The organism is Streptomyces olindensis (genome assembly GCF_040645895.1).
In the GTDB taxonomy this organism is placed as follows: Bacteria; Actinomycetota; Actinomycetes; order Streptomycetales; family Streptomycetaceae; genus Streptomyces; species Streptomyces olindensis.
Map to the genome: position 1 here is coordinate 1 of NZ_JBEYZD010000052.1, position 55,793 is coordinate 55,793.

The window sequence follows — 55,793 nt, forward strand, 5'->3', positions numbered from 1 at the left end:
AGGAGGGCGGCGATGCGGAGCATCGGCAACCGACGACAACGCGGCAGATGCGCGTGCCAGGCCCCGCGTCTGCGATCTGATCCAAACGACAGGCCTTAGGGCCTAGCGTCCGATGAACTGCGGACCCTGCGGGGGCAGGCGGAAGTCCGGGTCGGGGGCCGCGGCGGTCGGCGGCGGGTAGCCGTAGCCGGTCTGCGCCCCCGCGACACCCGCCGTGGCCGGTGCCTGAGGGTAGCCGTAGCCGGGCCGGCTCGTGGGCTGCGGGTAGCCGTACGCCGGCTGGGTCGTCGGGGGCTGCTGGGGCGGGTAGCCGTAGGCCGGCTGCGTGGGCACCGCGGTCGGCTGTTCCGGCGGCAGCGGCCGGGACACGTCGGGGGAGTGCTGGACCGTGGCGGGGGGCTGCTGAGCGGGACCGGCGGCCGTCGGCTGCGCGGCTTCGGGTGCGGGGGCGGCCGTGGCCGGGGGAGTGGGCACCGTCGTCGTCGGCTCCTGTGCCGCCGCCTCCGACTCGTCCACCGAGATGCCGTAGTCGGTCGCGAGCCCCTTCAGTCCGTTCTCGTAGCCCTCGCCCAGCGCCCGGAACTTCCAGCCCTCGCCGCGCCGGTACAGCTCGCCGCAGATCAGCGCGGTCTCCTCACCGGTCTCCGGCTTGACGTCGAAGTACGCCAGCGCCTCCGCACCGGTGTCCGCCGCGTCGTACAGCAGGATGCGCAGGGACTGCACGCGGTCGAACGTGACGCCGTCCGCCGATGCGACCAGCAGAATCCGGCCGACCTCCGTCTCGACACCGGTGAGCTCTGTCTGGATCGTGTCGGTCAGGCCCTCGGCGACCCGCTTCTTGCCGAGCCGCCACACCTTCCCGGAGGGGTGCCGGGGCTGGTTGTAGAAGACGAAGTCCTCGTCGGAGCGCACACGACCGTCGGGGCCGAGGAGCAGCGCGGAGGCGTCGACGTCCGGAACCCCCTGCCCGGGTGTCCAGCGCAGCACGGCGCGCACCGTGGTGGCTTCCAGCGGGACGTTCGACCCCTTCAGCATCGCGTGCGTCATGCGGTCATCCTGCCTTCTCGGTCCTGCTCACGACAACGCGGGGGCCTCGGCACCACGAGCGGCGCCGCGGGCCGACGGCGACTACCGTCGACATGGCCGGGCCCGGCTGTGCTTGCCCGCGTTACCTGAAATTCATGCCTGACGGGAACCTCTGACATGGACTTCTACGTACTATTACCGGCCAGCTTTCGACGATTCGCAGGTCGCACAACCACCACGGGGGAGTTCCATGCGTCATTTCGGGCACATCGCCCCTGAGGTGCGGAAGCGTCTCTTCCACCGCGAGCCGTGCGTGTTCACCGCGGACTCCCCGGCCCGGCTGCTCTCGGCCGCCCTGGGCGCCACGCTCTACAGCCCGGCCACCCGGCCGCGGCTCGCCGACGACGTCCTCAAGCAGGGCGGACGCGGCGTGGTCTCGATGGTGCTGTGCCTGGAGGACTCCATCGACGACGCGGAGGTCGGCCCCGGCGAGGAGAACCTCGTCCGCCAGTTCGGCGCCCTCGACGCCCTCCCGGACGCCGACCCGCCGCTGCTGTTCATCCGGGTCCGCGTCCCCGAGCAGATCCCCGACCTGGTGCGACGCCTCGGCCCCGCCGTCCGCCTGCTGTCCGGATTCGTGCTGCCCAAGTTCACCGAGGAACGCGGCATCCCCTTCCTGGAGGCCCTGGCGACCGCCGAGGCCGAAAGCGGCCGTCGCCTTTTCGCCATGCCGGTGCTGGAGTCGCCCGAGCTGCTGTACCGCGAGACCCGCGTGGAGACCCTGGAGGGCATCTCCCGGGCGATCGACAAGTACCGCGACCGCGTCCTCGCCCTGCGCCTCGGCGTCACGGACTTCTGCTCCTCCTACGGGCTGCGCAGAGGCCCCGACATGACGGCCTACGACGTGCAGATCGTCGCCTCCGTGATCGCCGACGTGGTGAACATGCTGGGGCGCGCCGACGGGACCGGCTTCACCGTGACCGGGCCGGTGTGGGAGTACTTCCGGGTCCAGGAGCGCATGTTCAAGCCGATGCTGCGGCAGAGCCCCTTCCTGGAGGTGCAGGCCGCGGACCTGCGCGAGAAGCTGATTGAGCACGCCATGGACGGCCTGCTGAGGGAGATCTCCCTGGACCACGCCAACGGCCTGCTGGGCAAGACCTGCATCCACCCCTCGCACGTGCTGCCGGTCCACGCCCTGTCGGTCGTCAGCCACGAGGAGTTCTCGGACGCCCAGGACATCCTGCGCCCCGAGCGCGGCGGCGGGGGTGTCCTGAGATCCGCCTACACGAACAAGATGAACGAGGTGAAGCCGCATCGGGCCTGGGCCGAGCGGACCCTGCTGCGTGCCGAGGTTTTCGGCGTGGCGAACGAGGACATCGGCTTCGTGGAACTGCTCGCGGCGGGGCTGCCGAGCTGAGTTCCGAGTCTGGTACACCGGTGATCGCGACGCAGGGAATCCATGGAGAAGGCAGTGAACGAGGGGCCGCACCACGAGGTGCGCGACGGCGTGTGGTCGGGCAGCTGGGTCGCCGAGCGGCTCGGCGTCGGGCTCGCCGGTGACGACCGGCTGACCGACCTGCTGGGCCTGGCGCTGCGCCGCAACCCCAAGCGGGCGCACCTGCTGGTGTCGAACGTGCTGGGCAAGCACGTGCCGCAGTCGCCGTCCGTCGTGTACGGCCACGGGGTCGAGCTCGGCCGCCGGGTCCGTGACCTGCTGGGCGACGACGAGGCCCGTGCGGCGGTCGTCCTGGGCTACGCGGAGACCGCGACCGGCCTCGGCCACTCCGTCGCCGACGGCCTCGGTCTCGCCCCCTACCTGCACTCCACCCGCCGCCCGGTCGCCGGCCTCGCCCCGGCCGGCGGCTTCGAGGAGTCCCACTCGCACGCGACCTCGCACCTGCTGCTGCCGGAGGACCCCGCGCTGCTCGCCGGCGACGGGCCCCTGGTCCTGGTCGACGACGAGTTCTCCACGGGCAACACGGTGCTGAACACCATCCGGGACCTGCACGCGCGGTACCCGCGGCGGCGGTACGTCGTGGTGGCGCTGGTGGACATGCGGTCGGCGGCGGATGCCGGCCGGCTGGAGGAGTTCGCCCGTGAGATCGGCGCGCGGGTGGATCTCGTGGCGGCGGCTTCGGGGACGGTGCGGCTGCCGGACGGGGTGCTTGAGAAGGGGCAGGAGCTGGTGGCGCGCCACGAGGCCGACAGCGCCCTTCCAGGGGCGCGGGGAACTGCGCGATCAGCCCCCACCGGCCCGCGGCCGGACGACGAGCGCACCCACCCCCACGTCACCCGCATCGACCTGGGCTGGCCCCGCAGCCTGCCCGACGGCGGACGGCACGGCTTCACCCCCGCCCACCGCGCACGGCTGGAGGCGGCTCTGCCGGGGATGGCGGCCCGCCTCGCCGAGGCCCTGCCCGAGGCGGCCCGCCGCGTGCACATACTCGGCTTCGAGGAGCTGATGTACGCCCCGCTGCGGCTCGCCGAGGCCCTGGAGCGGACCACGGACGCCGAGGTCCGCTACTCCACCACCACCCGCTCGCCCGTCCTCGCCGTCGACGACCCCGGCTACGCGATACGCACCCGCCTGGTCTTCCCCGCCCACGACGACCCCGCCGACGGCCCCGGCGAGCGGTACGCCTACAACGTCGCCGGCGCCGGCTTCGACGCCGTGGTCGCCGTCGTCGACTCGGCCGCGGACACCCCCGCGCTGCACGCGCCCGACGGTCTGCTGGCCCGCCTCGCCGCGCACACGCCCCGGGTCCTCCTCGCCGTCATACCGTCGTACGCCCCCGAAAGGCCCTCCATGCTGCCCGAGCCCCTCCGCGGCCCCGCCTTCTCCTCGTACGCGCCCGAGGAGGTCGGCTGGCTGCTCCAGGACCTCTCGGACGTGACGCTGGAGGCGCCGACCGAGGAGCGCGAGGAGGCCATCCAGAGCGGCGGCGCGCACTACGCGGAGTCGCTGCCCGTGGAGTACCAGCCGACCGAGCAGTACCAGGAGCTGTTCCACTCCGCGCTGAAGACCTCGGCGGCCCGGATCGCCCAGGCGGTCGGCGTCGTCACCGAGACCGTCCTCGCCGAGCGGTCCCCCCGCCCCGTCCTGGTCTCCCTGGCCCGCGCCGGCACCCCCGTGGGCATCCTCATGCGCCGCTGGGCCCAGTACCGGCACGGCCTGGACCTGCCGCACTACGCCGTGTCGATCGTCCGCGGCCGTGGCATCGACGCCAACGCGCTGCGCTGGCTCGCCGAGCACCACGACCCCCGGGACGTCGTCTTCGTCGACGGCTGGACCGGCAAGGGCGCCATCACCCGCGAACTCGCCCAGGCCCTGACGGAGTTCGAGAAGTCCGACGGCACCACCGGCTTCGACCCGGAGATCGCCGTCCTGGCCGACCCCGGCTCCTGCGTGCGCACCTACGGCACCCGCGAGGACTTCCTCATCCCCTCCGCCTGCCTCAACTCCACCGTCTCCGGCCTGATCTCGCGGACCGTGCTGCGCGCGGACCTGGTCGGCCCGCACGACTACCACGGCGCGAAGTTCTACCGCGAACTCGCCGCCACCGACGTCTCGGTGGCCTTCCTGGACGCCGTCTCCGCCCGCTTCCCCGAGATCGCCGACGCCGCCTGCGCCCAGGCCAAGGAACTGCTCGCCGCCGACCGCTCGCCCACCTGGGAGGGCTGGGCCGCCGTAGAACGCATCAGTGAGGAGTACGGCATCCACGACGTGAACCTCGTCAAGCCCGGCGTCGGCGAGACCACCCGGGTCATGCTCCGCCGCGTGCCCTGGAAGGTCCTGGCACGCGCCGGGGCGGGCAGCGACCTCGACCACGTCCGCCTGCTGGCCGGGCAACGCGGCGTGCCCGTCGAGGAGGTGGCCGACCTGCCCTACACCTGCGTCGGCCTGATCCACCCCAAGTACACCCGGGGCGCGACCGGCGCCGACGGCAAGGCGGTGACGGTCTGATGCCCGTACTCGTCGCGAGCGACCTCGACCGCACCCTGATCTACTCCTCCGCGGCCCTGGCGCTGACCATGCCCGACGCGCGGGCGCCCCGGCTGCTGTGCGTGGAGGTGCACGAGAGCAAGCCGCTGTCGTACATGACGGAGACGGCGGCCCGGCTCCTCACCGACCTGGGCGACGCGGCCGTGTTCGTGCCGACGACGACCCGGACCCGCAAGCAGTACCAGCGCATCAACCTGCCGGGCCCGGAGCCGACGTACGCGATCTGCGCCAACGGCGGGCACCTCATGGTGGACGGCGTCTCCGACCCCGACTGGCACGCGCAGGTGACCGCACGGCTGGCCGACCAGTGCGCGCCCCTGGCCGAGGTGCAGGAACACCTGCTGCGGGCCGCCGACCCGGTCTGGGTGCGCAAGCACCGCACCGCCGACGACCTCTTCGCCTACCTCGTCGTCGAGCGCGAACTGCTCCACGAGGACTGGGTGAAGGAACTCGCGGTCTGGGCGGAGAACCGCGGCTGGACGGTGTCCCTCCAGGGCCGCAAGATCTACGCCGTGCCCAAGCCGCTCACCAAGAGCGCGGCGATGCGCGAGGTGGCCCGGCGGACCGGGGCCGAGCTCACGCTCGCCGCGGGTGACTCCCTGCTCGACACCGACCTGCTCCTCGCGGCGGACCAGGGCTGGCGGCCCGGACACGGCGAGCTGGCCGACGCCGGCTTCACGGCTCCCTCGATCAGAGCGCTTCCCGACCGGGGTGTCCTCGCCGGGGAGCGGATCCTGCGGGAGTTTCTGGGGGCAGTACGGGGCGCCTGAGGACTCGGGTGTCCTGGTCCTCGTACGGGTGCGGCGGCGTGGTGGCTTGTCGCGCGGTTCCCCGCGCCCCTTGGGGGCGTGTCTCCTTGGGGCGTCGCAGCAGTCGTACAGCGATGAAGACCACGACCGCCACGGCCGCCACCGCCAGGACCACCTTCGAGTAGGTCGAGACGAGGTCCGTGACCTGGTGCCAGTTCGCGCCGAGGAAGTAGCCCGCGAGCACGAACACCGTGTTCCAGATCGCGCTGCCCAGCGTGGTCAGGCCCAGGAACACCGGCAGGCGCATGCGCTCCACGCCCGCCGGCACGGAGATCAGGCTGCGGAAGATCGGGATCATCCGGCCGAAGAACACGGCCTTGGTGCCGTGCTTCAGGAACCACGCCTCGGTCTTCTCGATGTCCGAGACCTTCACCAGCGGAAGCCGGCCCGCGATGGCCACCGTCCGGTCACGGCCGAGCAGCGCGCCGACCCCGTACAGCGCCAGCGCGCCGATCACCGAGCCGGCCGTCGTCCACAGCAGGACGGCGAGCAGGCTCATCCGCCCGCTGCTCGCGGCGAACCCGGCCAGCGGCAGGATCACCTCGCTGGGCAGGGGAGGGAACAGGTTCTCCAGAGCGATGGCGAGACCGGCACCCGGCGCGCCCAGCGCGTCCATGAGGTCGTTGACCCACTGCGGTCCGGCGTCCGCGGCGATGGCTGTCATGCCGCCACGCTAGGGAACCGGACCTGAAGGGATCCTGAGGAAAGGCGTCAGCCGCAGCAGCCGCCACCACAGCAGCCGCCTCCTCCGCCACCCGCGCGGGGCGCCGAGGCCGGGGCGGAGGCCGAACCGGCCACCGCGACCGTGGAGAGGAGCTTCACTGTGTCGTCGTGACCCGAGGGGCATGCCGCGGGAGCGGAGGACTCCGCCATGGGACGGCTCAGTTCGAAGGTGTCGCCGCAGGTCCGGCAGCGGTACTCGTAGCGAGGCATGCGCACAGGTTAACCGGCGTGCCGCGGCTGTCGTAGAGGCTCGGGAGCCGGGTCAGTGGCCGGCCGCTCCGCGTTCCTCGCGGATCCGGGAGACCACGTCGGCCACCGCCCGGCGTACCGCTTCGGTCTCCGTGAGGAAGTGCCAGTAGTCGGGGTGGCGGCCCTCCAGGGTGGCGATGGCCCGTTCCAGGCGCGCCACCCCGTCGTCCAGGGGCCGGGCGTGACGCGGGTCGGGGGTGTTGCGGCCCGCCATCGCGAGGCGCTGGGCGTCGCGGATGGCGAAGCGGGTGCGGTCGATCTCCTGCTGGGGGTCCTTCTGGACGGCGTTCAGGCGGTGCAGACGGTCGCCGGCGGCCGAGACGGCCTCGTCGGTGGTGTTCAGCAGGGCCCGTACGGTCGACAACAGGGCTGTCGCGTCGGCCCAGCGCTGCTCGTCACGGGCGGTGCGGGCCTCGGCCAGCTTCACCTCGGCCTGCCGGACGTTCTGCACAGCGGCGTCCGGGACACCCTGCAGGTCCTGCCAGCAGGCCACGGTGAAGCGGCGGCGCAGTTCGCTCAGGATCGGCGGGACCTGCTCGGAGCGGGTGGTGAGGGCCTGGGCGCGGGTGCGCAGGGAGACGAGCCGGTGGTCGATCTCGGCGGCCCGGTCGGGCAGCCGCTCGGCCTCCACCCGGACCGCCTCGGCCTCCCGCGTGACCCGCTCGGCGCGCTCCAGGGTCTGGGGCACGCCGTGCTGCCCGGCGCCCTGGTTCAGCTTGGTCAGCTCCGGGGAGAGGGCGGCGAGCCGGGCCGCCAGATCGTCCGCCTTCAGGCCGGAGGCGCGTACGGAGTCCAGGGCGTTGGAGGCGGCCAGCAGGCCCTGGCGGGCACGCTCGACGGCGGGGGCGAGGCGGGCCAGCTGGGTCTCGGCCTTGCCGAGCAGCGGGCCGAGGCCGTCGGCGAAGCGGTCCAGCTCCTGCTTGACCCGGCCGAGTTCCTCCTTGGCGGCGGTCAGCTCGGCGCGGGCGCGGGAGGCCGCGGAGGCCTCCAGGTCGTCGCGGTCGAGGTCGTGGGCGTCGACGGCGTTGATGTACCGGCTGCTGGCCTCGTCGATGCGGCGGCCGAGGGCGTCGAAGTCGGTGACGGCGCGCCGGGCGGCGGGCGAATCGTCGACGGCGGTGATCGTCTCGATCGAGATGCGCAGGTCGCGCTGGGCGGTGTCCAACTCGTAGAAGGCCGCCGCCGCGGCGTCCTTCGCGGCCTGCGCCTCGGCCCGCTGGCCCTCGGCGCGGCCGCCGAACCAGCGCCGGGTGCCGCCGCCCGCGAAGGCGGCGGGCAGCGCCAGCGCGGCCAGCAGGGGCAGCACCGCCAGGGTGAGCGTGTCCCGCAGGGGGCCGGGGGCGCGGTCGGGGCGGCGGCGCGGACGATGTGCGCGCGGCACCGACGGCGAGTACGGCTGCGCTGGTGTCGCCGTCACATCCCTCTCCCGTGCTGTGGTCCACCCTGCCCGGTGTCATTCTCCCACCGGTAGAGGACGAACACACGGGCCGATCAGTTCGCTGTTCGGACCGTCACTTTGCCGTCGCCGGTCCGGGCGGACACCACGTGCGGGCTGTTCTCGTCGCGGGGCACGTCCACGTCCACGCCGCCGTCACCGGTCTCGGTGGTCACCCGGTAGGCGGCCCGGGGCACGGCGATGCTCACGGAACCGTCGCCGGTGCGGGTCTCGACACGGTCCGGTACGGCGCCGAGTTCCAGGCGGACCGAGCCGTCACCGGTGTGGGTGCGCACGTCACGGGAGGAGACGTCCGCCCGGATGGAACCGTCGCCGGTGCGCATCCGGAGCGGGCCGGTGGCGTCGCTGACGCGGATGGAGCCGTCGTCGGTGCGCATGTCCAGGCGGCCGGTGGCCTCGCTGACGCGGATGGACCCGTCGCCGGTGCGCAGTTCCAGGGGGCCGGTGGTGTCGGTGACGCGGACGGAGCCGTCGCCCGTGCGGATGCTCAGCGGGTCCCGGAAGCCCCGGGCGCGCACGCTGCCGTCGCCGTCCTGGACCTTCACGGTGACACCGCGGGGCACCTCGATGCGGTGCTTGGCCGAGCAGTCGGCGACGACGCCGGAGCACTTCAGCCGCAGCACCAGCCGGTCGTCCCGCATGGACCAGGTGACCTTCGGGTCCTTGCCGATGACGACGGACCCCTGGAACCACCGGGTCACGTCGATCCGGCCCGCGGGGTGGTCGTCGGCGGCGACGATCTCCAGGGCCGAGTCGTCGGAGTCCACGGTGAGCGTGCGGCCCTGGAGGTCGAAGGACCGGCGGTCCGGGTCCGTGTCGTCCCCGGCGGACGCCCCGCAGGCGCTCAGACCGGCGACGAGCACCACGACGGCACCGGCGACGGCGACCGCGCGGGCGGGGACGGTGCGGGTGGTGCCGGTAGTGCCGGTAGTACCGGTGGTGCCGGTAGTGCGAGTGGTGCGGGCCATGACGATCTCCCCCTGGACGGACGACGGGCGCTCTCGGGCGCTCTACGACCGTATGGATCCGGGCCCCTCAGGGGGATCCGGGCCACTCCCGGATCAACGGTGGGGTTAACCCCCGGCACGGCCCCGTAACGGGTTTGCGGGACGGTGCCCCGGGCAATGTAGGCTGTCGACTCGTCCTGGGCGCGTGTCCCGGGAGCCGGGTGCGTAGCTCAGGGGTAGAGCGCCTGCCTTACAAGCAGGATGTCGGCGGTTCGAAACCGTCCGCGCCCACGGTACTGAGTAGCAGGTCAGAGGCCTCCTGAGCACGTGGCGGGGGGCCTCTCGCCCTGCCCGGCGAGCCAGCGCGGTGTGCCCCAGGGGTCACAGGCGGCGGCCGACGGCGATGTCGTTGTTGCCCGCGAGCCGCAGGATCGCCCGGAGCATGATCGGCAGGCGGCGGTCGTCGAGGTCTTCCACGGAGGCCAGCGTGGTGATGCCGATGCCGACCATGGACAGGACCAGGTGGAGGAACGCCCGCTGCCCTTCGTCCAGGCCCAGTCCGTACTGGCGTCCCGACAGGGCTTCGAAGTGGGCCTGCGCACCGTCGAGGGTGTCGATGACGAGGGCGCGGCGCACGGCCGGGACCGCCAGGATCGTCCGTTCCTCGACGAGCGCCTGGACGGCGGCCCGGGCTCGGGACGACTTCGCCGTGCGCAGGAGTTGCTCGCCCAGCCGCTGGAACTCTTCGTCAGAGTCGGGAGCTTCAGGGGCGGTGGCCTCGGTAGTGCTCATGCCGATGCCTCCAGACGGCGTCCGTGGCTGACACGGCGGGCCGCGGCGGCGCGAGCGCACGCTTTGCGGTACTCGTCATACAGCGTGGCTTCTTCCTCGCAGGGGAGCCGGGCGTTCGCTCCGTCGTCGTCCACGGTGCGGCAGGTGGGGCACCGCAGGCAGTGGTCTGCCAGGCGCATGAACGCCCTCTGCTCGGGGGTCTCTGCCACTCCGGCGCTGACGGTCTCGTAGTGCTCGCACAGAGCGACCAGGACGCGGGCGAGTCTCCGGGCGTACATGACGCTGCCGACCAGCGGGGCGAAGTTCAGCTCCGGCGCGCGGAGTTTGCCGCGTGCCTCGCCGGCGCAGGCCAAGGCAGCGGCGCGGGTGGGGCAGTTCTTCGGCAGTCGCTCGGCCGCTTCCGCGACCCTGGGCCCCAGCACCGAGAGGTGGCTGCGCAGCGCGGCGGTGAGCGTGGTCAGTTCGTCGTCTGACAGCATCGGGTGCGGTCCCGACTCGGAACCGAGCGCTGTCTGGATGGTCTCGCGCATCACCGCGAGGTCGGGCGGGGCGGGCGCATCCTGATCGATAGCCGCCCGGAGGGACTCCACGGCAGTGGAAGGGTCGACGTCCTGTGCGGTTGCTTCGGCCATGACTGGACCGTACGGAGGCGGTGTTGACGGACGCGATGTGATGTTCTCGAATGTTCTCGGGAGCTGACCGGATGTTCTCGTGTGGTCGCATGAAGCGGGGTGCACCCGGTAGTGCGGTGCCTCGGGCGTGGTGATGCTGTGGATGGACACCGGCCACCGGCAGGGGAGGAACCATGCGACGACTGCGGTTCAACGGCACGGACAGCAAGAACGGCGGATGCCCCGCGATCCATGAGGACCTCGACAGCGGCGACATCATCGTGCAGGGGCGACCTCTCACCGACCCTGCCGACCTGCGCCGGCTGCAGCACTTCGGCCTGGACGACGCTGCGGTCGTCGTGCCCCGCGAGCTGCTCGTCAATCACGGCCCGAAGGAGATGAACCGCGTGCCCAAGGTGATCGGTCTGGAGGAATTCGGCCGGCTGTTCCACCACTTCGAGCATTCGGCCTGGCACCTGGAGACCAGGCGCGGTTACGCCTCCGACCGGGAAGACCTCGGCTTCGACGAGTTCCTCGCCACTGGCCAGGCACCGATGGACCTCGACAGCGACTGGTGCCAGAACATCCTCCGGCAGACCCAGGAGGGCAAGTACGTCGGCCGCGTGCGCGTCGTCGACAACCCTCCGACCGACGGGCAGCGATTCCTGCTGTCCTACGCCCGGTGCAACGCCGCCACCGGCGAGGATGTACGGAACCTGTGGCGAGAGGACGCCGAGCGGGCGCATCTGCCCGCTGAGGACTTCTGGATCTTCGACAGCCGCCTCGTTGCCGTCCTCCGCTTCGACGACGAGGACGTCTTCCATGACGTCGAGATCATCACCGAGCCCGCCGAGGTGCTGCGGTACTGCCAGGTCCGCGACGCCGCGGTACACGCGTCCGTGCCCTACGACCAGTTCGTCGCGCAGATCGACACGAAGGAGTAGATCGCCGCCGGTGAGCACGGACTACCAGCAGGCCCGGGAGGCCCTCGGCCGTCGGCTGAGGGAGCTACGCCTGTCCGCCTCTGAGGGCCGACTCACCGGCACCGTGCTCGCCGAGCGGCTGGGCTGGCCGCACTCGAAGGTCTACAAGCTGGAGGGCGGCCGGCAGACCGCGACGAGTGAGGACCTCCACGCCTGGGCCCACGCCGTGGGACAGCCCGAAGTGGTCGGTGAACTGGACGCGCGCCTCAGGGGATTCGAGGCTCACATCCGCTCGTGGAACCGCCAGCTCGCGGCCGGGCACCGGCCCGTACAGGACACGTGGAACGTCGCTGTCGACCGAGCACGCGTCATCCACGCATGGGAAGAGGCTGTCGTCCCGGGCATGCTCCAGACCGCCGACTACGCCCGGCACATCTTCCTTCGGTACGCCGATCTGCAGAGGACGAAGCGCGACACGGAGGAGGCCGTCCGCTCCCGGATGGAACGACAGGCGTGGCTGTATCAGGGCGGCCGACGGTTCCACGCGCTCGTGTGGGAGGCCGCGCTGCACGCGCTCGTGTGCCCGCCGTCTGTCCTCGCCGCCCAGCTGGACCGGCTGGCGGGCCAGGTCGGGATGGACACGATCGAGCTCGGGATCATTCCACTGAGTGCCTCGCTGCGGGTCCCGGCTGCGAACGGGTTCTGGATCCTCGACGGCAGCCTCGTCATCGCCGAGGACTGGCACGCCGAGCTGTGGCTCGACGACGATGCGACCGTGGTCTCCTACCGGCGCGTGTGGGACACCTTGAGCGAGTCGGCGGTCTACGGAGCGGACGCCCAGAACCTCATCAGCCGGGTTCGGCGCACGCTGAACCCGTTCTGACGTTGGCCACGACCTTCCACGACCGTCCGCGCCCGGATCACCGTAAAACGCCCCGGGCCCCCATCGGCCCGGGGCGTTCTCTACGATGTGCGGCGTGAGCAGCCCCGGACAGTGTGCCCCGCGATTCGCCGTACGGCGGTGGCGTGCGTTGTGTGTGCTGGGGCTGTTGGTGGGTCTGCTGGGGATGCACGGGCTGGCGCCCGGTGGTGGTCTCCCCGGGCAGACGCATGCGCAGCCGATGCATGCGCAGCCTTCGCACGCGGACCAGACCCACGAAGGCACTTCCGCGGCACATCACCCGCAGGCCACCTCCTACGGGCACTGCGGTCACGGGCACGTCCAGCACGCCGACGCGACCTGTGCGTCCGGTGCTGTCGGCGGTGGGCCCGTGCTGCCTCTGCTCGTCGCCGATCCGGTGCCCGTCTCCGTACGTGAGGACGTCGTACGGGCGCACACGGTCGCCGATCCGGACGGTGCGCGCGCCCCGCCGTCGCTCTCCGAACTCCAGCTTCTGCGGATATAGACACCCGCTCGCCCCGCGCCGGCGCCGATGCCCGGTGCGGTGCGTCGCCGTGTCCTGAACCCGTTCCAGAAGCAAGCAGAAGCAAGCAGGAGTTCACGCATGACCAGCATCCGTACCCTGACGCGCCGGGCCGCCCTCGTGGTGGTGGCGGGCGTCGCCATGACCGCCCTCACCGCCTGTGGCGGCGACGGCAACGACAGCGGCAGTGGCAGCGGGCACCAGGTGCACGCCTCCTCGTCCGCCGGTGCCGACACCGGGAGCGACACCGCGACCGAGCCCGCGGCCGGACAGCACAACGCCCAGGACGTCTCCTTCGCGCAGGGCATGATCCCGCACCACCGGCAGGCCCTGGAGATGGCGCGACTGGCCGACGGGCGGGCCTCCTCCGGCGCGGTGAAGGACCTCGCGGCCCGGATCGAGAAGGCGCAGGACCCGGAGATCAAGACCATGACCGGCTGGCTGAAGGCCTGGGGCGAGGACGTCCCCGAGCCCGGCGCCGGCATGGACCACTCCGCCGCGGGCCACTCCGGCATGCCGGGGATGATGAGCGACGACGACATGGCCGAGCTGGAGAAGTCCTCGGGCAAGGCCTTCGACGCGAAGTTCCTGGCGCTGATGGTCGAACACCACGAAGGCGCCGTGGAGATGGCCACCGTCGAGAAGAGCAAGGGCCGCTACGGCCCCGCCAAGGCCATGGCCGACGACATCGTCACCGCGCAGAACGCCGAGATCAGCGAGATGAACAAGCTCCTCGGCAAGGGCGGGGACGCGGGCTGACGTCCGAGCCCCCGAGCCGCTATGAGGCTCCGTCGGTCTCCTCCGGCGGAGCCTCCTGCGCGTGCTTCAGCTCCGAGCGGGCCGCCACCCGCTCGGGGCCGGTGAGTTCGGACCAGTAGCGGTGGGTGCTGACGAACACCGCGAGTTCGTGTTCGCGCCGCCGGAGCTTCTCGACCTCCGCCTGTTCGTCGGCGGTCCAGCCGGGGGAGGCGGGGCGTTCCACCTTGCGCCAGCCGTTGTCGTCGCTGAAGCCGTCCAGCGGCTCCACCGACCACGGGAGTCGTTTCAACAGGGCCGACAGCTCGGCCCGGACCTGATGGAGTTCCTCCTGACCGGCGAGGAGGTCACTCGGAAAGTCATAGGTCGTAGCCACGACCCAATGATACGCCTGTTCGAATTGAGCGGACGAGTGTCTTCCCGTGGTTCATGCGAACAGGTGACCGGTCGCTCCGCGTGGTGAGCGGTGTCGCCGAGCCGTCACTACTCGGGCCCGCCCGGCCCCGCGGCCAGTTCGCTCACCACCCGGGCCGTCACCGGAGCCGGTACGCCGTGGTGGTCGGCGGCGCGGAGCAACGCGCCGCCGATGGCGTCCAGTTCCAGGGGCCGGCCCGCCTCGGCGTCGCGCTGCATCGAGGACTTCATCTGCGGCGGGAAGGCGTCGTAGCGGGCGAGGGCCTGGGCCGGGTCCGCCGGGCCGCCGCACGCGCGGCTGATCGCGGCCGTCTCCTCGACCAGTGCCGTCAGTTCGTCGCGGTGGCGGGTGCGGACCTCCCCGAGAGGGACGCCGTGGCGGGTGGTCAGCAGGGCCATCGGGGCGAGGAACGACATCTTCGCCCACAGGGCCGCCGTCTCGTCCTCCAGGACCCGGGTGGCCGGGCCGGCGGCGTTGAAGGTCTCCGCCAGGGCGTCGAGGCGGGCCCGGGGGACGCCCGTGCCCGACAGGTCGATCTCCGCGAAGGGGCTGCCGTGTTCGATGACACCGGGGGCGACCCGGGTCGACTCGACGCGGATGACGGCGGGGGCGACGCGGTCGGCCCGGTAGCGGGCACGCAGGGCCGCCGGGTGTTCGACGCCGTTCAGGAACGGCACGAGGAGGCCGTCGGACAGCGCGGACGCGGGGACGCGCGCCAGGGCGGCGTCGAGGGTGGTGTGCTTGACGGCGATCAGGCAGACGTCGACGGGTTCGCGCAGCAGGGTGTCGGCCTCCACGGGGGCCGTGAAGTCGCCGAAGCGGTCGCTGCGGACCCGGATGCCGTCGGTGCGCAGGGCGTCGGCCGTCTTCTCGCCGGCCAGACAGATCACGCGGTGGCCGGCGCGGGAGAGCAGGGCGGCCAGCAGGCCGCCCACGCCGCCCGGGCCCAGGACGGCCACGGTGAGTTCGTTGCCCATGTCGGGTTCCTCTCGTCGGTCGGCCCCGGGATGGTGGCCGCCTCGCGACGATCATGGCAGGAGCCGCTGTCGCACGGGGCCCGAACGGGTGAGACTGGAGGCATGTGCCGGAGTATCAAGACCCTGCGTCCGCCCGTGCTGCCCGAAGAGGCCACGGCGGAGGACATTCGGGCTGCCGCGTTGCAGTACGTGCGGAAGGTCTCGGGTTTCCGGGCCCCCGCCGCCCACAACCAGGAGGTGTTCGACCGCGCGGTGGAGGCCGTCGCGCAGGCCACGGCCGAGCTGCTGGACGGCCTGGAGGTCCGGGGGGCCGGAGCACGCCGGGCGGGCTGAGAGGCCCGGCTACGAGGCCCGCGGCTCCCTGCGCATCAGGTACGCCGCCCCCGCGCCCGCCGCGAACAGCGCCCCCACCGACACGGCCGTGGCCAGCCAGCTCGTGCCCAGCCAGTGCGCGCCGAAGTAGCCGAGGGCGACGCTGTACACCGCCCAGGTGAGGCCGGCCAGCGCCGACCAGGGGAGGAAGTCGCGGGCGCGGCGGTGGGCGGCGCCCGCGCCGAGGGAGACGACCGAGCGGCCCGCGGGGGCGAAGCGGGCGAGGACGACGAGCGCGCCGCCGCCCCGCGCGAGCGCCGCGCCGAGACGTTCCTGCGCGGTGGTCAGGCGCCGGGACCGGGAGATCGCCCGGTCCAGCCGGTCCCCACCGCGCCAGGCGAGGCGGTAGGCGACCAGGTCACCCAGGACGGAGGCGGTGGCCGCGCACAGGGTCAGCGCCAGGATGTCGGGCACGTCGGTCGCCGAGCCCGCGGCCGCCGCCGTGGCCGCCGTGATCACCAGGACGCCGCTGGGCAGCACCGGCAGGAATACGTCGAGCAGGACGGACAGGGCCACCACCGCGTAGATCCATGGGCTGCCGATCAGCGACCCCACCTGCTCCAGCACCGCAACTCCCCGTGATTCCCCCGTGGGCCAACCGTGCCGCGATGTCGCGGGGGGAGCGGCAGGAGTGGCCATGACAGCCATACAGCGTACGCCCGGGGTGTGACGGGTGGTTCACGGGGGGCTCGTACGTTCGGTACGGAGTGTTCACCTCGTCTCACCTCGTCTCGGCTCGTCCGGGTTGTCACCCGGCTGCCGTGTTCCGGGGAGCGGTCGGTGCGGGCGTCCCGTAGCAACGGAAAGGGGTCGTGACCACGCACAAGGTGAGGAACGGTACACACCATGCTGGCAGGAATATGCGCGAGCGCCGTCGCCACCGCCCTGTTCGCCGGCGGCCCGGGCGGTGACCACGGCTACGCGATGCGGACGGACGCCCGGTTCGCCCCGCCCGGCGCCGCCGAACGGTCGCCGGCGCTGACGTACGACCGGAGCCTCGTCCCCACGGCCTCGTGGATCGAGGTCGGCCAGCACACGGCACGCGGCGGTGCGACGACCGTACGGCTGCGGGTGACCGGGATGAAGCCCGGGCACGCCTACGGCGTCCACGTCCACCGGGAGCCCTGCGGCGCCGATCCCGCGGCCGCCGGCGGGCACTACCAGCACCGGCCGTCGGGCGATCCGCACCACGTCGGTCCGCACAACGAGGTCTGGCTCGACTTCACCGCCGACCGGCACGGCGCGGGCGCGGCGAGCGCCCGGCACGACTGGGGCTTCCGGCGGGGCGAGGCGTCCTCGGTCGTCCTCCACGACGTGCCGGGCGGCGCGGGTGCCCGGGTCGCCTGCTTCACGGTGCCGTTCGGGTGGGCGGCCGCGAGCGGGTAGCGGAAACGCCGAACGGCGCCTCCCACCCAGGTGGGAAGGCGCCGTTCTCCGTCGAAACCGGCCGGGCGGCTCAGGCCGCCACCGGCGTCTGGGCGGACCGCTGTCCCTGCGTCGACGCGCGCTTCGCCAGCAGCCGGTCCAGGCCGAAGGCGCCGGAGCCCGTGAAGATCAGCAGGAACATGGCCCAGCAGTACATGGCCGCGCCCTCGCCGCTGTTCTCGATGGGCCACAGGGCCTGCGGCTGGTGGACCTTGAAGTACGCGTACGCCATGGCACCCGAGGAGATGAACGCCGCGATGCGGGTGCCGAGGCCGAGCAGGACCAGGGTGCCGCCGACGAGTTCGATGACGGCCGCGTACCAGTTCGGCCAGGCGCCGGTCGAGGCGGTGCCGCCCTTGCCGTCCACACCTCCGAGGACGCCGAAGAGCGCGACGGCGCCGTGGCAGGCGAACAACAGGCCGATGACGATCCGGAACAGTCCGAGAGCGTACGGTTGCGCGCCGTTGAGGCGTGCGGTCATGGGGGGTCTCCTTCGGTTGGCCGGCCCGGGCAGGGCCGGTCGGGGACGGAACCGACGAGTAACCCACGTTAGGTGTGCCTAATTGATACTTGCAAGTTCAACATTTGGCCACTGCTTTGCCTCTGGCTGGGATCCGATTCCGGCCCCAGCCGCACGTAGAGCGGCTCTCGCCACCGCGTCCGCGTCCGAAAGGGTGACCGAATCCACACCCGGACGCGCTCCCGCCGCGGTCACCCAGTGGACGCCTTCTGTCGGCACTCCGAACGCGAACCGCCTTGTGTGTGCAACTCCTTGACGGTCAATCAGATGGTACGGGCGCCGGGTCACATCCAACCCCCCTGTTTCGTAACCGTCCACGGAGTGCGGGCGGCACTGCCCGGTCCGCAGCAGCCCGGCGAGCAGTTCGTCGGCGGTGCGGCGCAGGTCGGGTTCGGGCAGCCGGGCCTCTATGAGGGTTCTCACACGGACGGCCGAGCCCGGCACGTCGGGCGAGTACGCCGTCCAGGCCCCCTCCTCGTCCGACACCCGCAACCGCGGCCCGAGCACCGTCACCACACCCGCCTCCACCAGCGCCGCGAGCTCCTCCGTGCGGCGCCGGGGCGGCCCGATGGAGAGGAACGCGTTGAGCGGGGTGTACCAGCGGTCCAGGTGGTCCCGGCGGGAGGCGCCGGCGAGACCGCCGTGGTCGACGATCAGCCGGAGCTCGTTGCGCAGGTCGCGCAGCACGTCGAGGGCCGCCTTCAGCGGGCCGCGCACATTGCCCAGGGCGGCCTGTGCGGCGTCCTGGCGCAGGTACGCCAGCAGCCAGTCGCGCCACTCGCCCGGGTGCGCGAAGTCCTCTCCGGCGTACGGGCACAGGACCCGCTCCCAGGACCAGCGGCCGGAGGCGGGCACGCCGAACTCGTCCAGCAGCGGTGCCTCCCCGGGGTCGCCGTGCGGGACGGCCAGGAAGCGGTCGGCGAACTCCCTCTCCCGCCCGTCCCGTCCCGCCCCGGACGCCGCGGTCCCCGCCCGCAGCAGCGCGGAGTAGTAGACCGTCTCCACCTCCTTCGCCACCAACGGCCATATCTCGGCCCGGAAGTCCGGCGCCTCCCCGGAGTCCGCGCGCTTGCGGAAGCCCGCGATCGCCTCCGGGGTGAGGACCAGCGGGACGTGCCGGCCGTACGGCCCCTTCGCGTTGTCCCCGCGCGCCTGGTACGGCACGCCGCGCCGGGAACCGGCGTAGAGCCGTGGCTCGCGGCCGGAGGGGAGGTAGCGCAGCCCCCGGTCGCCGCGTACGAAACGGCCGCCGCGGCCGGTCGTCAGCAGGGCCGTGTGGTCGAAGAAGTTGAGGCCGAGACCGCGCAGCAGGACCGGTTCGCCCGGGGCTACGGCGGACAGGTCGACGTCGGCCGGGTTGGCGGGCGGGACGTGGCGCAGGCCGTGGCGGGCGGCGTGGCCCGCGAGGCGCCGCTGGACCGGGTCGGCGGTCGCCGGCAGATGGCCCTGGGCGAGGACCACCGCGGACAGGCCGGTCAGCGTGCGGCCGTCGTCGAGGGTGAGGGCCTGGCTGCCGTCGGGCGCGTCCCGCAGCCCCGTGGCGCGCGCCCGGTGCGTCTCGACGCGCACGGCCGCCGGTGCCTCCCGGACGACCTCGGCGAACACCCACTCCAGGTAACGGCCGTAGTCGGCCCGGGTCGGGTACTCGTCCGGGCCCAGCGCGCCGCGCGCCCACTCGTACAGGCTCGGGCCCGGGCGGATCGGGCCCGAGCAGTCCACGCTGTCGTCGGTGAACAGGGTCACCTGGCAGGCCACGGTGTTCATCAGCAGCTCGGACGACTGTGCCGTGCGCCAGACCCGGCCGGGGCCCGGCGGGTCCGGGTCGACGACGTGCACCGTCAGCCGGGCTCCGGGCGGGAGGAGTTCGGGGGCCGAAGCGCACAGGCGTTCCAGGACGCTGGTGCCGCGGGGCCCGGCCCCGACCAGGGCGAGGGAGAACGACCCCGGTTTCCCGGGCGGTGCGCAAGCCTCTGTCGGTGCGGATGCCTCTGCCGGTGCGGATTCCTCGGTCGACGCAGACAAGGGTGGAACTCCAGGGCGTGGGGGGCGCGTGGGTCGGAGGTCCGCCGGTGGGGAAGCGGACGGTCCGCCTCATCATGCCGTCGCCGGGAGCGGGAGTCGGGGCCCGTGGGGAAGGATTGACACTCGCTGTGGCATGCGTCACTGGCATCACAGGCCACAGCGGCAACAAACGGGCGGTACGGGTGGGTTACGGGGCAAGCTCGGAGTCCAGGAGCGTCGTCAGACGCGGGCCCGTGCCCTGCCGCGCTTTCGCCTGCTCCAGTCGCAGCCGGGCCGAACGGCCGCGCAGGGTCAGGGTCATGAGCTGGTTGCCGAACCAGGGGCCGCCCGTCTTGCGCCAGCCGACCGGCGGACGGGAGAGGCGGCCGTGCCGGGCGAGACAGCGGCCGAAGCCGCGCGCCACCGCGCTCCAGCCGACCCGGAAGGCCAGCCGGATCGACAGGGGCACGGAGTTGTGGACGGGGGAGCAGACGAGCTGCACCACCCGGGCGTCGGGGCCGGAGCCCGCCCAGGAGGGCTCGGCGACATAGGCGTGGTGCACGTCCCCGGACAGCACGCACACCGTCGCCGGGGCGTCCCTCCCGGAGCCCGCCTCGGCGATCAGCTCCGCCAGCCCGGCGAAGGACTCGGGGAACGCCGACCAGTGCTCCAGGTCGGCGGCCCGCCGCACCTTCTCGCTCAACCGCGCCCAGCGGGCGCCCCGTTCGCCGCGGCACAGTGCCGCGTTCCACCCCTCGGCGTCGTGCACCAGGTGCGGCAGCAGCCAGGGCAGTGAGGTGCCGAGGAGGAGGTGGTCGTACGTCTCGGGCGTGTCCAGCACTTGCTCGCGCAGCCAGGCGTCCTCGCCCGGGTCGAGCATCGCGCGGGCCTTCTCGTCCAGGACGCGGGCCGCGCGGCTGTCCACCATCACCAGCCGGACGCGGCCGAAGTCGCGCCGGTAGCTCCAGCGGGCCGTGGCCGGGTCGGCATCGGCCCGGGCGGCGAAGGCGCGCAGCACGTCGGTGCCGTCGGGGAGCGCGCGGACCTGCTCGTAGACCGGGTCGGCCGCCAGTTCCTCCAGGGAGAGGTTCCCCAGGTGCTGGTGGACCCAGTACGACATCAGGCCGCTCAGCAGCCGCTCCCGCCACCAGTCGGTGGCCCGCATGTCGGCGAGCCAGGCGGCGGAGGTGTTCCAGTCGTCGATGACGTCGTGGTCGTCGAAGATCATGAAGCTGGGCACGGTGGACAGCAGCCAGCGGATGCGCGGGTCGAGCCACGACTCGTAGTAGAGGTGGGTGTACTCCTCGTAGTCCGCGACCCCGCTGCCCGGCGGTTCGCCCAGGTCGCGGCGGGCCGCCAGCCAGCGCTGGGTGGTGTCGGAGGTCTCGTCGGCGTACACCTGGTCGCCGAGCAGCAGCAGGACGTGCGGCCGCTCGCCCTCGGGGTCGGCGGCGAGGCGGGTGGCCAGCGCGTCGAGGGCGTCCGGGCCGACGGGGTCGTGCCCGCCCGCAGGCGGGGCGGCCCAGCGGCAGGAGCCGAAGGCGACCCGGAGGGCGCCCTCCGGGCCCGGCGCGTGGATCGCCGAGGGCGGGAAGGGGGATTCGGGCGGCGGCCACACCCGGGCGCCGTCGAGGAAGACCTCGTACGGCGTGGTCGTACCGGCCGTGAGGCCGGTCACCGGGACGAGCGCGTAGTGGTGGCCCGCGACCTGGAAGGTCCGGGCCGTGCCGCCCGCGCCGTCGGCGCAGCGCACCTCGGCGGCGCACGGACGGCTCGTCTCGACCCATACGGTCGCGGACGAGCCGTCGGTGTACCTCAGCAGTGGTCCGAGGCGCAGTCCCGCCATGGCGATCCCCTCTCCGTCGCCCCGTACGGTACGGAACGACGGAGGTCAGCGGGGAGGTTCCGACACGAAAGCAGCGCGTGTCAGCAGCTCGCGAGGTAGTTCTGCAGCGCGGACTTCTCGGCCGGGTCGACCGAGAGGTCGTAGTAGTACTTCACCTGGACCCAGGCGCGGACGTACGTGCAGCGGTACGCCGTCCGGGAGGGCATCCAGGTGGCCGGGTCCTGGTCGCCCTTGGCCTGGTTGACGTTGTCGGTGACCGCGATGAGCTGCGGGCGGGTCAAGTCGTTGGCGAAGGACTGCCGGCGGGAGGTGGTCCAGCTGTCGGCGCCGGAGTCCCAGGCCTCTGCCAGCGGGACCAGGTGGTCGATGTCGACGTCGGAGGCGGCGGACCAGGTGGCGCCGTCGTAGGGCGAGTACCAGCTGCCGCTGGTGGCGGCGCAGGAGGAGTCCTGGACGACGTTGGTGCCGTCGCGCTTGAGGACGACCTCGCGGGTGTTGCAGGTGCCGGACTGGGTGATCCAGTGCGGGAAGAGGTCGCGGTTGTAGCCGGTGCGGTCCTCGGTGGCCACGGTGAGCGTGGCGAGGTAGGAGCGGGCGGTGGCGCCGCTGACCGGGGTGGGGAGGGCGGCGGAGGCCGTGGGGGCGTTGAAGAGGGCCACGGAGGATATGAGCGCGGTGGCGGCCGCGGCCACACTGAGCCGTCGACGCGCGTAGAACCTGGGCATGCGAACTCCCTGGGGAGAGGGGGGTGTTGGCGAGCGAGCGAGGGGAATGCTCGCGGTGCCGTGTTGCGCACAGGTGTGCGCCCGGTGAGAAGTTAATGACGCGTTCATGACATGACAAGGTTCGGGCGGAAACTTTTCACGCCAGGGGCGTCGCGTACCATGGACGGCGCAGAAGGGGAGTAGCTCTTCGCCGGACCGTCGACATACTGCTCAGCCCGCCTGAGCCGGCGCCCGGAGGCAGGCCTTTCCCAGGCCCGCCAGCGAGACCTTCGGCAAGCAGTGCACGCCCGTGCCGTACGGCACGGGCGCCGAGTGTGCTGCCGTGCCGAGGTGTCGCGTCGAAAATTTTCGACAGGCTCAGCACTCTCGGTGGGGCAGCCCCGACCGATTGAGGAACCCTTGATCAGCCTGACCGTGACGGCCGTCGTCTTCGGCGTCGTCTTCCTCGCCGAACTGCCCGACAAGACCGCCCTGGCGGGCCTCGTCCTCGGCACCCGCTACCGCGCCTCCTACGTCTTCGCCGGCGTCGCCGCCGCCTTCGCGCTGCACGTCGCGCTCGCCGTCGCGGCCGGCAGTGTGCTGACGCTGCTGCCGCAGCAGATCGTGCACGCGCTGACCGGCGTGCTCTTCCTCGGCGGGGCCGCGATGCTGCTGCTGAAGAAGGGCGAGGACGAGGAGGAGATCCGCAAGCCGGAGAACCAGTCCTTCTGGAAGGTCTCGGGCGCGGGCTTCATGCTCATCCTGGTCGCCGAGTTCGGCGACCTCACGCAGATCATGACCGCGAACCTGGCCGCCCGCTACGACGACCCGCTCTCCGTGGGCCTCGGTGCGGTGCTGGCGCTGTGGGCGGTGGCCGGGCTCGGCATCGTCGGCGGAAAGGCGCTGATGAAGAAGGTGCCGCTGCGGCTGATCACGCAGATCGCGGCGCTGGTGATGCTGGCTCTCGGGGTGTGGAGCCTGTGGGAGGCCGTGACCGGCTGAGCTGAACAGTGGGTGAACGCCGGCAGGGGGCCCCTGGCGCGATGGCGGGATTGTTTTGTACCGTGGGGGAACAAAGTGGCCTCCGCCCGTTTTCCCTGACCGGCGGGCGGGGCCGCCTTGTCCCTCCGGGGGCCCTCTCGTGCCCCTCCCCGCGCCCTGAGCCTTGGAGCTGCCGATGACGGCCACCGCCGTGCTCACCGCCCGCGCCCTCCTGCTGGACATGGACGGCACCCTCGTCAACTCCGACGCCTCGGTCGAACGCGTCTGGCGGCGCTGGGCCGAGCGCCACGGACTCGACGGGGACGAGGTCATGAAGGTCGTCCACGGGCGGCAGGGCTACGCGTCGATGGCGCTGCTGCTGCCCGACCGGCCCATGGAGCAGAACCACGCCGACAACGCCCGGATGCTCGCCGAGGAGACGGCCGACACGGACGGTGTCGTCGCGATCCCCGGGGCGCCGGAGTTCCTGGCCTCCCTGCGCGGGTTGCCGCACGCCCTCGTGACCTCCGCCGACGTGCCGCTCTCGACGGCCCGGATGGCGGCCGCCGGGCTGGACCTGCCCGAGGTGCGGGTGACCGCGGAATCCGTCGGGGCGAGCAAGCCCGACCCGGAGGGCTTCCTGAAGGGCGCCGCCGAGCTGGGGGTCGCCCCCGCGGACTGTGTGGTGTTCGAGGACTCCGGCGCCGGGATAGCGGCCGGGCGGGCCGCCGGGATGACGGTGGTCGGCATCGGGCCCCGGGCCGCGGTCCACGAACCGGACGTCGTGGTGGAGGACCTCACGCAGGTGCGTGTGGAGGCTGCCGGGGACGGGACGATCCGCCTCCACGTCGGTTGAGGGGCCGGGCGTATCGGTTGAGGGCCGGGCGTATCGGTTGAGGCGCCGGGCACGCCGGTTGAGGGCCGGGCGCTCCGGTTGAGAGGCCCGACGCATCGGTTGAGAGGCCGGGCACTCCGGATGAGAGGCCGGGTGCATCGGTTGAGAGACCGGGCGTTCCGGTTGAGAGGCGAGGCGTTCCGGTTGAGAGACCGGGCGCGCATCGGCCGACGGGGCGGGGGCTCTCGTGTCCCCGTCAGCCGACGCGGGCGGCGATGACGCGCGCGCAGTCCAGGGACTCGGTGTGCGTCGTGTCCACCTCCAGGTCGTATTCCACGCCCTCGTGGACGACTCGGGCCTGTGACGCGGCCATGCCCTGCACCCGGTCTCCCCGGGCGATCTCACGCCCCGCGGCGACCGCGCCGTCGCACCGGACGCCCACCCACAGCACGCCGAGCCCGGCCAGGGCCCGCTGCCACCGCTGCCGGGACGACGGTCCGCCGAGGAAGACGTCGTCGACGATGACCCTGGCGCCGGCCCGGGCCATGGCGGCGACGCCCTCCGCCCAGGCCGCGTCCAGGGCGCGGAACTCCGGCCCCACGCTCACGCCGCCGTCCGCTTCGAACACGATCCCGGCGTCCGAGTCCCGCAGCTTCGCGGGCAGCGCGTCGACGAAGTCGTCCACGCCGAAGGCCAGCCACGGATCGGGCAGGATCTCCTGGAGGCACCGCACGATCCCGGACTTGCCCGAGCTCGATCCGCCGTTGAGCACGATCACTTGAGTGGTCACGGCGTCACAGTAGGGCGGACGGGCCGGTCATGGCTTCCGGGTTTCCGACTCCAGCCTCTGCCGGGTCTCCCGGTCGTAGACGCCGAGGTCGTCGGTCCGGACGCCGCGTGACCACTGGTACGTACGGACCGCTTCCTCCAGGCGGTCGTCGAAGGAGCCGTCGGCCTCCTCGTCGTAGAGGTACACCTGCCGCAACCGCTGCTGGAGTTCGGCGACCTGCGGGCCCCGGTCGCCGCGGCGCAGAACGGCGGGAGCGTCGTTCTGGCGGTCGTCCGGGGACGTCTGGCCGGGGGTGCTCGCCGAGGCGGACGGCGGCGGTGCGGAGGGGCCGGCCGACCGGGACGGGCTCGGCGAGGCGCTCGGCGTGGACGGCGAGGGGGACGGCGACGCGCTCTCCGTGCGCGACGGCGCCGGGGCCGGTGCGGCCGGGGCCGGTGGCGGGGTCGACGCGCTCGCCTCCGGCGCAGTGGGCGCCGCGCTGCTCGACGGGGCGTCCGGCACGCTCGCCCTGATGTCGTCCGGCAGCGCGGTGTCCCGGGACGGGCTCTCGTAGGAGAACAGCCCGCTCGCGTACCCCGCCGCCGTGACGACCGCCGCGCACGCCCCGACGGCGGCGAGGAGGACCGCACGGCGCCGCCGGCCCGGCTTCGGCCCGGGCTCGCCCGTCTCCTCCGTACGCCGGTCCGGTCCACCGCCGTCGAACAGCCGCAGATCCGTGACGCTCGGCTCGGCCGCGCCGGGCACCAGGGGCGCCGGAATCACCGAGGTGGCCGCAGTGGCGGGGGTGGCCGGGGCGGCCGGCAGCACAGTGGTCGCGTCCGGGTCGACGGGACGCAGAGGCATGGTGGCGTCGGCGGGGGCGGGCGGCTGGCCGGTGTTTCCCGGGGGCGGGGCCTGTGAGGGGGCTTGTGCCTCCGCAGGCGTTGTGTGGGGGTCGCGCGAGGTGGGGCCGGTCGCCCGCGTGGGCTGCTGGGCGCTCTCCCGGGGCGCGGCCGGGGCGCCCCCGGGCACCTGGCCCGGGGTTCCTTCCGCTGTCGGCGGGGGCGCGGCCCCCTCCGTCCGTAACCGTGGCCGCGCGTCCGACTCGGCGCCGGAGGCGTCCGCGTCCGGGTGCGAACCCCGCGCACCCGGCCCGGAGGGCGCCGCGGTGGCGTCGAACTCCACGTACGGGCGGATCCGCAGCGGGTCGAAGTCCTCCGCTGCCGCCGCCTCGGCCGTGCGGGCGTCGCGCAGGGCCTCGGCGGCGCGGTGGGTGCAGGCGCAGGAGGGCGTGCTGTCCGGGCGTCTGGGCGCGCCGCACTCCGGGCACGGGTGACCGTTCGGCGGTTCCACGCGTTCCTCCCTCCCCTCGCGTACTCCCCCTCGCGAACTCCAGAGATTATCCAGATCTCCTCCACAGCGCGTTCGACGAGCCCCCGGAACCACCGCTTCCAAAAGGGCTCGGCGGGCCATAACAGGTCACAGCGGTCACGATGGAAAATGTCACAGACCCTCGGGAGGTCGCATGGCCGGTGACGCGCACGCCACGAGCACGACGTCCCAGGGCGTCGCAGCCCAGGAGCAGGTGCCCGGGAACGTGCTGGTCTCCATCGGCGCGCTGCTCCTCGGCATGCTGCTCGCCGCCCTCGACCAGACCATCGTGTCGACCGCGCTGCCCACCATCGTCAGCGACCTCGGCGGCATGGATCACCTGTCCTGGGTGGTCACCGCCTACCTCCTGGCGGCGACCGCCGCGACCCCGCTGTGGGGGAAACTCGGCGACCAGTACGGGCGCAAGAGGCTGTTCCAGACCGCCATCGTGATCTTCCTGGCCGGTTCCGCGCTGTGCGGCGCGGCGCAGGACATGAGCCAGCTGATCGCCTTCCGGGCCGTGCAGGGCCTCGGCGGCGGCGGGCTGATGGTGCTGTCCATGGCGATCGTCGGCGACCTGGTGCCGCCCCGCGAACGCGGCCGCTACCAGGGGCTGTTCGGTGCCGTCTTCGGCGCCACGAGTGTGCTCGGACCCCTGCTCGGCGGGCTGTTCACCCAGCATGTGAGCTGGCGCTGGGTGTTCTACGTCAACCTGCCGGTCGGGATCGTCGCGCTCGCCGTGATCGCCACCGTGCTGCGCCTGCCGCGCAAGGGGCAGCGGCACGTCATCGACTACCTCGGCACCTTCCTCATCGCCGCCGTCGCCACCTGCCTGGTGCTGGTCGCCTCGCTCGGCGGGACGACCTGGGGCTGGGGCTCGCCGCAGATCATCGGGCTCGCCGTCCTGGGCGTCGTCCTCGCCGTGGCCTTCGTCGCCGTCGAGCGGCGGGCCGCCGAGCCCGTGCTGCCGCTGAAGCTCTTCCGCGTGCGCACCTTCACCCTGGCCGCGGTGATCAGTTTCGTCGTCGGCTTCGCCATGTTCGGCGCGATGACCTACCTGCCGACCTTCCTCCAGGTCGTGCAAGGCGTCAGCCCGACCATGTCCGGCGTGCACATGCTGCCCATGGTGGTGGGCCTGCTGCTGGCCTCGACGGCCTCCGGGCAGATCGTCAGCCGCACCGGCCGCTGGAAGGTCTTCCCGATCGCCGGCACGGGCGTCACCACGCTCGGGCTGCTCCTCCTCCACCAGCTCGACGAGCACAGCTCCACCGCCGAGCTGAGCGGCTTCTTCTTCGTCTTCGGACTCGGCCTCGGCCTGGTGATGCAGGTCCTCGTGCTCATCGTGCAGAACGCCGTCCCGTACGAGGACCTGGGCGTCGCCACCTCCGGCGCGACCTTCTTCCGCTCCATCGGCGCCTCGTTCGGCGTCGCCGTCTTCGGCACGGTCTTCGCGAACCGGCTCGGCGACCAGCTCACGGACGCCTTCCGGGGTGCCCCGCTGCCGCCCGGCGTCTCCGTGGCCGCGCTGGAGGCCGACCCGCGCGGCATCGCCGCCCTGCCGCCCGGACTGCGCCCGCCGGCCCTGCACGCCTACGCCGTCTCCATCACGGACGTCTTCCTGTACGCCGCCCCCGTCGCGCTGCTCGGATTCGTCCTGGCCTGGTTCCTCAAGGAGGACCGGCTGCGCGGCTCGGTCACCGCGCCCGACGGCACGCAGACCCTCGCCAGCAACCCCGTCGAGCGGTCCTCGTACGACGAGGTGTGCCGTGCCCTGTCGGTGCTGGGCACCCGCGCGGGCCGGCGTGAGATCTACCGCGAGATCACCGCCCGGGCGGGCTACGACCTGCTGCCCGCGGCGAGCTGGCTGCTGCTGCGGATCCGCAGGTACGGCTCGGTGGAGCCGGGCGTGCTGGCCGACCGCATGCCCGTGCCGCTGACCGTGATCATGGAGGCCGCCCGGCAGGTCGAGGAGCGGCGGCTCGCCGTGCGCGTGGGCCTCGACCTGGTGCTGACCGACCACGGACGCGAGGTCGCCGAGCGGCTGGCGCGGGCCCGCGAGGAGTCCCTCGCCGCGCTGCTCGGCGACTGGTGGGGCCCGGACCGGCCGACCGACCTCGTGCGGCTCGTGCGGGAGCTGAACGGCGAACTGTGCGGGTCGCGGCGCGAGCGGCCGCAGGAGGCGCGGCCGGCGGGCCAGGCGGTCTGAGCTCAGTCGAGGCGCTTGCTGAACCAGTGATCGGCGTACGGGTCGTCGTTGTACGGTTCGGTCTCCCGGTAGCCGAGCCGGGCGTACAGGGCGCGGGCCTCGACGAGGTCGCCGCGGGTGTCGAGGATCATCCGGGTGGCGCCGAGCGCGCGGGCGGCGTCCTCGGCGGCCCCGACGAGCAGCGGGGCACCGCCCTTGCCGCGCAGCGGCTCGCGCAGGAACACCCGGGTGAGCTCGGCGGTCGCGCCGTCCAGCAGCCGTACGCCCGCCGTGCCGGCCGGCTCGCCGCCGTACCGGGCGACCAGCAACCGCCCGCGCGGCGGCGCGAGGTCCGCGCCGGGCTGGGCGGCGATCTCCCGCTCCAGCTCGTCCGGGTCGGTCCGGCGCCCCTCGTGCAGCAGGTACCAGCGGTCGCTGACCTCGGTGTAGTACGCCCGCCACAGGGCGGCGGCGACGGGGGAGTCGTACGGTTCCGGGGCCACGGTCCAGGTCATGACCGGCATTCTCCGCAGGCGCCGTACCCGGTCCGCAACCGGTTATCCCGGGGATGCGCGCGCCGCGGGCCGGGCCCGGGTGCCGTTTGGCGGCCTGCTTCCGGGCTACCCGACCGGCGAACCGGCTCGCGAGGAGAGCCGGTTGGGCCGAGAACCCGGAAGGCATTCATGTCCACTGGCCTGATCATTGCTCTGATCGTGATCGCGGCGGTCGTCGTCATCATCGCGGCCGCCATGACCCTGCGCGCCCGAGGGGCTCGGCGCGGCCCGAGCCTGAAGCGGCGCTTCGGACCCGAGTACGACCTGGCCGTCGCCCGGCACGACGGTGACACCAAGGCCGCCGAGCGCGAACTCGCCGAGCGCGTGGAGCGCCACGGCGACCTGCGCGAACGAGCGCTGGAGCCGGCGCAGCGCGAGCAGTACGAGGCGCGCTGGACGGCCGCCCAGGAGCGGTTCGTCGACTCGCCGCGGGAGGCGGTCGCCGAGGCGGACCGGCTGCTCGCCGAGCTGGCCGGCGCCCGGGGCTTCCCGGACGGCGGGCAGTACGAGGAGCAGCTCGCGGCGCTGTCCGTGCACCACGCCCACCACGTGGACGGCTACCGGCGCGTGCACCGCGCGGCGCACCTGCGCGCGGACGACGCCCGGGACGGCGGCACCGGTACGGAAGACATGCGTGAGGCCATGGTGGCGGCCCGCGCCCTGTTCGAGGAGCTGGTGCGGCCGGCCCGCCACGACGGCGGCGGCCACGTCGCCGGCCCGCACCTGGGCGGACGCCATGAGGGCGGACGGCACAAGGCCGGGCTGAGCGGCGGCCGCAAGGCTCCGGCCGCTCGCGGCGGGCACCTGCCGTGGGCCATGCACCGACGTCAGGCGAAGGAGAGTTGAGGCGATGACCGACATGACCCGACCGCCGGGCGACGACGCGCCGGCCGCCCCCGACGCCCGCGGTGAGACCGCCCTGGGCACCGGCCACGGCACGGACCGCGCCACCGGCGCCCGCACCCCCTCCGTCGCCGAGGAGGACCGGCTCGCGACGGCCGGCACCCCTCCCACCGGCGACCGCACCGGACCGCGTGAGGCAGGCTCCCCGGGGGGCGCCCGGTCCCACCTCCTGCCGCACGACGAGTCCGACAAGCTCGGCTCGCAGCTGCACCACGCGGTCGCCGGGTTCGTCGACGGACCCCGGGCCGCCGTCGAGGAGGCCGACCACGTGCTGGAGGAGATCGCGGCCCGCTTCACCGAGGCCGTGACCCAGCGCCGCCGCACCCTGCGGCACTCCTGGCAGTCGGTCGAGGGCGGCGAGGGCAAGCCCGTGTCGTCCGCCGACACCGAGCAACTGCGGCTGGCCCTGAAGGACTACCGCGAACTGGCGGAACGACTGCTACACGTCTGACCCGGGTACAGAGCCCGGTCCCCGATCCGCCCGGCGCTCCCGCCACTGCCGTACGACGTCCTCGACGTCGTACGGCTTCCTGCCCAGCGGGGGGCCGGGCGGCGGTTTGAACATCATCGCGCGGATCTTGTCGTTGATCTCCCCGATGATCTTCCGGACGATCCGCTCCGAGGGGGCCGCGAGGGCCGCCGGCAGCGCGTCATCGGCCTCCTTGCGCAGCGCCAGCGCCGGCGGGAGCACCGAGAAGCCCTCGCGGGCCATCTTCCGCTTCACCCACCACAGTTCGTCGTACGTGCTCTCGACGTCGGGCGGGAGCGGCCGGCCCGCCCCGGGCAGCCGTTCGAACTCTCCGCGCGCCTCCGCGTCACGGATCTGTTTGTCGACCCAGGACTCGAATTCCACGCCGGGTGGCTTTCGCTCGGTCATGAGGCCATTGTGCCGGACACCGCGCAGCCGGGCGTTCTATCATGCGGCGGGCTCGCAGGCCCGTTCAGGACGTCTCAGGAGGAGCGCACGTGCTCGAACTCACCATGGCCGCCGTGTCCGCGGCGGAGGAGGGTGCCACGGCCGGCATGCTCATGGCCGACGCGCCCAGCGAGCCGGGTGCCGTGCTGCGGGTGGGCCGTGACAAGTCGGTGTGCCGGCTCAGCACGCCGGACGACTGGCTGTTCGTGTCCCGCGTCCACCTGGAGTTCCTCTGCGGGCCCGACGGGACCTGGCAGCTCACCTGGCTGCGCGGCTCCCAGCCCGACCCGTCCTCCGAAGTCAGCCTGACGGTCGGGGAGTACGCCCAGCCCCTCGCCTACGGCGGGACCGTCCCGCTGCCCAGGGGCGGCAGCGGCGAGATCATCGTCCAGGACCGCACCGCCCCGCGCAGCGTCAACGTGGGCTTCTACCACGAGGTGTGACCGCCGGTGCCGGGCGGCCCGGCGTCACGCCAGCACCCGCGCGAGCGCGAAACCGTCGTACCCCTTCGTGCCGACCGTCTGGATCGCCGTGCCGCTCAACCTCGGGTGGCTGCCGATCAGTTCGATCGCGGCGCGGGTGCCCACCACGTCCGGGGCGGTGCTGTCCGCGTCGGTCACCCGGCCGCCGCGGACCACGTTGTCGAGGACGATCAGACTGCCCGTGCTGGTCAGCTTGACGGCCCAGTCCACGTAGTGCGGGTTGTTCGCCTTGTCGGCGTCGATGAAGACCAGGTCGAACGGCGGCGGGTTCTCGTCGGCCAGCTGGGGCAGCGACTCCAGGGCCGGGCCGACCCGGACCTCGACGAGCTTGTCGAGGCCGGCCCGGGCGATGTTGCGGACGGCGACCTCGGCGTGCTTGGGGTCGTACTCCAGGGAGATCAGCCGCCCGTCGGCGGGCAGGGCGCGGCCCAGCCAGATGGTGCTGTAGCCGCCGAGCGTGCCGATCTCCAGGATGTGGCGGGCGCCCTGGATCTGGGCCAGGAGCTGGAGGAGCTTGCCCTGGTTCGCCGCGACGCTGATGTGCGGGAGCCCGGCGGCGTCGCTGTCGCGCAGGGCTGCCGCCAGGGCTTCGTCGTCCGGGGCGAGGTGGGCGGTGAAGTAGGCGTCGACCTCGTCCCAGACGTGCGACTCGCTCATGCGGCTGCCTTTCTGTGCCTAGTTAGGGATGCTAACCAGCAGGCCAACGAGTGTGAGCGGGCCGGGGTTCCGCACGGGCGGCCGGGAGACGGCCGGAAGACCGCGTTCCGTCCGGCGCCCACTGTCGGAACCTCGCGGTCGGAACCTCGCGGTCGGAACCTCGCGGTCGGGACCTCGCGGTCGGGACCTCGCGGTCGGGACCTCGCGGTCGGGACCTCCGGTTGGGACCTCGCGGTCGGGACCTCCGGTTGGGACCTCGCGGTCGGGACCTCCGGTTGGGACCTCCGGTCGGCGCCTCTCGGGCGGGACCTGCCCCGGCACCTTCCGGTCGGCACCTTCCGGTCATGCCGGACGTGCGGAGCGGGTCCGCGGCGCTCGGTCTCCGCCCGACGGCCTGCCGTGCGGGCAGGGCCGCAGCGGCCCGCGGGGCCGGGGGCCGCAGCTGCCCGGCGCGGGTTGCTTCCCGGTCCACGGGGGCCGGAAGTCGTCCTCGGCCCGCTACGGGGGCTTGGTCGGTGTCCGCAGAGTCGCGAGTCGCGTCGTTCGCCCGGAGGGCGGGCGTGCGGGCAGGGCCGCAGCGGCCTGCGGGGCCGGGGGCCGCAGCTGCCCGGCGCGGGTTGCTTCCCGGTCCACGGGGGCCGGAAGTCGTCCTCGGCCCGCTACGGGGGCTTGGTCGGTGTCCGCAGAGTCGCGAGTCGCGTCGTTCGCCCGGAGGGCGGGCACTGCGGCGTCAGGGGTCCCCCTGCCCGAGCGAAGCCGAGAGCTTGGGGAGCGTGCTCTCGGGGCCGGGCGGACGCCCCCAAGAGCTTGGGCGAGCGGGCCGGGCGCGACTTCGCTGACACCCCTGGCGGGCTCAGTGCTCCCGCGCCGCCACCGACGGGGCCGAGCCGGGCAGCGGGCGGCCCGCCGACTCCGCCATGCGCCACACCGCGAAACCGCCGATCACGGCCGCGGCCATCATGTAGTACGCGGGCATCATCATGTTCCCGGTCGCGCCGATCAGCGCCGTGACCACCAGCGGGGTCGTGCCGCCGAAGAGGGACACGGAGACGTTGAAGCCGATGGACAGCGAGCCGTAGCGGACGCGCGTCGGGAACAGCGCCGGGAGCGCCGAGGGCATCGCCGCCGTGAAGCACACCAGCAGCAGGCCGAGCGCGCCCATGCCGAGCGCGACCGCGAGCAGGCTGCCCTCGCGGATCAGCAGCAGGGCGGGGACGGACAGCAGCAGGAAGCCCGCGCAGCCGGTGGCGATCACCGGGCGGCGGCCGACCCGGTCGGTCAGCGCGCCGACGAAGGGCTGGGCGATCATCATCACGGCCATCACACCGAGGACCACGAGCAGCCCGTGCGTCTCGTCGTAGTGGAGCTCGCTGGTCAGGTAGCTCGGCATGTACGACAGCAGCATGTAGTCGGTGACGTTGAAGACCAGCACCAGGCCGACGCAGAGCAGCAGCGCGCGCCACTGGCCGGTGACCATCTCGCGCAGCGGCACCTTGGGCCGGTTGGTCTCGGCCTTCTCGACCTCGGCCGCGAACGCCGGGGTCTCCTCCAGGCGCATGCGCAGGTAGAGGCCGATGATGCCCATCGGGCCCGCGATCAGGAACGGGATGCGCCAGCCCCAGGAGGTGAGGTCGTCGGCGGAGAGCAGGGCGGTCATCAGGGTGACCAGGCCCGCGCCGCCGATGTAGCCGGCGAGGGTGCCGAACTCCAGCCAGCTGCCGAGGAAGCCGCGCCGCTTGTCGGGGGCGTACTCGGCGATGAAGGTCGAGGCACCGGCGTACTCGCCGCCGGTGGAGAAGCCCTGCACGAGGCGGGCCACGAGGAGCAGGATCGGCGCGCCGACACCGATCGTCGCGTACGACGGGATCAGGCCGATCGCGAAGGTGCCCGCGGCCATCATGATCATGGTGAGGGCGAGGACCTTCTGGCGTCCGACGCGGTCGCCGAGCGGGCCGAAGACCATGCCGCCGAGGGGACGGACCAGGAAGGCCGCGGCGAAGGCGCCGAACGTGGACAGCAGCTGCGCGGTGGGGTTGCCCGAGGGGAAGAAGACCTTGCCCAGCGTGACGGCGATGTAGCTGTAGACACCGAAGTCGAACCATTCCATCGCGTTGCCCAGCGCGGCCGCCTTCACGGCGCGCTTGACCAGCGCGGGGTCGGTGACGGTGGTGTCCGGGGCCTTCGCTGTGCGGCTCTTCATGACGGACGCGGGAGCGACGACTGAGGCAGTCGACAAGACTCGCTCGCCTACCTTTCGACGGGGACAGGGACGCGGTCCCGCGCGGCGGCGCTGTCGTACGGGCCGAAAAAGCGACGATAGGCGGACATGTGCCCCTTACGGGCGGTATGCCTTTCGTTGCACAGGGCACGTAAATCGTGGCTGTGCTGGGATTTCTGCCCGATCGCAAACAGTTCCCACGGGATCTTGATGTGATCCTTCTCGCGTCGACGACAGGCGACCGGGCACCCCGCGCACTATCGTCATCCGGACAAAAGGAGGACGGACGTCAGGTGAACCGGGGGTAGCCCGCGTCTTCCTCGCCGGAGGCAACCAATGGGGCGGGAGGCCGACGGGGTGTGACGAACGCGGATCACGGGGGACGACCGGCGGAAGCATTCGGAGCGACGGCCGTCGGCGGGGCCCAGGCGCGCCTGCGCGTGGCCCGCCTCGGCCTCTGGCTGATCGCGGCCCTCCTCGCGGTACGGCAGGTGGCCGTCGTCCTCGGCACTCCGCGCGGAGAGCGCCTGACCGACCTGGAGACCTGGGTCGGGCCCAACGGCGTCCTGCACGTGACCGGCTCCCTGTACGACTCGACCCGCTTCACCGGCACCCCCTTCGGCGGCCTCGTCCTCAAACCCCTCACCCGTTCGGCCGAACAGGCCCTCGGCTGGGGCTGGACCTTCGGCACCCTGCTGCTGGTCGTGGCCCTCGGGCTGATCGCCGCCCGCGCCCTGCCCCAGCCGGTCAGCCGCCGCACCGCCCTGCTGGCCGCCCCGGTCGCCATCAGCCTGCTGATGCTGTCCCTGCCCGTCCGCAACACCCTGTGGCTGGGCCAGACCAGCATCATCCCGGTCCTGCTCGTCCTGCTGGGCTGCTTCGTCGCCCACGGCCAGCGGACCAGCGGCCTGCTCATCGGCGTCGCGGCGGCGCTCCAGCCCACCCTGCTGCTGTTCACGCCCCTGCTGTGGTTCACCGGCCGCAGACGCGCCGCGCTCTCCACCGGCGTCACCTTCGCCGCCTGCACCGGGCTCGCCTGGGCGGCGATGCCGCACGACTCCCACCGCTACTGGGTCCACCACATGGCCGGCGTCGGCCTCGGCGGCCGGGCCGACGACCTCGCCAACCAGTCCCTGCACGGCGCCCTGCTCCGGCTCGGCCTGAACGGGCCCCTGGAGGTCGCCCTCTTCCTGTCGCTCGGCGCGGCCGTCGCCGTCCTCGCCCTGCGCCGCGCCGTCCGCTGCTTCCGCGACGGCCAGCTGCTGCTCGCCGTCGCCATCACCGGCTGCGCCGCGATCGTCGTCTCGCCCACGGCCTGGCAGCACCAGCTGCTGTGGGTGCTGCTCGCCGTGGTGGGCCGGGCCGGCCGGCGCGCCTCCGACCGGTACGTGTGGCCGGTCGCCGTCGTCCTGGTCATGACCCTGCCCGCCAGGATGCTGCTGCCCGACATGGAGTCGCTGGACCCGCTGCGCACCAACCTCGTCCTGGTCGCCGCGCTCGCCGCCGCCACGGCCGTGCCGTTCCTGTCCCGCACCTCGCCGTACTACCGGCAGCCGATCCCCACCGAGTACGCCCCCGCCGTCCCGGCCCGCTTCCGGCACGTACCGCTCGTGCCCTTCCTGCGCCGGGTCCTCACCAGGCCCAACCTCCTCCTGGAACTCCTCCTCATCCGGGTCACCTACGCCGCCTACTCCCAGGTCCGGCTCGCCGCCACCGGCGGCAGCAACTCGGCCGGGCGGGCCGAGGCCGAGGAGCACGGCATGCAGGTCCTCGACCTGGAACGCGCCCTGCGCATCGACATCGAGCACTGGGCCAACCACACCGTCGTGCGGATCGACTGGCTGCGGGACTTCTTCGACTTCTACTACACGTCGTTCCACTTCGCCGTCCCGCTGACCGTCCTCGCCGTCCTGTACTGGCGCCGCCCCGCCGAGTACCGCTGGGCGCGCTCGGCCCTCGGCTTCGCCACCCTGCTGGCCCTGGTCGGCTTCTGGCTCTACCCGCTGGCCCCGCCCCGCCTGATGCCGACGCTCGGCTTCATCGACACCGTCCACGGCGTCCAGGACTTCTCCCAGCCCGACTACGGCACGCTCACGGCCCTCACCAACCAGTACGCGGCCATGCCGTCCCTGCACTTCGGCTGGTCGCTGTGGTGCGGCGTCGTCATCGCCGTGCTGGCGCCGCGCTGGTGGATGAAGGCGCTGGGGCTGTTGCACCCGCTGTTCACGGCGTCGGCGATCGTCGCGACCGCGAACCACTGGGTGCTCGACGCGGCCGGGGGAGCGGTCGTGGTCGGCGTGGGCTTCGCGCTGACCTATGCGCTCTCCGGGCCCAGGGTCGCCACCGCCGCCGCGGCCGAGCGGGAACACCCGCGGCCGCGTTCGGGCAGCAGATCGACGAGTTCCCTCTGAACGACGGCCCGGGCCCGAGCGCCGAATGACCGGAAAAGGACGGCGCGTTGACGTCCGCAGGCATCCCCGCGAGGGCGGTGTGCGTCTCACGAACGGGATCACGCACACCCACGCCCGCGGAGGAAGCCATCACTCAGCACCTGGACGCCACGGGCACGATCCCGGGCGCGCGCCGCCCGGGACGGCCGACGTCCCGGCCCCCGCGGGCAGGCCGGTGGAGACGGCCGCTGCCGGTCGCCGTCCCGGCCCTGGCCGCGCTCGCCCTCGGCCTGTGGGGGATCGAGCGGCAGGACAGCATGTGGCGCGACGAGTCCGTCACCTACCAGGTCGCCCACCGCTCGCCGGGTGAACTGTGGGACCTGCTGGGCCACATCGACGCCGTGCACGGCCTGTACTACCTCCTCATGCACGCGGTGTTCGCCGTGTGGGACGGCGGCCTGACGGCCCTCAGACTGCCCTCGGTCCTGGCCACCGCCCTGGCCGCCGCCGGGGTAGGGGCGATCGGCGCCCGGCTGGCCGGATCCCGGGCCGGCACGCTCGCCGGGCTCGTCTTCGCGGTGCTGCCGATCATCCAGCAGTACGCCCAGGAGGGCCGGTCCTACGCCCTGGTCACGGCGGGCGTCACCTGGGCGACGTACTTCTTCCTGCGGGCCACCGCCGACTCCCGCGTCCGCTGGTGGACGGCGTACGCCCTCACCCTCCATCTCGCCTCCTGGCTGCACGAGTTCGCCGCGCTGGCGCTGCTCGCCCACGGGCTGACCCTGTGGCTCTCGCGCCCGGCACCCGGTGACGTACGGCGGTGGGCGATCGCGGCGGCCGGGGTGGGGGTGGGGCTGCTGCCCCTGGCGGTGGTCAGCGCGGGCCAGGCGGAGGCCCAGCTGGGCTGGCTCGGACGGCCGAGCGCGAGTGCGTGGCTGCTGTTCGCGGGCCTCTCGGCCGGGGCGGTGCTGCTGTGCCGGCTCCTCGTCCGCACGGGTGCCCCCGGGGCCGTCGCCCTGACCCGTCTCTCCCTGCCGCTGCTGATCGCCCCGGCCGGCCTGCTGATGACGATCTCGCTCGTCAAGCCGTGGTACGTCGACCGGTACGTGCTCTACGGCGTGACGGGCCTGGCCCTGCCGGCCGGGGCCGCGCTGTCCCGGGCGATCGGGCAGCGGCACCGGCTCGGCCCCGTGGCCCGGGTGGTGACGGCCTCTCTCGCGGCCGGTACGGCGGTCGCGGTGCTGCTGCCCTGGTCGCTGCTGGTGCGCTCGCCCGAGAGCCGCAAGGACGACGTCGTCGCGGTCGCCCGCGTGGTCGACCGCCAGTCGCGCCCGGGCGACGGTGTCCTGTTCATGCCCGCCCGGCGCCGCGAATGGCTGCTGTCCTTCCCCGAGGTCCACGGCCGGCTCGACGACCTGGCCCTCGCCGAGTCCCCGACGGCCTCCCGCACGCTGCACGGCACCGAACGTGATGCCGCCGCGATCCGCCGCCGCCTCCTGGCGGCCGACCGCATCGTCGCCCTGACCGACCCGCCCGGCCAGCCGCTCGACCCCTTCCCGCAGGAGGAGATCAAGCGCCGGACCCTGCGCACCCACTTCGAGGAGTGCGGGCGCACCCGGGTCCAGGGCGCGCAGATCATCGTCTACGCCCGCCCCGGCCGCTGCAGTTCCTAGCCGCACGGGCGGTGTCGGAAAACCGTCGAAAGCGCCCTTCCGATGTCGGATATCGGGGCCCACCGGGGTCGTGGCTGGATCCCGGGCGGTTCCTGGCTGAAAGGTGAGCCTCGCTGTCCACCCGGAAGATCCGACATGGAGGGTTCTGTGAACGAGGCAACGACGGCCGACGGACCACGGCGGAGTCCGACGGCCACACTCCTGATGGCCTGCATCGGGGTGTTCGTCGCCTACCTGCCGGTCACCACCGTCTCCGTCAGTCTCCCCGCGATCCAGCGGGACCTGCACGCGTCGACGTCCCAACTGTCCTGGGTGTCGGACGCGTTCGTCCTGCCGATGGCCGCGCTCATCCTCACCGCCGGTGTCGTCGGAGACGTGCACGGCCGCAAGAAGGTCTTCCAGGCGGGCCTGCTGTTCTCGGCCGCCGGGGCCGCCGTCGCCCTGAGCGCGCAGTCGGTGCAGGCGCTGTGGGCCGGGCAGGCACTGGCCGGGACGGGCGCGGCGGCGCTGCTGCCCACGACCCTGGCGCTGATCAGCCACGCCGTGCCGAACCCCCACGAGCGCGCCAAGTTCGTCGGCCTGTGGGCCGCCGCCCTGTCGCTGGCGCTGGCCGTCGGCCCCCTCATGGCCGGGGTGATCCTCCAGCACGCCGCCTGGCACTGGATCTACATGCCCGTCATACCCGTGGCCCTGCTGACGATGGCCGCCGCCGTGCCGCTGGTCGCCGACTCGCGCGCCCCCGGCTCCCGCAAGCTGGACTGGCCGGGCCAGATCACCGCCGCGCTGACCATCACCTCGCTCGTCTACGGCGTGATCGAGGGCGGGGCGCAGTCCTTCACCGAGCCCCGGGTCGTCGTGGCGCTCGCCCTCGCCGCCGTCGGTGCCGTCGCCTTCGTCGTGGCCGAACGCCGCAGCGCCGCCCCGATGCTGGACCTGACGCTGTTCCGCAGCCCCGCGTTCAGCGCGACCACGCTGATCGCGATGATCAGCTTCCTGGGCCTGATCGGCTTCTTCTTCGTCCTCAGCCTCTACTTCGGCATGGTGCAGCGGCTCGACACCCTCGACGCGGCCTACCGCCTGCTCATGGTGACGGCGGTGAGCCTGCTCGCCGGAGTCGTCGTCGGACCGCTGATGCGGCGCATTCCGGCCCGTGCCCTGATCACCACCGGCCTGCTCGCCACCACGGGTGCCCTGCTGTCCCTGACCGCGCTCGACGCGCACACCGCGTTCGGGCCGCTGGCCTGGCGACTGGTGCTGCTCGGCCTCGGCATGGGCCTGGTCATCACGCCCATGACGGCCACGGCCGTCGCGTCCGTGCCGCACCACCTGGCCGGGATGGCCGCCGCGGGCAACAACGCCTTCCGGCAGGTCGGCGGTGCCCTCGGCCCGGCCGTCCTGGGCACGCTGCTGACGGCCAGGGCCACGGACGCCCTGCCGGGACACCTCGCCGACGCGGGCGTGGGCGGGGCGACCGCCCACCAGGTCACCGAGGCCGTCGACGCCGCCGGGCTGGGCGCCGTCGCCGGGATGAACCTGGGCGCGGACACCGGCCGCGCCCTGGGCGCCCTGTCCGAGTCCTTCCTCGACGGCCTGCGGCTCTGCCTGATCGTCGCCGCGTCCCTGGCGCTGCTCGCCGCGCTGGTCGCGGCGGTGCTGCTCCGCAGGCCTAAGCCGACGGGCGCGGCCGGGTCGGCTGCCGTGGAGCCTGCCGCCGGGCCCGCTGTCGCGGGGTCCGACGCCCTGCATGCTGCCGCCGCGTCCGCCGCCGTACGCGCTGCTGCGGGATCTGCCGCCGGGGCGACTGCGGCGGGGCCCGCCGCCGGGTCGGCTGCCGTGGAGCTCGCCGCCGAGCCCGCTGTCGCGGAGTCCGCGGCCGTGCCCGGCGCCGCCGAACCCGCTGCCGTCGAACCCGCCGCCGCGTACGGCCCGGCCGTCACCGGCCAGGTGCGTGACGCCGCCGGGGCGGCCATGGAGGGTGCCACCCTCACGCTGATCTCCCTGGCCGGGCGGCAGGTCGGCCGGGCCGTGGCGCACGACGCGGGCCGCTACCGGCTGGCCGCGCCCGCGGCCGGTACGTACGTCCTGATCACGGCGGCGGACGGCCACCAGCCCCAGGCCTCCACGCTCACGCTCGGCGAGGACCCCCTGCCCCACGACGTGGTCCTGGCCGGCGGCAGCGGCCTGAGCGGGACGGTGGCCACGGCCGAGGACCGGCTGCCGGTGGCCGGCGCGACGGTCGTGGTGACGGACGTGCGCGGAGACGTCGCCGCCACCGGCACCACCGACGCCACCGGCGCGTTCGGCTTCGGCCCCCTGCCCGACGGCGACCTCACGATCGCCGTCAACGCCGCCGGGTACCGGCCCGCCGCGCTCCCCGTCCAGCTGCCCGGCACCCCGGTCACCGGCCTGGAGGTGCTGCTGCACCCCGGCGCGCGGGTGCGGGGCGTCGTACGGTCGGGGACCGGCCGCGACCCCGTCGCCGACGCGCGGGTCACGCTCGTCGACGCCGCCGGGAACGTCGTCGGCACCGCCATCACCGGCACCGACGGGGCCTACGCGTTCACCGACCTGGACGCGGGGGACTACTCCCTGATCGCCAGCGGGTACGCACCCGTCGCCACGACGGTCACCGTGGACGGGCGCGCCCCGAGCGACGTCGATCCCCGACTGGCCCACCAGGACGCGTGAGCCGGTCCCGGCCTACAGCCGCTGAATGATGGTGCCGGTGGCCAGTCCGCCGCCGGCACACATCGTGATCAGGGCGAACTCCTTGTCCGCCCGCTCCAGTTCGTGCAGGGCCGTGGTGATGAGCCGGGCCCCGGTGGCCCCCACCGGGTGCCCGAGCGCGATCGCCCCGCCGTTGACGTTCACCTTCTCCAGGTCCTGCTCGAAGACCCGCGCCCAGCTCAGGACGACCGACGCGAACGCCTCGTTGATCTCCACGAGGTCGATGTCCCTGAGGGACATCCCGGCCTTGCCGAGCACGGCATTGGTCGCGTCGATCGGGCCGTCGAGGTGGAAGTGCGGGTCGGAACCGACCAGCGCCTGGGCCACGATCCGCGCCCGGGGCCGCAGTTTCAGCGCCCGGGCCATCCGCTTCGACGCCCACATGATCGCCGCGGCCCCGTCGGAGATCTGGGACGAGTTGCCGGCCGTGTGCACCGCCGTCGGCATGATCGGCTTCAGCGACGCGAGGGCCTCCGCGGACGTGTCGCGCAGCCCCTCGTCCTTGTCGACCAGGCGCCACATGCCCTGCCCGGCGTGCTGCTCCTCCTCGGTCGTCGGCACCTGGACCGCGAACGTCTCCCGTTTGAACCTCTCCTCCGCCCAGGCGTGCGCGGCCCGCTCCTGGGAGGCGAGGCCCAGCGCGTCGACGTCCTCGCGGGTCAGCCCGCGGTGCCGGGCGATGCGCTCGGCCGCCTCGAACTGGTTCGGCAGGTCCACGTTCCACTCGTCGGGGAACGGCTTGCCGGGCCCGTGCTTGGAACCCGAGCCCAGCGGCACCCGCGACATCGACTCCACCCCGCACGAGATGCCGACGTCGATCACGCCCGTCGCGACCATGTTGGCCACCAGGTGCGAGGCCTGCTGGGAGGACCCGCACTGCGCGTCGACCGTCGTCGCGGCCGTCTCGTAGGGCAGCCCCATGGTCAGCCAGGCCGTGCGCGCGGGGTTCATGGACTGCTCGCCCGCGTGCGTGACCGTGCCGCCGACGATCTGCTCGACGCAGTCGGCCGGGATGCCGGTGCGGCCCAGCAGCTCGCGGTAGGTCTCGCCCAGGAGGTAGGCGGGGTGCAGGTGGGCGAGCGCGCCGCCGCGCTTGCCGATGGGGGTGCGTACGGCTTCGACGATCACGGGTTCGGCAGCCATGGGTGCGGGTCCTCTCCGGGAGGCTCAGCGGAACTAGTACGCGTTCTAGTTCTGTCAGCAGTGTGCTGACGGCCGCTCGGTGACCGCAAGGGTCGTGCGGGCAATTGGAGGGCCCATGCCTCTTGCTACTTGTAGAACCCGTTACTACCGTCACCGCAACTCCGCACAGCTGATGGGCCGTCAGAATCAGAGTCGGTACGAGTGGTGGGAGCCGCCCATGCCCTGTCCCGCGCTGCCCGACGGGTTCGACTTCACCGACCCGGACCTGCTGCACCGTCGCGTGCCCCTGCCGGAGTTCGCCGAGCTGCGCCGCGCCGAACCGGTCTGCTGGGTGCCGCAGCCGGCCGGTCTCGCCGGCTTCGACGACGAGGGCTACTGGGCCGTCACCCGGCACGCCGACGTCAAACACGTCTCCACGCACCCGGAGCTGTTCTCGTCGTACCTCAACACGGCGATCATCCGCTTCAACGAGCACATCGAGCGCGACGCCATCGACGCGCAGCGGCTGATCCTGCTCAACATGGACCCGCCGGAGCACACCCGGGTCCGGCAGATCGTGCAGCGCGGGTTCACGCCCCGGGCGATCCGCGCGCTGGAGGGACGGCTGCGGGCCCGCGCCCACGCCATCGTCGAGAACGCCCGCGCGCACACCGGGCCGTTCGACTTCGTCACCCAGGTCGCCTGCGAACTGCCCCTGCAGGCCATCGCCGAGCTGATGGGCGTCCCGCAGGAGGACCGGGACAAGATCTTCGACTGGTCCAACAAGATGATCGCCTACGACGACCCCGAGTACGCCATCACCGAGGAGGTCGGCGCCGAGTCGGCCACCGAGATCATCGCCTACGCGATGAACATGGCCGCCGACCGCAAGCAGTGCCCCGCCCACGACATCGTCACGCAACTGGTCGCGGCGGAGGACGAGGGCAACCTCGGCTCCGACGAGTTCGGCTTCTTCGTGCTGATGCTGGCCGTCGCGGGCAACGAGACCACCCGCAACGCCATCACCCACGGCATGCACGCCTTCCTCACCCACCCCGACCAGTGGGAGCTGTACAAGAGGGAGCGCCCGGCGACGGCGGCGGAGGAGATCGTGCGCTGGGCGACCCCGGTGGCCGCCTTCCAGCGCACCGCCACCCAGGACACCGAACTGGGCGGCAAGCGGATCCGCAAGGGCGACCGCGTCGGCCTCTTCTACGCCTCGGCGAACCACGACCCCGAGGTCTTCGACGACCCGGACAGCTTCGACGTGACCCGCGACCCCAATCCGCACCTCGGCTTCGGCGGGGGCGGTCCCCACTACTGCCTCGGCAAGTCCCTCGCGGTGCTGGAGATCGACCTCATCTTCAACGCGATCGCCGACGCCATGCCGGGGCTGAAGCTGGCCGGCGACCCGCGGCGGCTGCGGTCGGCGTGGATCAACGGGGTGAAGGAGCTGCCGGTCAGCACGGGCTGAGCCCCGCGGGCATGGCGAAGGCGACGGCCCCGGGGATCAGGGGGCCGCCGCCTTCGGTCTGAGGGGTGGGACCGGCTCAGTACCAGTGGTTGGTCTGCCAGAAGTCCCAGGCGCCGCAGGCGCTGCCGTAGCGGTCCTTCATGTAGTCCAGGCCCCACTCGATCTGGGTGGCCGCGTTGGTCTTCCAGTCGGAGCCGGCCGAGGCCATCTTGGAGCCCGGCAGGGCCTGGACCAGGCCGTAGGCGCCGCTGGAGGAGTTCTGCGCGTTCACGTCCCAGTGGCTCTCCTGCTCGACGATCTTCGAGAAGCACTGGTACTGGGCGTCGTCGCCGATCATCTTCTTCGCGACCGCCTGCGCCGAGGAGGCCCCCGTCGGCGCGGCCTGCGCGGGGCCGGCGGCGATCAGGGTGCCGCAGGTGGCCGCGGTCAGGGCGGCGGCGGCGAGAGCCTTCTTCGGGGTGGCGGCGCGGCGGAGAACGGAAGCGGCGGGCACAGGCGACCTTTCGTCGACGGGTGGGGCGGTTGTCCAGAGAAACAGGCCCGCCTTGTGCCCGCAATGAACCCTTTTACTAGGTATGGCCGCATGGGTGGGGTGCCCGGTCGTCGTGACCGGGCGTTGTGCCTACGGCCCCGCTTCGTACGTGACGCGGGTCATGTGGGGGGCTTCACTCCCGGGCCGGTCCGGGGGCGTGTCGAACGTGACCGGCGTCTCGAAGGCCGCCCGGCGCGTGGCCCGGCGCAGCGCCCGCAGGACCGCCGGGCCGAGGGTGAGGGTCAGGACGACCGTGACGACCGCCCGGCCCAGGTCCCAGCCGAGCGAGGTGGCCAGGCAGTACGCGAGGAACCGGGCCAGGTTGGTGGCGACCGGCGCGTGCGGGTCGAAGGCGACGTTCGAGGCGAGGGCGCTCATGAAGGGCCAGCCGGCCAGGTTCATGATCGTGCCGTAGGCGAAGGCGGCGAGGAAGCCGTAGGCCGCGAGCAGCGCGAGCTCCGCCCGGCCGCGCAGCCGGTCCGGGCCGGGCAGCAGGCCCGCGCCCATCGCGAACCAGCCCATCGCCAGCATCTGGAACGGCAGCCAGGGCCCGACCCCGCCCGTGAGCAGCGCGGACGCGAACATCGTCACCGAGCCCAGGACGAATCCGAAGCCCGGGCCGAGGACCCGGCCGCTCAGCACCATCAGGAAGAACATCGGCTCGATCCCGGCGGTACCGGCGCCGATCGGCCGCAGGGCGGCTCCCGTGGCGGCCAGCACGCCGAGCATCGCGACCGCCTTCGGGCCCAGCCCCGACTCCGAGATCGCCGCGGCCACGACCGCCACCAGCAGCACCAGCAGGCCCGCGAAGAGCCAGGGCGCGTCCTGCGCGTGCGCGCTGAGCCGCGAGGTGGGCGGCGCGAGGAAGGGCCAGCCGAAGCCGGCCACCCCGACGGCACTGACCAGGGCCAGGGCGGCGAGGGAGCGAGGGCCGAGCCGGACGGCCCGCGCCTGCCGTTGCGTGCTCACGAGGCGGCCTCGGGAGGCAGGGCCGCGCGGACCTCGGAGACCGTGAGCCACCGCTGCGGGGCCAGGATCTTGGTCACCTGCGGGGCGTAGGACGGCGAGGAGACCACGACCTGAGCCGTCGGCCCGTCGGCGATCACCTCGCCGTCGGCGAGCAGGACCACCCGGTGCGCGATCTCGGCCGCCAGCTCCACGTCGTGCGTGGCCAGCACGATGGCGTGCCCCTCGGCGGCCAGGCCGCGCAGCACACCGACCAGGCGGGCCTTCGCCGCGTAGTCCAGACCGCGGGTCGGCTCGTCCAGGAGCAGCAGCGGGGGCCGGGCGGTCAGCACGACCGCCAGGGCCAGCGCGAGCCGCTGCCCCTCCGACAGGTCCCGGGGGTGGATGCCGTCGGTGACACCCGGGAGCAGCTCGGTGACCAGGGCCCGGCACGTGCCGGGGGGTGCGCCCGCGTCCTTGTCGGCCGCCGCGCACTCGGCGGCGACGGTATCGGCGCAGAGCAGGTCGCGGGGTTCCTGCGGGACCAGGCCGACCTTGCGGACGAGGTCCCTCGGGGCGGTGCGGTGGGGGACGGCTTCGCCGAGGCGGACGGTTCCCGAGCTGGGCTTCACGAGACCCACCAGGGAGTTCAGCAGCGTGGACTTTCCAGCGCCGTTGCGGCCCATCAGGGCGATGGTCTCGCCGGGGGTGATGGTGAGGTCGACGGCGCGGAGGGCCTGGACGCGGGCGCGGGTGACCGAGAGGGAGTGGAGTGCGCCTACCGGGGTGGGGGGTTCGGAGCGTTCGCGGGTGCGGCGTGGTTGTGGTCGATCGCGCAGTTCCCCGCGCCCCTTGAGGGCGTTTTCCAGCCGCTGCCTCAAATCCCCTGCCCTGCGCCTCGCGTCGCGGACCGTCATCGGCAGCGGGGTCCAGCCGGCCAGGCGGCCCAGGGCCACCACCGGCGGGTACACCGGTGACACGGCCATCACCTCGGCCGGGGGACCGAGGACGGGGGCGGCGCCCGGGCCCGGCAGCAGGACGACCCGGTCGGCGTACTGGAGGACGCGTTCCAGGCGGTGTTCGGCCATGAGGACCGTCGTGCCGAGGTCGTGCACCAGGCGCTGGAGGACCGCCAGGACCTCCTCGGCCGCCGCCGGGTCGAGCGCGGAGGTCGGCTCGTCCAGGACCAGGACGCTCGGGTGCGGGGTGAGGACCGAGCCGATCGCGACGCGCTGCCGCTGGCCGCCGGAGAGCGTGGCGATCGGCCGGTCGCGCAGGGCGGCGAGGCCGAGCAGGTCGAGGGTCTCCTCGACGCGGCGGCGCATCACGTCCGGGGCGAGGCCGAGCGACTCCATGCCGTAGGCGAGTTCGTCCTCGACGGTGTCGGTGACGAAGTGGGAGAGCGGGTCCTGGCCGACCGTGCCCACCACGTCGGCGAGTTCACGCGGCTTGTGGGTGCGCGTGTCGCGGCCGGCGACCGTGACCCGGCCGCGCAGCGTGCCGCCGGTGAAGTGCGGGACGAGACCGCTGACCGCGTTCAGGACGGTCGACTTGCCCACGCCGGACGGGCCCGCCAGCAGCACGAGTTCGCCCTCGGGGACCTCGAAGTCGATGCCCTGGACGGTCGGTTCGGCGGCACCGTCGTACGTCACGGAGACATCCTGGAAGCGGATCACGACGGCTCCTTGGGATCGGGGGCGACGAACGCGGGCAGCAGGCCGAGGAGTACGGCCGCGGCCGGCCAGAGGGGGAGAGCGGGGGCGACCAGCGGGACCACGCCCGGGTGCAGAGCCGCGGGATCGCGGACGGAGGCGAGGGTGAGCAGGGCCGCGACCGCCACACCCGAGGCGACGACCAGCCAGGCGCGCAGGTCCCAGCGGTCCGGGCGGTAGCGGGTGCGCAGGGAGCGGCGGCCGCCGAGCTTCAGGCCCGCGAGGGCGGCGGCGAGACCGGCGAGGAGCACGGGGACGCCGTAGGTGCCGCCCTCGGCCGTGAGCAGTCCGTACGTCCCCGCGCACACCCCGAGCAGGCCGCCGAGGGTGAGCGCGGCGGTGGTACGGCGCACCGCGGCGGGGACCTGGGCCGTGCGGCCGTAGCCGCGGGCGTCCATCGCGGCGGCGAGGGAGACCGACCGCTCCAAGGCGCCCTCCAGGACCGGCAGTCCCACTTGCAGCAGGCCCCGGACGCCCTTGTCCGGGCGGCCGCGCAGACGGCGGGCCGCGCGCAGCCGCTGGACGTCCGCGATGAGGTTCGGCGCGAAGGTGAGGGCCACGACGACCGCGACGCCCATCTCGTACAGCGCGCCCGGGAGGGACTTGAGCAGACGGGAGGGGTTCGCGAGGGCGTTCGCGGCGCCGACGCAGATCAGCAGCGCGGCCAGTTTCAGGCCGTCGTAGAGGGCGAAGGTGAGGGCCTCCGCGGTGACCTCGCCGCCGAGGCGGATGCCCTGCGCCCAGGCGGGCAGGGCGGCTTCGGGGAGGGTGAACAGGGTGTGCGTGCCCGGGATGGGGGAGCCGAGCAGCGTCGCGAAGAGCAGGCGGATCAGCAGCACGGCGAGGGCGAGCTTGACGAAGGCGCCGTAGGAGCGGGACCAGGGGGTCTCGGGACGGCGGGTGGCCACGACGTACGCGGAGACGGCGACGAGCAGGGCGAGGAGGAGCGGGTTGGTGGTGCGGGTGGCCGCGGTGCCGAGGCAGAGGGCCCACAGCCACCAGGCACCGGGGTGGAGCGTCCTACCCACGCCGGCGTACCTGCCAGAGCGCCGCCCCGCCCAGCAGCACCACCACCGCGATGCCCGCCACCAGACCCAGGGACGGGCCGCCGCCCGGCTGGTCCTTCTGCTCCGCCGCCGGGTTCCGCTTCTTCGACACCGGCTCGCCGCAGCCCTGTTCCGGGTAGCCCGAGATCGCGCACAGCAGGGCGTTCGTGTCGTAGCGCAGCGGCTTGGCCACCGCGGCAAGGGCCTGTGCCGTCGTCGCGTCGGGGGAGACCCGGGCGCAGGCCGTTCTCGCGGCGGGCGGGGTCTCGCCCTCCGGGGCGTCCGCGGGAGTGCCGAAGTCGAGGAGCAGGGCGACGCGCTTGCTGCCGTCCCGGGCGGGCGTCCCCGCGCAGATCGACGCGAAGTCGGCCCGGCCGCGCGGCCGGGCCGCGTCCGAGGAGTCCTCGCTCACCGCGAACCGGAAGCCCTGGACGTCACCGTCCGACGGGCGGGTCGTGGACGGGCCCTGGGTGGCGTAGACCCAGCGGTCGCCGTCGCGCTCCCAGAACGACCAGTACCGGTAACCGGCAGCCTGGGCCGCCTGACCCGCTCCCGCGACGAGCAGCAGCGAGGCCAGCAGGAGGAGAACGGCCCGGCGGATCACGGCTGCTGCTTCCGGCGGCCGGTGAACAGGAAACCGATGCCGATCCCGGCGACGAGGCAGACGCCGACGTACCACCAGACGCCGAACACGGAGTCGGAGCCCTCGTCCTTGGCGTCCTTCTTGTCCGTGTCGGACTTCGCTGCGGCCTGCGGCGCCGGGCCCGTCGCGTTCAGCTGCTTCACCAGGTCCGCGCCGCCGAAGTCGCGCGGGTCCGTGCCCGTCGCGTGCGCGGCGAAGATCAGCTGGGCGTAGGCGGCGGGACCGTTCCGGGCGGCCCAGGCCGCGGCGTTCTCCTCCAGCCAGCGCAGGGACTTCTCCGCCTGCCCGGTGTCGCCGCGCGCGGCGAGCGCGACGACCGCGTCGGCCGTGTTGCCGTAGTCGGGCTGGGGCTCGGCACCGGCCAGGGCGGACATCAGGTGGTCGTCGTCCTCGCCGAGGGCGGACGTGAGATACGCGGCGCCGTTCGCCGCCGCCTGCTCCGGCGTACGCGGCTCGGCGCAGGCCGTCCCGGACTTCTTCCCGCCCGGCTTCACCACCATGCCCTCGCCCAGTACGCCCAGCACTCCCGCCGCCGTGGCGTCCGCGTTGGCGGTCAGCTTCCCCTTCTTGTCCGGCTGGAACGCGAACGCGCCGTTGCCCTCCCCGCCGCAGGGCAGCGCCAGCTTCAGCAGCGCGTCGTAGGGCGACTTGCCGCCCTTCTCGACCTGGTCCGGCTTCTCGCCCACGGCCGTGAGCGCGCCGATGACGACCGACGTCGAGTTGGTGTCGCTGGCGCCGCCCGCCGAGTAGCCCCAGCCGCCGTCCTCGTTCTGGACGGACTTCAGCCAGTCGACGGCCTTGGCCGTGACGCCGTCGTGGCCGCCGAGCGCGGCCAGCGCCTGCACGGCCGCGGAGGTGGCGTTGGTGTCGAGCATGGTCTTGGCGTCGCACGCCGTCGCCGGGTCGGGGCGGTACGAGGCGAACCCGCCGTCCGCGCACTGCTGCCGCACCAGCCACTCCACGGACTTCGCCGCCGGCTTCACCCCGACCGTGTCCTGCGCGAGCAGCGCGAGCGACTGGCGCCAGACGCCGTCGAACTTCGGGTCCTTGTCGCCGTAGAGGGCGGAGGGGAACGCCTGCGACGGCGAGGGGGACGGGGCGGCGGTGGCCGGCGCGGCGGCGCCGATCACGGCGACGGCGGCCAGGACCGCGGCGCTGCGGCGGACGTTCATGATCGGCGGGTGCCTCTCCCTGTGGGGAAGCCGGGCAGCACGGGACACCCCGGCGGCTCGGCTCCGCATACCTCGACGGTGCCGTGCACCGGCGGGCTGCCGGGCACGTGAGCCGGTCACGAACCCGTACCGGGCGATCCGGCTCACCGTCTCGGCGACGGCTCACGGTTGCGGGTCAGCGCCGGAATTGCACCGGCTTTCCCCCGTACGGGTGTGATGACGACCCGCCTACTGTACCCGGGCGTAGAAAACCGCCCGAGGGCCCCGGCTGGGCCGGGGTAGCTTCGGCGTATGCCGACCACACCACCGGGGAAGCTGCTCGGCTCGGGCCGTCGCGCCGATGTCTTCGAGATCGACGAGGCGTGGGTGCTGCGCCGCGAGCGGGAGGGCGGTGGTGACGCGGCGGCCGAAGGCGCGGTGATGGCGCATGTGTACGCCCACGGCTACCCGGTCCCCCGGGTCCGTCCGTCCGGCTCGCGCACCGACCTGGTGATGGAACGGCTCTCCGGCCCGACCATGCTCCAGGCGTGCCTCGCGGGCGCCCTGGACGTGACGGAGGCGGGCTCGACCCTCGCCCGGCTGCTGCGCGACCTGCACGCCGTCCCCGCGCCGCGCTCCACCGACCCGGCCGTCCGCGTCCTCCACCTGGACCTGCACCCGGAGAACGTGATCCTCACGCCCGACGGCCCCCGCGTCATCGACTGGTCCGACGCGACGGAGGGCGACCCGGGCCTGGACTGGGCGGCGTCCGCGGTGATCCTCGCGCAGGCCGCCGTCGCCGGCGACTCGCTGTCCACGCCCGCCCACGCCATGCTGACCGCCCTGCTGGCCGACCCGTCCCCGCTCACCCGGCCGGCCCTGGACGAGGCCCTGCGCCGCCGTGCCGCCAACCCCACCATGACCGAGAGGGAAGTCGAACTGCTGGGAACTGCGGGGGAGTTGATCCTGTCCAGGGTGCGGACAGGCTAACGTTGGCCTTCCCGACCACACGCAGGAGCGTCCATGACCGACCAGGCGGAGAACCCCGAGCAGGAGCCGTTCCCCAAGATCGACACCTCGGTGCCGCACTCGGCCCGGATCTGGAACTACTGGCTGGGCGGGAAGGACAACTACGAGGTCGACCGGGTGGCCGGCGACGCCTTCCGCGAGATCTTCCCCGGCATCGAGACCGGCGCCCGCGCCGCCCGCTACTTCCTCGCCCGCGCCGTCCGCCACCTGGCCGCCGAGGAGGGCATCCGCCAGTTCCTGGACATCGGCACGGGGCTGCCCAACGTGGACAACACCCACCAGATCGCCCAGCGCGTGGCCCCGGAGAGCCGGATCGTCTACGTCGACAACGACCCGCTGGTACTGGCCCACGCCCGCGCGCTGCTCACCAGCACCACTGAGGGCGTCACCAACTACGTCGACGCCGATCTGCGCGAGCCGAGCACCATCATCCGGGAAGCGGGCAAGACGCTGGACTTCGACCGGCCCGTCGCGCTCATGCTGATGGGCATCCTCGGCCACATCGAGGACCACGACGAGGCGCGCTCGATCGTGCGGGAGCTGGTGGACGCCCTGCCCTCCGGCAGCTACCTCGTGCAGTACGACTCCACCGACACCAGCGAGGACTACGTCAGGGCCATCCGGCAGTACAACGAGGGCGGTTCGATCCCGTACATCCTGCGCAGCCCCGAGCAGATCGCGCGCTACTTCGACGGTCTGGAGCTGCTCGAACCGGGCGTGACGTCGTGCTCCCGCTGGCGCCCCGACGCGGAGGCGCTGGGCCTGCCGGCGGAGGTGCACCAGTACGGCGGTGTCGCCCGCAAGGTCTGAGCCGTCACATCCCCCTGGCGGTCAGGTCTCCTGGAGGAGGCGGTGCAGGATGGTCGGGGTCTCGTCCGGTGACTCGGCTTCGACCACCAGCCGGTTCATGGCGTCCCAGTAGCGCTCGATCTCGGCGGGCCGGTCGGGATAGAGGGCGGTCGTGAGCTTCTCGAGGTAGACCACGTCCGGCAACTGCCCGCCCGGCAGCCGCAGGATGGTGACCGGACCGCCTTCCGCGGCGTGACCCCCGGCGTGGAACGGCAGGATCTGCACCGTCACCTGCGGAAGCCGGCACGCCTCGATGAGATGCCGCAGCTGGGCGCGCATCACCCGGAGGCCGCCGACCGGGCGGCGCAGCGCGGCCTCGTCCAGCACCGCCCAGAGCTGGGCCGGCGGCTGCCGGTGCAGGATCCGCTGCCGGGTCATCCGCAGCGCGAGACGGCGGTCGATCTCCTCGGCGCCGGCGTCCGGGTGGGCCAGCCGGATGGAGGCGCGTGCGTAGTCGGCGGTCTGCAGCAGCCCGGGAACCCGCTGGACCTGGTAGCAGCGGATGAGGCTCGCCGCCTGTTCCGCCCCGAGGTAGCTCTGCATCCAGGTGGGCACCACGTCGCTGTAGTACCGCCACCAGGCGGGGGTGTTGGCCTGCTCGGCCAGCGCCAGCAGCGTGGCGCGTTCGGCCTCGTCCGTGACGCCGTAGAGCGTCAGCAGGTCGGCGACGTCACGCAGCTTGAAGCCGTGGCGCCCGGCCTCCAGCCGGCTGATCTTGGAGGAGGAGGCGCGGATGACGTGCCCCGCGTCCACGCGGGAGATGCCGCGCTCCTGGCGCAGCCCGCGCAGCCGCGCGCCCAGCGCCAGCCGCGGCACCATGGGTCCCGCCGACCGGTCGTCCAGGGCTCCGCTGCCGGTCGTCGGACGTGCGGCCTTTTCGGTGCCCATGGGCGTGTCTCCCGGTGCGAGCGGTGCGTCCGACCATCCTAGAGGGCGCCCGTCGACGTCAAGGGCCTTGTGCCACAGGCAAGTTCACCCGAGCTACCGCCTCACCGCGCCGCCACGTACGTCACCGGCTCGCTCCCGGGAACCGCCTCCGCCCGGCCCAGCTTCACCAGGCGGCGCAGATGGGCCTCGGCCTCCGAGACGGCGATGTTGCGGGAGCCGTACGGGATCTGGTCCCAGGGGCGGTTCCACTCCATGCGCTCGGCGAGCTGCCAGGGCGTGAGCGGCTCGGCGAGGAGGGCCAGCAGGGCGGTGAGGCGGTCCTCGTGGTGGGTGAGCAGCTCACGCACGCGGGCGGCCGCGTCGGGGAACGGATGCTGGTGGGCCGGGAGCACCTCGGCCGGGGCGAGGCGGCCCACGCGCTCCAGGGAGTCCAGGTAGTCGCCCAGGGGGTCGGTCACCGTGCTGTCGTCCGGGTCCTCGTACAGGCCGATGTGCGGGGTGATCCCGGGCAGCAGGTGGTCCCCGGAGAACAGGCGGCCGTGGCCCGGGAGTCGGGCCGGATGGCTCTCCTCCAGGTGGAGGCAGACGTGGCCGGGCGTGTGGCCCGGGGTCCAGATCGCGCGGACGCGGCGGCCGGGCAGGCCGAGGAGTTCGCCCGGGGCGATGTCGCGGTCGGGCAGGGCGGGGGAGAGGCCGGGCAGGGCGCGGGGCCGGGCCGCGCGCAGCGGGGCGACGTGCTCCTCGGGCGCGCCGGCGGCGGTGAGTTTGGCCGCCATGTACGAGAACCAGCGCTCGGGACGGGCTTCCCTGGTCCGCCGTACGACGGCGGCGTCCGCCGCGTGCATCGCGATCCAGGCGCCCGAGGCCTCCCGGACCCGGCCGGACAGGCCGTGGTGGTCCGGGTGGTGGTGGGTGACGACCACGCCGTGGATCTCGGCGACCGAGGTGCCGCAGGCCGTGAGGCCCTCCGTGAGCGTGTCCCAGGACTCGGGGTCGTCCCAGCCGGTGTCGATGAGCACCGGGCCGCGGTCGGTGTCGACGACGTACACCAGCGTGTGGCCGAGGGGGTTGTCCGGGATGGGGACCCGGAGGGAGCGGACGCCGCCGCGGTGGTCGGTCACCTGTGTCATGGGCTCCCCTGTCCGCCGGCTCCCGGCCACTATAACTAGAACCGGTTCCAATGGGAGTCGTCCCGTGCTGCGCGGTCCGTGGACTCCTCGGGGCGGGGCTGGTATCAGTGGGCATATCTGATGGATCGTCAGAGATGCGCTCCGGGGAGGCAGTCGGCCATGACCGAGCTCGTGGAACACGGACAGCTGTTCATCGGCGGGGAGTTGACCGATCCCCAGGGCCGGGACGTCATCGAGGTGATCTCGCCGCACACCGAAGAGGTCATCGGACGCGTCCCGCACGCCTCCCGGGCGGACGTGGACCGGGCCGTGGCGGTGGCCCGCCGGGCCTTCGACGAGGGACCCTGGCCGCGCATGAGCCTCGACGAGCGGATCGAGGTCGTCGGCCGGATCAAGGACGGCGTCACCGCCCGCCACGACGAGATCGCCCGCGTGATCTCCTCGCAGAACGGCTCGCCGTACTCCTGGAGCGTCCTCGCCCAGGCGCTCGGCGCGGTGATGGTCTGGGACTCGGCGATCGCCGTCGCGCGGAACTTCACCCACGAGGAGCGGCGCGAGGGCGTGCTCGGCAGCATCCTCGTGCGGCGCGAGCCGGTCGGGGTCGTCGCGGCCGTCGTCCCCTGGAACGTCCCGCAGTTCACCGCCGCCGCCAAACTCGCTCCGGCCCTGCTCGCCGGCTGCACGGCCGTCCTCAAGCCCTCGCCCGAATCGCCGCTCGACGCGTACCTGCTCGGCGAGATCACCCGCGAGGCCGGGCTGCCGGAGGGCGTGCTGTCGATCCTGCCCGCCGACCGGGAGGTCAGCGAGTACCTGGTCGGGCACCCCGGGATCGACAAGGTGTCCTTCACCGGGTCCGTCGCCGCAGGCAAGCGCGTGATGGAGGTCGCCGCCCGCAACCTCACGCGTGTGACGCTCGAACTGGGCGGCAAGTCCGCGGCCGTCGTCCTGCCCGACGCGGACGTCGAGACGGCCGTGGCGGGCATCGCCCCCGCGGCCTGGATGAACAACGGCCAGGCCTGCGTCGCCCAGACCCGCATCCTGCTGCCCCGCTCCCGCTACGACGAGTTCGCCGACGCGCTCGCCGCGGCGGCGGGCGCCCTGACGGTCGGCGACCCGCTGGACCCCGCCACCCAGGTGGGCCCGCTGGTGGCCCGGCGGCAGCAGCAGCGCAACCTCGACTACATCCGCGTCGGGCAGGAGGAGGGCGCGAAGATCCTCACCGGCGGCGGTCGCCCGGCGGGCCTGGACCGCGGCTGGTACGTCGAGCCGACCCTCTTCGGCGACGTCGACAACTCCATGCGCATCGCCCGCGAGGAGATCTTCGGCCCGGTCATCTGCCTGCTGCCCTACGACGACGAGTCCGACGCCGTGAAGATCGCCAACGACTCCGACTACGGGCTGAGCGGCAGCGTGTGGACGGCGGACGTCGAGCACGGCGTCGACATCGCCCGGCGGGTGCGCACGGGCACCTACTCGGTCAACACCTTCAGCCTCGACATGCTCGGCCCGTTCGGCGGCTACAAGAACTCGGGTCTGGGGCGGGAGTTCGGGCCCGAAGGGTACGGCGAGTATCTGGAGCACAAGATGATCCACCTGCCGGCGGACGCGTGACGATGGTCGACCGCTGGCACGTCGAGGTCGACCGCTCCCTGTGCATCGGCTCCGCCCAGTGCGTCCACCACGCACCGGACGGCTTCCGCCTCGACACCGCCCGCCAGTCCCACCCGCTCGCGCCCGACACGGACGCGAACGAGCGGGTGCTGGAGGCGGCGGAGAGCTGCCCGGTGGAGGCGATCCTGATCACGCTGGGGGACGGCGGGGAGGCGGTGTTCCCTCCGGAGGAGTAACCGCCCGGCACCCGTGCTCGGCGGCCGCTGTCCGGCACCCGGGCCTGGCGGCCGGCGCGCGCTGTCCGGTACCCGCTGTCCGGGGCATCGCCCCGCTGGCTCGCGGGGAGGGGGGGCTGGTGTCGGCCGCCCGGGGCATCGCCCCGTTGGCTCGTGGGGGTGCTGGTGCTCCCGGCCCGGGCATCGCCCCACTTGGCTCCCGGGTCTGCTGCCTGCCGCCCGGGGCGTAGTGCTGCCGGGGCGCGGGGGCTGGTGTTTGCCGCCGGGTCGAGTCCCGCCGGGTCGTGGGGTCGGGTGCTTGTTGTCCGGGGTATCGCCCCCACCGGCTCGTGGGGGCCGGCGCCCGCCGTCCGGGGCGCCGTCTCACCGTCTCGCCGGGCCGTCAGGCGCCGGGTGCGCGGTAGTCCACCCGCTGTCGGACGGCCTCGTCGACCTCCTCGGCCGACAGCAGCACGACCGTGCTCGTGCGGACCCCGCCGGCCGCCGAGACGACCATGCCCAGGGCCGCGGCGGAGGTGTTGCCCGGCAGCTCCGCCGTGACGTAGACGTCGTCCTCGCCGAAGGCCCAGTACATCGCCTCGACCCGGCCGCCCAGGCCGTCGACCATGCGCCCGACGACCTCGCGCCGCGCGCTCCCGCCTTCCTTGAGCAGCCCCTTGAGCCCGTCCGGGGTCAGCTTCACCTTGAAGAGGTACTTCGGCATCGGGGTCACCTTTCACTTCCGCCCGAGGAGTCGCATCGACTCCCTCATGTTCCTTCCGTCGCGCGCGGTCGTCGCGACGACA

General features: G+C 73.2%; 53 protein-coding genes and 1 tRNA gene. 24 read left to right on the forward strand and 30 right to left on the reverse strand.

Translation table 11 applies throughout. The features are described 5' to 3' along the window. Positions 1-102: 102 nt before the first annotated feature. Positions 103-1,047 (reverse strand): TerD family protein, encoded by a 945-nt coding sequence (locus ABZ948_RS28385; RefSeq protein ID WP_359764138.1) that lies wholly within the window; start codon positions 1,045-1,047, stop codon positions 103-105. A gap of 229 nt (positions 1,048-1,276) precedes the next feature. Here ABZ948_RS28385 and ABZ948_RS28390 point away from each other — a divergent pair, with 229 nt between their 5' ends. Genes ABZ948_RS28390 through ABZ948_RS28400 form a run of 3 tightly spaced genes read left to right on the forward strand, consistent with a single transcriptional unit; the run spans position 1,277 to position 5,799 of the window. Further along, complete coding sequence (locus tag ABZ948_RS28390; protein ID WP_359764140.1) at positions 1,277-2,443, forward strand: HpcH/HpaI aldolase/citrate lyase family protein; 1,167 nt, start codon at positions 1,277-1,279, stop codon at positions 2,441-2,443. A 42-nt stretch (positions 2,444-2,485) separates the two neighbouring features. Continuing rightward, positions 2,486-4,990 (forward strand): phosphoribosyltransferase, encoded by a 2,505-nt coding sequence (locus ABZ948_RS28395; RefSeq protein ID WP_359764142.1) that lies wholly within the window; start codon positions 2,486-2,488, stop codon positions 4,988-4,990. Beyond that, complete coding sequence (locus tag ABZ948_RS28400; RefSeq protein WP_359764144.1) at positions 4,990-5,799, forward strand: HAD family hydrolase; 810 nt, start codon at positions 4,990-4,992, stop codon at positions 5,797-5,799. The genes ABZ948_RS28395 and ABZ948_RS28400 overlap by 1 nt, the downstream gene beginning before the upstream one ends. Here the strand turns inward: ABZ948_RS28400 and ABZ948_RS28405 are convergent. From ABZ948_RS28405 to ABZ948_RS28420, 4 genes are all read right to left on the reverse strand, one after another. After that, positions 5,720-6,502 (reverse strand): DedA family protein, encoded by a 783-nt coding sequence (locus ABZ948_RS28405; RefSeq protein WP_359764146.1) that lies wholly within the window; start codon positions 6,500-6,502, stop codon positions 5,720-5,722. The two genes, ABZ948_RS28400 and ABZ948_RS28405, sit on opposite strands and share 80 nt — an antisense overlap. Positions 6,503-6,549: 47 nt before the next feature. After that, positions 6,550-6,771, reverse strand: a complete 222-nt coding sequence (locus tag ABZ948_RS28410) for an FmdB family zinc ribbon protein (RefSeq protein WP_359764148.1) — start codon at positions 6,769-6,771, stop codon at positions 6,550-6,552. Between the two features lie 52 nt (positions 6,772-6,823). After that, the gene (locus ABZ948_RS28415; RefSeq protein WP_359764150.1) at positions 6,824-8,227 is read right to left on the reverse strand and encodes a hypothetical protein; all 1,404 of its coding nucleotides are present in this window, start codon (positions 8,225-8,227) and stop codon (positions 6,824-6,826) included. A gap of 74 nt (positions 8,228-8,301) precedes the next feature. Continuing rightward, entirely contained in the window at positions 8,302-9,234 is a 933-nt protein-coding gene (locus ABZ948_RS28420; RefSeq protein ID WP_359764152.1) for a DUF4097 family beta strand repeat-containing protein, read from the reverse strand. Positions 9,235-9,432: 198 nt separating this feature from the next. On the opposite strand from ABZ948_RS28420, the gene ABZ948_RS28425 reads away from it, so the two are divergent. Continuing rightward, positions 9,433-9,504 (forward strand) — tRNA-Val (locus ABZ948_RS28425). A gap of 90 nt (positions 9,505-9,594) precedes the next feature. Here the strand turns inward: ABZ948_RS28425 and ABZ948_RS28430 are convergent. Together ABZ948_RS28430 and ABZ948_RS28435 are read right to left on the reverse strand one after the other, a co-directional pair. Then, positions 9,595-10,005 (reverse strand): hypothetical protein, encoded by a 411-nt coding sequence (locus ABZ948_RS28430; protein ID WP_359764154.1) that lies wholly within the window; start codon positions 10,003-10,005, stop codon positions 9,595-9,597. Next, a complete protein-coding gene (locus ABZ948_RS28435; protein ID WP_359764156.1) occupies positions 10,002-10,637 on the reverse strand; it encodes a DUF6415 family natural product biosynthesis protein in 636 nt (211 codons plus the stop codon). Before ABZ948_RS28435 ends, ABZ948_RS28430 begins: the two co-directional genes overlap by 4 nt. A gap of 173 nt (positions 10,638-10,810) precedes the next feature. Here ABZ948_RS28435 and ABZ948_RS28440 point away from each other — a divergent pair, with 173 nt between their 5' ends. The 4 genes from ABZ948_RS28440 to ABZ948_RS28455 all read left to right on the forward strand — a co-directional run bounded on the left by ABZ948_RS28440 (position 10,811) and on the right by ABZ948_RS28455 (position 13,722). Beyond that, positions 10,811-11,560 (forward strand): DUF6879 family protein, encoded by a 750-nt coding sequence (locus ABZ948_RS28440; protein ID WP_359764158.1) that lies wholly within the window; start codon positions 10,811-10,813, stop codon positions 11,558-11,560. 10 nt (positions 11,561-11,570) lie between these two features. Beyond that, a complete protein-coding gene (locus tag ABZ948_RS28445; RefSeq protein ID WP_359764160.1) occupies positions 11,571-12,422 on the forward strand; it encodes a DUF5753 domain-containing protein in 852 nt (283 codons plus the stop codon). Between the two features lie 85 nt (positions 12,423-12,507). Beyond that, entirely contained in the window at positions 12,508-12,945 is a 438-nt protein-coding gene (locus ABZ948_RS28450; protein WP_359764162.1) for a DUF6153 family protein, read from the forward strand. 99 nt (positions 12,946-13,044) lie between these two features. Further along, positions 13,045-13,722, forward strand: coding sequence for a DUF305 domain-containing protein (locus ABZ948_RS28455; protein ID WP_359764164.1), 678 nt, complete (start codon positions 13,045-13,047; stop codon positions 13,720-13,722). 19 nt (positions 13,723-13,741) lie between these two features. Here the strand turns inward: ABZ948_RS28455 and ABZ948_RS28460 are convergent, their stop codons facing one another. Both ABZ948_RS28460 and ABZ948_RS28465 read right to left on the reverse strand, forming a co-directional pair. Further along, positions 13,742-14,095, reverse strand: coding sequence for a DUF8825 domain-containing protein (locus ABZ948_RS28460; protein ID WP_359764166.1), 354 nt, complete (start codon positions 14,093-14,095; stop codon positions 13,742-13,744). A 107-nt stretch (positions 14,096-14,202) separates the two neighbouring features. Continuing rightward, positions 14,203-15,111, reverse strand: coding sequence for a ketopantoate reductase family protein (locus ABZ948_RS28465; protein WP_359764168.1), 909 nt, complete (start codon positions 15,109-15,111; stop codon positions 14,203-14,205). A 102-nt stretch (positions 15,112-15,213) separates the two neighbouring features. On the opposite strand from ABZ948_RS28465, the gene ABZ948_RS28470 reads away from it, so the two are divergent. Then, positions 15,214-15,444, forward strand: coding sequence for a DUF2277 domain-containing protein (locus tag ABZ948_RS28470; RefSeq protein WP_359764170.1), 231 nt, complete (start codon positions 15,214-15,216; stop codon positions 15,442-15,444). A gap of 9 nt (positions 15,445-15,453) precedes the next feature. Here ABZ948_RS28470 and ABZ948_RS28475 read toward each other — a convergent pair whose 3' ends face one another. After that, entirely contained in the window at positions 15,454-16,050 is a 597-nt protein-coding gene (locus tag ABZ948_RS28475) for a DedA family protein (protein WP_359764172.1), read from the reverse strand. A 279-nt stretch (positions 16,051-16,329) separates the two neighbouring features. On the opposite strand from ABZ948_RS28475, the gene ABZ948_RS28480 reads away from it, so the two are divergent. Then, the gene (locus ABZ948_RS28480) at positions 16,330-16,869 is read left to right on the forward strand and encodes a superoxide dismutase family protein (RefSeq protein WP_359764174.1); all 540 of its coding nucleotides are present in this window, start codon (positions 16,330-16,332) and stop codon (positions 16,867-16,869) included. Positions 16,870-16,939: 70 nt separating this feature from the next. Here the strand turns inward: ABZ948_RS28480 and ABZ948_RS28485 are convergent, their stop codons facing one another. From ABZ948_RS28485 to ABZ948_RS28500, 4 genes are all read right to left on the reverse strand, one after another. After that, entirely contained in the window at positions 16,940-17,389 is a 450-nt protein-coding gene (locus tag ABZ948_RS28485; protein WP_359764176.1) for a DoxX family protein, read from the reverse strand. A gap of 78 nt (positions 17,390-17,467) precedes the next feature. Next, on the reverse strand, positions 17,468-19,450 hold the full coding sequence (locus ABZ948_RS28490; RefSeq protein ID WP_435857629.1) for an FAD/NAD(P)-binding protein: 1,983 nt from the start codon (positions 19,448-19,450) through the stop codon (positions 17,468-17,470). A 187-nt stretch (positions 19,451-19,637) separates the two neighbouring features. Continuing rightward, complete coding sequence (locus ABZ948_RS28495; protein WP_359764177.1) at positions 19,638-21,275, reverse strand: alkaline phosphatase D family protein; 1,638 nt, start codon at positions 21,273-21,275, stop codon at positions 19,638-19,640. A gap of 80 nt (positions 21,276-21,355) precedes the next feature. After that, positions 21,356-22,000: an HNH endonuclease family protein gene (locus ABZ948_RS28500; RefSeq protein ID WP_359764179.1), complete on the reverse strand. Its 645-nt coding sequence runs from the start codon at positions 21,998-22,000 to the stop codon at positions 21,356-21,358. Between the two features lie 399 nt (positions 22,001-22,399). On the opposite strand from ABZ948_RS28500, the gene ABZ948_RS28505 reads away from it, so the two are divergent. Continuing rightward, entirely contained in the window at positions 22,400-22,981 is a 582-nt protein-coding gene (locus ABZ948_RS28505; protein WP_356519641.1) for a TMEM165/GDT1 family protein, read from the forward strand. A 175-nt stretch (positions 22,982-23,156) separates the two neighbouring features. Then, positions 23,157-23,816 carry an HAD-IA family hydrolase gene (locus ABZ948_RS28510; RefSeq protein WP_359764181.1) on the forward strand — a complete coding sequence of 220 codons (660 nt, stop codon included), beginning with the start codon at positions 23,157-23,159 and terminating at the stop codon, positions 23,814-23,816. A 235-nt stretch (positions 23,817-24,051) separates the two neighbouring features. Here ABZ948_RS28510 and cpt read toward each other — a convergent pair whose 3' ends face one another. Continuing rightward, the gene (cpt, locus tag ABZ948_RS28515; protein ID WP_359764183.1) at positions 24,052-24,585 is read right to left on the reverse strand and encodes a chloramphenicol phosphotransferase CPT; all 534 of its coding nucleotides are present in this window, start codon (positions 24,583-24,585) and stop codon (positions 24,052-24,054) included. 27 nt (positions 24,586-24,612) lie between these two features. Next, positions 24,613-25,917 carry a peptidoglycan-binding domain-containing protein gene (locus tag ABZ948_RS28520; RefSeq protein ID WP_359764184.1) on the reverse strand — a complete coding sequence of 435 codons (1,305 nt, stop codon included), beginning with the start codon at positions 25,915-25,917 and terminating at the stop codon, positions 24,613-24,615. A gap of 172 nt (positions 25,918-26,089) precedes the next feature. Here ABZ948_RS28520 and ABZ948_RS28525 point away from each other — a divergent pair, with 172 nt between their 5' ends. Next, positions 26,090-28,141, forward strand: coding sequence for an MDR family MFS transporter (locus ABZ948_RS28525; protein WP_359764185.1), 2,052 nt, complete (start codon positions 26,090-26,092; stop codon positions 28,139-28,141). A 2-nt stretch (positions 28,142-28,143) separates the two neighbouring features. On the opposite strand, the gene ABZ948_RS28530 is transcribed toward ABZ948_RS28525, so the two are convergent. Continuing rightward, on the reverse strand, positions 28,144-28,635 hold the full coding sequence (locus ABZ948_RS28530; RefSeq protein WP_359764187.1) for a GNAT family N-acetyltransferase: 492 nt from the start codon (positions 28,633-28,635) through the stop codon (positions 28,144-28,146). Between the two features lie 168 nt (positions 28,636-28,803). Here ABZ948_RS28530 and ABZ948_RS28535 point away from each other — a divergent pair, with 168 nt between their 5' ends. Continuing rightward, the gene (locus ABZ948_RS28535; protein WP_359764189.1) at positions 28,804-29,520 is read left to right on the forward strand and encodes a hypothetical protein; all 717 of its coding nucleotides are present in this window, start codon (positions 28,804-28,806) and stop codon (positions 29,518-29,520) included. Between the two features lie 4 nt (positions 29,521-29,524). Next, a complete protein-coding gene (locus tag ABZ948_RS28540) occupies positions 29,525-30,028 on the forward strand; it encodes a hypothetical protein (RefSeq protein ID WP_359764191.1) in 504 nt (167 codons plus the stop codon). Here the strand turns inward: ABZ948_RS28540 and ABZ948_RS28545 are convergent. Continuing rightward, positions 30,017-30,454: a DnaJ family domain-containing protein gene (locus ABZ948_RS28545; RefSeq protein WP_359764193.1), complete on the reverse strand. Its 438-nt coding sequence runs from the start codon at positions 30,452-30,454 to the stop codon at positions 30,017-30,019. The genes ABZ948_RS28540 and ABZ948_RS28545 overlap by 12 nt on opposite strands. Before the next feature lie 89 nt (positions 30,455-30,543). Between ABZ948_RS28545 and ABZ948_RS28550 the strand changes: the two genes are divergently transcribed. Then, the gene (locus ABZ948_RS28550) at positions 30,544-30,936 is read left to right on the forward strand and encodes a hypothetical protein (protein ID WP_359764194.1); all 393 of its coding nucleotides are present in this window, start codon (positions 30,544-30,546) and stop codon (positions 30,934-30,936) included. Positions 30,937-30,960: 24 nt separating this feature from the next. On the opposite strand, the gene ABZ948_RS28555 is transcribed toward ABZ948_RS28550, so the two are convergent. Further along, on the reverse strand, positions 30,961-31,632 hold the full coding sequence (locus tag ABZ948_RS28555) for an O-methyltransferase (protein WP_359764196.1): 672 nt from the start codon (positions 31,630-31,632) through the stop codon (positions 30,961-30,963). An 853-nt stretch (positions 31,633-32,485) separates the two neighbouring features. Beyond that, the gene (gene proP, locus ABZ948_RS28560; RefSeq protein ID WP_359764198.1) at positions 32,486-33,832 is read right to left on the reverse strand and encodes a glycine betaine/L-proline transporter ProP; all 1,347 of its coding nucleotides are present in this window, start codon (positions 33,830-33,832) and stop codon (positions 32,486-32,488) included. Positions 33,833-34,209: 377 nt separating this feature from the next. Between proP and ABZ948_RS28565 the strand changes: the two genes are divergently transcribed. The 3 genes from ABZ948_RS28565 (at position 34,210) to ABZ948_RS28575 (ending at position 40,601) form a co-directional block, all read left to right on the forward strand. Continuing rightward, entirely contained in the window at positions 34,210-36,261 is a 2,052-nt protein-coding gene (locus tag ABZ948_RS28565; protein ID WP_359764200.1) for a bifunctional glycosyltransferase 87/phosphatase PAP2 family protein, read from the forward strand. A 47-nt stretch (positions 36,262-36,308) separates the two neighbouring features. Then, positions 36,309-37,913, forward strand: a complete 1,605-nt coding sequence (locus tag ABZ948_RS28570) for a glycosyltransferase family 39 protein (protein ID WP_359764202.1) — start codon at positions 36,309-36,311, stop codon at positions 37,911-37,913. 204 nt (positions 37,914-38,117) lie between these two features. Continuing rightward, entirely contained in the window at positions 38,118-40,601 is a 2,484-nt protein-coding gene (locus tag ABZ948_RS28575) for an MFS transporter (protein WP_359764237.1), read from the forward strand. Between the two features lie 12 nt (positions 40,602-40,613). Here ABZ948_RS28575 and ABZ948_RS28580 read toward each other — a convergent pair whose 3' ends face one another. Continuing rightward, a complete protein-coding gene (locus ABZ948_RS28580) occupies positions 40,614-41,783 on the reverse strand; it encodes a steroid 3-ketoacyl-CoA thiolase (protein WP_359764203.1) in 1,170 nt (389 codons plus the stop codon). A 217-nt stretch (positions 41,784-42,000) separates the two neighbouring features. Between ABZ948_RS28580 and ABZ948_RS28585 the strand changes: the two genes are divergently transcribed. Then, positions 42,001-43,236 carry a cytochrome P450 gene (locus ABZ948_RS28585; protein ID WP_359764205.1) on the forward strand — a complete coding sequence of 412 codons (1,236 nt, stop codon included), beginning with the start codon at positions 42,001-42,003 and terminating at the stop codon, positions 43,234-43,236. 76 nt (positions 43,237-43,312) lie between these two features. On the opposite strand, the gene ABZ948_RS28590 is transcribed toward ABZ948_RS28585, so the two are convergent. The 6 genes from ABZ948_RS28590 to ABZ948_RS28615 all read right to left on the reverse strand — a co-directional run bounded on the left by ABZ948_RS28590 (position 43,313) and on the right by ABZ948_RS28615 (position 49,286). Next, a complete protein-coding gene (locus ABZ948_RS28590; protein WP_359764207.1) occupies positions 43,313-43,729 on the reverse strand; it encodes an aggregation-promoting factor C-terminal-like domain-containing protein in 417 nt (138 codons plus the stop codon). A gap of 129 nt (positions 43,730-43,858) precedes the next feature. Further along, entirely contained in the window at positions 43,859-44,737 is an 879-nt protein-coding gene (locus ABZ948_RS28595; RefSeq protein ID WP_359764209.1) for an ECF transporter S component, read from the reverse strand. After that, on the reverse strand, positions 44,734-46,389 hold the full coding sequence (locus ABZ948_RS28600; protein WP_359764210.1) for an ABC transporter ATP-binding protein: 1,656 nt from the start codon (positions 46,387-46,389) through the stop codon (positions 44,734-44,736). The genes ABZ948_RS28595 and ABZ948_RS28600 overlap by 4 nt, the downstream gene beginning before the upstream one ends. Then, the gene (locus tag ABZ948_RS28605) at positions 46,386-47,453 is read right to left on the reverse strand and encodes a CbiQ family ECF transporter T component (RefSeq protein WP_359764212.1); all 1,068 of its coding nucleotides are present in this window, start codon (positions 47,451-47,453) and stop codon (positions 46,386-46,388) included. Before ABZ948_RS28605 ends, ABZ948_RS28600 begins: the two co-directional genes overlap by 4 nt. Beyond that, positions 47,446-48,075: an SCO2322 family protein gene (locus ABZ948_RS28610; RefSeq protein WP_359764214.1), complete on the reverse strand. Its 630-nt coding sequence runs from the start codon at positions 48,073-48,075 to the stop codon at positions 47,446-47,448. Before ABZ948_RS28610 ends, ABZ948_RS28605 begins: the two co-directional genes overlap by 8 nt. After that, positions 48,072-49,286 carry an SCO2321 family membrane protein gene (locus ABZ948_RS28615; RefSeq protein ID WP_359764216.1) on the reverse strand — a complete coding sequence of 405 codons (1,215 nt, stop codon included), beginning with the start codon at positions 49,284-49,286 and terminating at the stop codon, positions 48,072-48,074. The genes ABZ948_RS28610 and ABZ948_RS28615 overlap by 4 nt, the downstream gene beginning before the upstream one ends. 291 nt (positions 49,287-49,577) lie before the next feature. Here ABZ948_RS28615 and ABZ948_RS28620 point away from each other — a divergent pair, with 291 nt between their 5' ends. Beyond that, positions 49,578-50,255: a phosphotransferase gene (locus ABZ948_RS28620; protein ID WP_359764217.1), complete on the forward strand. Its 678-nt coding sequence runs from the start codon at positions 49,578-49,580 to the stop codon at positions 50,253-50,255. Positions 50,256-50,288: 33 nt separating this feature from the next. Next, the gene (locus tag ABZ948_RS28625) at positions 50,289-51,104 is read left to right on the forward strand and encodes an SAM-dependent methyltransferase (protein ID WP_359764219.1); all 816 of its coding nucleotides are present in this window, start codon (positions 50,289-50,291) and stop codon (positions 51,102-51,104) included. Between the two features lie 21 nt (positions 51,105-51,125). Here the strand turns inward: ABZ948_RS28625 and ABZ948_RS28630 are convergent, their stop codons facing one another. Both ABZ948_RS28630 and ABZ948_RS28635 read right to left on the reverse strand, forming a co-directional pair. Beyond that, a complete protein-coding gene (locus ABZ948_RS28630; RefSeq protein ID WP_359764220.1) occupies positions 51,126-52,031 on the reverse strand; it encodes a Sco1979 family transcriptional regulator in 906 nt (301 codons plus the stop codon). Between the two features lie 101 nt (positions 52,032-52,132). After that, on the reverse strand, positions 52,133-53,161 hold the full coding sequence (locus ABZ948_RS28635; RefSeq protein ID WP_359764222.1) for a Strvi_7410 family MBL fold metallo-hydrolase: 1,029 nt from the start codon (positions 53,159-53,161) through the stop codon (positions 52,133-52,135). A 159-nt stretch (positions 53,162-53,320) separates the two neighbouring features. Here ABZ948_RS28635 and ABZ948_RS28640 point away from each other — a divergent pair, with 159 nt between their 5' ends. Together ABZ948_RS28640 and ABZ948_RS28645 are read left to right on the forward strand one after the other, a co-directional pair. Beyond that, positions 53,321-54,772 carry an aldehyde dehydrogenase gene (locus tag ABZ948_RS28640; protein ID WP_359764224.1) on the forward strand — a complete coding sequence of 484 codons (1,452 nt, stop codon included), beginning with the start codon at positions 53,321-53,323 and terminating at the stop codon, positions 54,770-54,772. A 2-nt stretch (positions 54,773-54,774) separates the two neighbouring features. Then, positions 54,775-55,008, forward strand: a complete 234-nt coding sequence (locus tag ABZ948_RS28645) for a ferredoxin (RefSeq protein ID WP_359764238.1) — start codon at positions 54,775-54,777, stop codon at positions 55,006-55,008. A gap of 382 nt (positions 55,009-55,390) precedes the next feature. Here the strand turns inward: ABZ948_RS28645 and ABZ948_RS28650 are convergent, their stop codons facing one another. Then, positions 55,391-55,711 carry a GYD domain-containing protein gene (locus ABZ948_RS28650; protein WP_359764225.1) on the reverse strand — a complete coding sequence of 107 codons (321 nt, stop codon included), beginning with the start codon at positions 55,709-55,711 and terminating at the stop codon, positions 55,391-55,393. Positions 55,712-55,793: the final 82 nt, after the last annotated feature.

Coding starts and splice junctions, on each gene's coding strand:
- ABZ948_RS28430 (WP_359764154.1), bottom strand. CDS start 10,005: ATGAGCACTACCGAGGCCACCGCCCCTGAAGCTCCCGACTCTGACGAA.
- ABZ948_RS28420 (WP_359764152.1), bottom strand. CDS start 9,234: ATGGCCCGCACCACTCGCACTACCGGCACCACCGGTACTACCGGCACT.
- ABZ948_RS28500 (WP_359764179.1), bottom strand. CDS start 22,000: ATGCCCAGGTTCTACGCGCGTCGACGGCTCAGTGTGGCCGCGGCCGCC.
- ABZ948_RS28545 (WP_359764193.1), bottom strand. CDS start 30,454: ATGACCGAGCGAAAGCCACCCGGCGTGGAATTCGAGTCCTGGGTCGAC.
- ABZ948_RS28470 (WP_359764170.1), top strand. CDS start 15,214: ATGTGCCGGAGTATCAAGACCCTGCGTCCGCCCGTGCTGCCCGAAGAG.
- ABZ948_RS28640 (WP_359764224.1), top strand. CDS start 53,321: ATGACCGAGCTCGTGGAACACGGACAGCTGTTCATCGGCGGGGAGTTG.
- ABZ948_RS28625 (WP_359764219.1), top strand. CDS start 50,289: ATGACCGACCAGGCGGAGAACCCCGAGCAGGAGCCGTTCCCCAAGATC.
- ABZ948_RS28480 (WP_359764174.1), top strand. CDS start 16,330: ATGCTGGCAGGAATATGCGCGAGCGCCGTCGCCACCGCCCTGTTCGCC.
- ABZ948_RS28530 (WP_359764187.1), bottom strand. CDS start 28,635: ATGACCTGGACCGTGGCCCCGGAACCGTACGACTCCCCCGTCGCCGCC.
- ABZ948_RS28435 (WP_359764156.1), bottom strand. CDS start 10,637: ATGGCCGAAGCAACCGCACAGGACGTCGACCCTTCCACTGCCGTGGAG.
- ABZ948_RS28575 (WP_359764237.1), top strand. CDS start 38,118: ATGGCCTGCATCGGGGTGTTCGTCGCCTACCTGCCGGTCACCACCGTC.
- ABZ948_RS28555 (WP_359764196.1), bottom strand. CDS start 31,632: ATGAGCGAGTCGCACGTCTGGGACGAGGTCGACGCCTACTTCACCGCC.
- ABZ948_RS28630 (WP_359764220.1), bottom strand. CDS start 52,031: ATGGGCACCGAAAAGGCCGCACGTCCGACGACCGGCAGCGGAGCCCTG.
- ABZ948_RS28485 (WP_359764176.1), bottom strand. CDS start 17,389: ATGACCGCACGCCTCAACGGCGCGCAACCGTACGCTCTCGGACTGTTC.
- ABZ948_RS28450 (WP_359764162.1), top strand. CDS start 12,508: ATGTGCGGCGTGAGCAGCCCCGGACAGTGTGCCCCGCGATTCGCCGTA.
- ABZ948_RS28405 (WP_359764146.1), bottom strand. CDS start 6,502: ATGACAGCCATCGCCGCGGACGCCGGACCGCAGTGGGTCAACGACCTC.
- ABZ948_RS28585 (WP_359764205.1), top strand. CDS start 42,001: ATGCCCTGTCCCGCGCTGCCCGACGGGTTCGACTTCACCGACCCGGAC.
- ABZ948_RS28525 (WP_359764185.1), top strand. CDS start 26,090: ATGGCCGGTGACGCGCACGCCACGAGCACGACGTCCCAGGGCGTCGCA.
- ABZ948_RS28580 (WP_359764203.1), bottom strand. CDS start 41,783: ATGGCTGCCGAACCCGTGATCGTCGAAGCCGTACGCACCCCCATCGGC.
- ABZ948_RS28535 (WP_359764189.1), top strand. CDS start 28,804: ATGTCCACTGGCCTGATCATTGCTCTGATCGTGATCGCGGCGGTCGTC.
- ABZ948_RS28400 (WP_359764144.1), top strand. CDS start 4,990: ATGCCCGTACTCGTCGCGAGCGACCTCGACCGCACCCTGATCTACTCC.
- proP (WP_359764198.1), bottom strand. CDS start 33,832: ATGAAGAGCCGCACAGCGAAGGCCCCGGACACCACCGTCACCGACCCC.
- ABZ948_RS28410 (WP_359764148.1), bottom strand. CDS start 6,771: ATGCCTCGCTACGAGTACCGCTGCCGGACCTGCGGCGACACCTTCGAA.
- ABZ948_RS28455 (WP_359764164.1), top strand. CDS start 13,045: ATGACCAGCATCCGTACCCTGACGCGCCGGGCCGCCCTCGTGGTGGTG.
- ABZ948_RS28395 (WP_359764142.1), top strand. CDS start 2,486: ATGGAGAAGGCAGTGAACGAGGGGCCGCACCACGAGGTGCGCGACGGC.
- ABZ948_RS28645 (WP_359764238.1), top strand. CDS start 54,775: ATGGTCGACCGCTGGCACGTCGAGGTCGACCGCTCCCTGTGCATCGGC.
- ABZ948_RS28540 (WP_359764191.1), top strand. CDS start 29,525: ATGACCGACATGACCCGACCGCCGGGCGACGACGCGCCGGCCGCCCCC.
- ABZ948_RS28650 (WP_359764225.1), bottom strand. CDS start 55,711: ATGCCGAAGTACCTCTTCAAGGTGAAGCTGACCCCGGACGGGCTCAAG.
- ABZ948_RS28615 (WP_359764216.1), bottom strand. CDS start 49,286: ATGAACGTCCGCCGCAGCGCCGCGGTCCTGGCCGCCGTCGCCGTGATC.
- ABZ948_RS28620 (WP_359764217.1), top strand. CDS start 49,578: ATGCCGACCACACCACCGGGGAAGCTGCTCGGCTCGGGCCGTCGCGCC.
- ABZ948_RS28440 (WP_359764158.1), top strand. CDS start 10,811: ATGCGACGACTGCGGTTCAACGGCACGGACAGCAAGAACGGCGGATGC.
- ABZ948_RS28495 (WP_359764177.1), bottom strand. CDS start 21,275: ATGGCGGGACTGCGCCTCGGACCACTGCTGAGGTACACCGACGGCTCG.
- ABZ948_RS28390 (WP_359764140.1), top strand. CDS start 1,277: ATGCGTCATTTCGGGCACATCGCCCCTGAGGTGCGGAAGCGTCTCTTC.
- ABZ948_RS28635 (WP_359764222.1), bottom strand. CDS start 53,161: ATGACACAGGTGACCGACCACCGCGGCGGCGTCCGCTCCCTCCGGGTC.
- ABZ948_RS28465 (WP_359764168.1), bottom strand. CDS start 15,111: ATGGGCAACGAACTCACCGTGGCCGTCCTGGGCCCGGGCGGCGTGGGC.
- ABZ948_RS28510 (WP_359764181.1), top strand. CDS start 23,157: ATGACGGCCACCGCCGTGCTCACCGCCCGCGCCCTCCTGCTGGACATG.
- ABZ948_RS28385 (WP_359764138.1), bottom strand. CDS start 1,047: ATGACGCACGCGATGCTGAAGGGGTCGAACGTCCCGCTGGAAGCCACC.